At 65.5% G+C, this 57,671-nt stretch carries 44 protein-coding genes and 1 pseudogene (1 of these 45 running past the window's edge); 21 read left to right on the top strand and 24 right to left on the bottom strand.

What is annotated here, in order from left to right:
* Positions 1-511, bottom strand: the start of a protein-coding gene (gene dprA / locus GA615_RS11400) for a DNA-processing protein DprA (RefSeq protein WP_235905353.1). 623 nt of this gene lie to the left of the window's left edge; the window shows 511 of its 1,134 coding nt (coding positions 1-511); the start codon lies at positions 509-511; the stop codon falls past the left edge of the window.
* Positions 512-855: 344 nt separating this feature from the next.
* Here dprA and tatC point away from each other — a divergent pair, with 344 nt between their 5' ends.
* Positions 856-1,875: a twin-arginine translocase subunit TatC gene (tatC, locus tag GA615_RS11395; protein ID WP_152051424.1), complete on the top strand. Its 1,020-nt coding sequence runs from the start codon at positions 856-858 to the stop codon at positions 1,873-1,875.
* A 121-nt stretch (positions 1,876-1,996) separates the two neighbouring features.
* A complete protein-coding gene (locus GA615_RS11390) occupies positions 1,997-3,688 on the top strand; it encodes a potassium channel family protein (RefSeq protein WP_152051423.1) in 1,692 nt (563 codons plus the stop codon).
* 8 nt (positions 3,689-3,696) lie between these two features.
* Here the strand turns inward: GA615_RS11390 and GA615_RS11385 are convergent, their stop codons facing one another.
* A complete protein-coding gene (locus GA615_RS11385) occupies positions 3,697-5,196 on the bottom strand; it encodes a carotenoid oxygenase family protein (RefSeq protein WP_152051422.1) in 1,500 nt (499 codons plus the stop codon).
* Positions 5,197-5,397: 201 nt separating this feature from the next.
* Here GA615_RS11385 and GA615_RS11380 point away from each other — a divergent pair, with 201 nt between their 5' ends.
* From GA615_RS11380 to GA615_RS11355, 6 genes are all read left to right on the top strand, one after another.
* Positions 5,398-5,904 carry an FxsA family protein gene (locus tag GA615_RS11380; protein ID WP_152051421.1) on the top strand — a complete coding sequence of 169 codons (507 nt, stop codon included), beginning with the start codon at positions 5,398-5,400 and terminating at the stop codon, positions 5,902-5,904.
* A gap of 165 nt (positions 5,905-6,069) precedes the next feature.
* Complete coding sequence (locus tag GA615_RS11375; RefSeq protein WP_152051420.1) at positions 6,070-6,279, top strand: hypothetical protein; 210 nt, start codon at positions 6,070-6,072, stop codon at positions 6,277-6,279.
* 4 nt (positions 6,280-6,283) lie between these two features.
* Positions 6,284-6,712: a hypothetical protein gene (locus GA615_RS11370; protein ID WP_152051419.1), complete on the top strand. Its 429-nt coding sequence runs from the start codon at positions 6,284-6,286 to the stop codon at positions 6,710-6,712.
* Between the two features lie 46 nt (positions 6,713-6,758).
* A complete protein-coding gene (locus GA615_RS11365; protein ID WP_152051418.1) occupies positions 6,759-8,303 on the top strand; it encodes an SDR family oxidoreductase in 1,545 nt (514 codons plus the stop codon).
* A 120-nt stretch (positions 8,304-8,423) separates the two neighbouring features.
* Positions 8,424-9,335 (top strand): sugar phosphate isomerase/epimerase family protein, encoded by a 912-nt coding sequence (locus GA615_RS11360; protein WP_152051417.1) that lies wholly within the window; start codon positions 8,424-8,426, stop codon positions 9,333-9,335.
* Between the two features lie 235 nt (positions 9,336-9,570).
* Positions 9,571-10,914, top strand: a complete 1,344-nt coding sequence (locus tag GA615_RS11355) for a di-heme oxidoredictase family protein (RefSeq protein ID WP_152051416.1) — start codon at positions 9,571-9,573, stop codon at positions 10,912-10,914.
* A 103-nt stretch (positions 10,915-11,017) separates the two neighbouring features.
* On the opposite strand, the gene GA615_RS11350 is transcribed toward GA615_RS11355, so the two are convergent.
* Positions 11,018-11,800: a dienelactone hydrolase family protein gene (locus GA615_RS11350; RefSeq protein ID WP_152051415.1), complete on the bottom strand. Its 783-nt coding sequence runs from the start codon at positions 11,798-11,800 to the stop codon at positions 11,018-11,020.
* 249 nt (positions 11,801-12,049) lie between these two features.
* Between GA615_RS11350 and GA615_RS11345 the strand changes: the two genes are divergently transcribed.
* On the top strand, positions 12,050-12,574 hold the full coding sequence (locus GA615_RS11345; protein WP_152051414.1) for a hypothetical protein: 525 nt from the start codon (positions 12,050-12,052) through the stop codon (positions 12,572-12,574).
* A gap of 53 nt (positions 12,575-12,627) precedes the next feature.
* On the opposite strand, the gene GA615_RS11340 is transcribed toward GA615_RS11345, so the two are convergent.
* Positions 12,628-15,024: a hypothetical protein gene (locus GA615_RS11340; RefSeq protein ID WP_152051413.1), complete on the bottom strand. Its 2,397-nt coding sequence runs from the start codon at positions 15,022-15,024 to the stop codon at positions 12,628-12,630.
* 188 nt (positions 15,025-15,212) lie between these two features.
* Here GA615_RS11340 and ispF point away from each other — a divergent pair, with 188 nt between their 5' ends.
* The 5 genes from ispF to GA615_RS11315 all read left to right on the top strand — a co-directional run bounded on the left by ispF (position 15,213) and on the right by GA615_RS11315 (position 21,291).
* The gene (gene ispF, locus GA615_RS11335; RefSeq protein WP_152051412.1) at positions 15,213-15,701 is read left to right on the top strand and encodes a 2-C-methyl-D-erythritol 2,4-cyclodiphosphate synthase; all 489 of its coding nucleotides are present in this window, start codon (positions 15,213-15,215) and stop codon (positions 15,699-15,701) included.
* Positions 15,702-15,728: 27 nt separating this feature from the next.
* Complete coding sequence (locus tag GA615_RS11330) at positions 15,729-16,031, top strand: hypothetical protein (protein ID WP_152051411.1); 303 nt, start codon at positions 15,729-15,731, stop codon at positions 16,029-16,031.
* Between the two features lie 60 nt (positions 16,032-16,091).
* Positions 16,092-17,585, top strand: coding sequence for a cysteine--tRNA ligase (cysS, locus tag GA615_RS11325; protein ID WP_152051410.1), 1,494 nt, complete (start codon positions 16,092-16,094; stop codon positions 17,583-17,585).
* Positions 17,586-17,702: 117 nt separating this feature from the next.
* Positions 17,703-18,290, top strand: a complete 588-nt coding sequence (gene ruvC, locus GA615_RS11320) for a crossover junction endodeoxyribonuclease RuvC (protein WP_152051409.1) — start codon at positions 17,703-17,705, stop codon at positions 18,288-18,290.
* Positions 18,291-18,468: 178 nt separating this feature from the next.
* Entirely contained in the window at positions 18,469-21,291 is a 2,823-nt protein-coding gene (locus GA615_RS11315; RefSeq protein WP_152051408.1) for a tetratricopeptide repeat protein, read from the top strand.
* Here the strand turns inward: GA615_RS11315 and GA615_RS11310 are convergent.
* From GA615_RS11310 to GA615_RS11275, 8 genes are all read right to left on the bottom strand, one after another.
* Positions 21,272-22,693 carry a DUF1501 domain-containing protein gene (locus GA615_RS11310; protein WP_152051407.1) on the bottom strand — a complete coding sequence of 474 codons (1,422 nt, stop codon included), beginning with the start codon at positions 22,691-22,693 and terminating at the stop codon, positions 21,272-21,274. The two genes, GA615_RS11315 and GA615_RS11310, sit on opposite strands and share 20 nt — an antisense overlap.
* A gap of 97 nt (positions 22,694-22,790) precedes the next feature.
* The gene (locus GA615_RS11305) at positions 22,791-26,549 is read right to left on the bottom strand and encodes a DPP IV N-terminal domain-containing protein (RefSeq protein WP_152051406.1); all 3,759 of its coding nucleotides are present in this window, start codon (positions 26,547-26,549) and stop codon (positions 22,791-22,793) included.
* A 118-nt stretch (positions 26,550-26,667) separates the two neighbouring features.
* Positions 26,668-28,044 (bottom strand): PFL family protein, encoded by a 1,377-nt coding sequence (locus tag GA615_RS11300; RefSeq protein ID WP_152051405.1) that lies wholly within the window; start codon positions 28,042-28,044, stop codon positions 26,668-26,670.
* Entirely contained in the window at positions 28,031-28,630 is a 600-nt protein-coding gene (locus GA615_RS11295; RefSeq protein WP_152051404.1) for a glycine cleavage system protein R, read from the bottom strand. Before GA615_RS11295 ends, GA615_RS11300 begins: the two co-directional genes overlap by 14 nt.
* Positions 28,631-28,721: 91 nt before the next feature.
* Positions 28,722-29,177 (bottom strand): DUF423 domain-containing protein, encoded by a 456-nt coding sequence (locus GA615_RS11290; protein ID WP_152051403.1) that lies wholly within the window; start codon positions 29,175-29,177, stop codon positions 28,722-28,724.
* Between the two features lie 159 nt (positions 29,178-29,336).
* Entirely contained in the window at positions 29,337-30,503 is a 1,167-nt protein-coding gene (locus tag GA615_RS11285; RefSeq protein WP_161602288.1) for a 3-keto-disaccharide hydrolase, read from the bottom strand.
* Between the two features lie 111 nt (positions 30,504-30,614).
* Complete coding sequence (locus GA615_RS11280; RefSeq protein WP_152051401.1) at positions 30,615-32,012, bottom strand: bifunctional folylpolyglutamate synthase/dihydrofolate synthase; 1,398 nt, start codon at positions 32,010-32,012, stop codon at positions 30,615-30,617.
* Entirely contained in the window at positions 32,009-32,521 is a 513-nt protein-coding gene (locus GA615_RS11275) for a response regulator (protein WP_161602287.1), read from the bottom strand. Before GA615_RS11275 ends, GA615_RS11280 begins: the two co-directional genes overlap by 4 nt.
* 343 nt (positions 32,522-32,864) lie before the next feature.
* On the opposite strand from GA615_RS11275, the gene GA615_RS11270 reads away from it, so the two are divergent.
* The 3 genes from GA615_RS11270 (at position 32,865) to GA615_RS11260 (ending at position 38,580) form a co-directional block, all read left to right on the top strand.
* Entirely contained in the window at positions 32,865-35,108 is a 2,244-nt protein-coding gene (locus GA615_RS11270; RefSeq protein WP_152051399.1) for a hypothetical protein, read from the top strand.
* A gap of 161 nt (positions 35,109-35,269) precedes the next feature.
* Positions 35,270-37,468 (top strand): hypothetical protein, encoded by a 2,199-nt coding sequence (locus GA615_RS27815; protein WP_201750164.1) that lies wholly within the window; start codon positions 35,270-35,272, stop codon positions 37,466-37,468.
* Complete coding sequence (locus tag GA615_RS11260; RefSeq protein ID WP_152051398.1) at positions 37,468-38,580, top strand: hypothetical protein; 1,113 nt, start codon at positions 37,468-37,470, stop codon at positions 38,578-38,580. Before GA615_RS27815 ends, GA615_RS11260 begins: the two co-directional genes overlap by 1 nt.
* Positions 38,581-38,633: 53 nt before the next feature.
* On the opposite strand, the gene GA615_RS11255 is transcribed toward GA615_RS11260, so the two are convergent.
* Entirely contained in the window at positions 38,634-39,446 is an 813-nt protein-coding gene (locus GA615_RS11255) for a vWA domain-containing protein (RefSeq protein WP_161602286.1), read from the bottom strand.
* Positions 39,447-39,662: 216 nt separating this feature from the next.
* On the opposite strand from GA615_RS11255, the gene GA615_RS11250 reads away from it, so the two are divergent.
* Positions 39,663-40,544, top strand: coding sequence for a TerC family protein (locus GA615_RS11250; RefSeq protein WP_152051396.1), 882 nt, complete (start codon positions 39,663-39,665; stop codon positions 40,542-40,544).
* A 111-nt stretch (positions 40,545-40,655) separates the two neighbouring features.
* On the opposite strand, the gene GA615_RS11245 is transcribed toward GA615_RS11250, so the two are convergent.
* Together GA615_RS11245 and GA615_RS11240 are read right to left on the bottom strand one after the other, a co-directional pair.
* Complete coding sequence (locus GA615_RS11245) at positions 40,656-41,480, bottom strand: sugar phosphate isomerase/epimerase family protein (RefSeq protein ID WP_152051395.1); 825 nt, start codon at positions 41,478-41,480, stop codon at positions 40,656-40,658.
* A gap of 246 nt (positions 41,481-41,726) precedes the next feature.
* Positions 41,727-42,932, bottom strand: a complete 1,206-nt coding sequence (locus GA615_RS11240) for a hypothetical protein (protein WP_152051394.1) — start codon at positions 42,930-42,932, stop codon at positions 41,727-41,729.
* A gap of 158 nt (positions 42,933-43,090) precedes the next feature.
* On the opposite strand from GA615_RS11240, the gene GA615_RS11235 reads away from it, so the two are divergent.
* Together GA615_RS11235 and GA615_RS11230 are read left to right on the top strand one after the other, a co-directional pair.
* Positions 43,091-44,074: a metallophosphoesterase family protein gene (locus GA615_RS11235; protein ID WP_152051393.1), complete on the top strand. Its 984-nt coding sequence runs from the start codon at positions 43,091-43,093 to the stop codon at positions 44,072-44,074.
* A 157-nt stretch (positions 44,075-44,231) separates the two neighbouring features.
* A complete protein-coding gene (locus GA615_RS11230; RefSeq protein WP_161602285.1) occupies positions 44,232-44,729 on the top strand; it encodes a hypothetical protein in 498 nt (165 codons plus the stop codon).
* Between the two features lie 368 nt (positions 44,730-45,097).
* Here GA615_RS11230 and GA615_RS11225 read toward each other — a convergent pair whose 3' ends face one another.
* From GA615_RS11225 to GA615_RS11185, 9 genes are all read right to left on the bottom strand, one after another.
* Positions 45,098-45,874: a phosphorylase family protein gene (locus GA615_RS11225; RefSeq protein ID WP_161602284.1), complete on the bottom strand. Its 777-nt coding sequence runs from the start codon at positions 45,872-45,874 to the stop codon at positions 45,098-45,100.
* Positions 45,875-46,295: 421 nt separating this feature from the next.
* On the bottom strand, positions 46,296-48,332 hold the full coding sequence (gene shc, locus GA615_RS11220; protein ID WP_152051390.1) for a squalene--hopene cyclase: 2,037 nt from the start codon (positions 48,330-48,332) through the stop codon (positions 46,296-46,298).
* A 603-nt stretch (positions 48,333-48,935) separates the two neighbouring features.
* The gene (locus GA615_RS11215; RefSeq protein ID WP_235905350.1) at positions 48,936-50,483 is read right to left on the bottom strand and encodes a transglutaminase-like domain-containing protein; all 1,548 of its coding nucleotides are present in this window, start codon (positions 50,481-50,483) and stop codon (positions 48,936-48,938) included.
* Positions 50,484-50,864: 381 nt separating this feature from the next.
* Positions 50,865-51,092 carry a phospholipid-binding protein gene (locus tag GA615_RS11210; RefSeq protein WP_206352206.1) on the bottom strand — a complete coding sequence of 76 codons (228 nt, stop codon included), beginning with the start codon at positions 51,090-51,092 and terminating at the stop codon, positions 50,865-50,867.
* Between the two features lie 292 nt (positions 51,093-51,384).
* Entirely contained in the window at positions 51,385-51,708 is a 324-nt protein-coding gene (locus tag GA615_RS27810) for a hypothetical protein (protein ID WP_201750163.1), read from the bottom strand.
* 62 nt (positions 51,709-51,770) lie between these two features.
* A complete protein-coding gene (gene holA, locus GA615_RS11200) occupies positions 51,771-52,859 on the bottom strand; it encodes a DNA polymerase III subunit delta (protein WP_235905348.1) in 1,089 nt (362 codons plus the stop codon).
* A gap of 345 nt (positions 52,860-53,204) precedes the next feature.
* Positions 53,205-54,365 carry a non-hydrolyzing UDP-N-acetylglucosamine 2-epimerase gene (gene wecB / locus GA615_RS11195; RefSeq protein ID WP_152051388.1) on the bottom strand — a complete coding sequence of 387 codons (1,161 nt, stop codon included), beginning with the start codon at positions 54,363-54,365 and terminating at the stop codon, positions 53,205-53,207.
* A gap of 397 nt (positions 54,366-54,762) precedes the next feature.
* On the bottom strand, positions 54,763-55,317 hold the full coding sequence (locus tag GA615_RS11190; protein WP_152051387.1) for a hypothetical protein: 555 nt from the start codon (positions 55,315-55,317) through the stop codon (positions 54,763-54,765).
* A gap of 338 nt (positions 55,318-55,655) precedes the next feature.
* Positions 55,656-56,522 carry a hypothetical protein gene (locus GA615_RS11185; protein ID WP_152051386.1) on the bottom strand — a complete coding sequence of 289 codons (867 nt, stop codon included), beginning with the start codon at positions 56,520-56,522 and terminating at the stop codon, positions 55,656-55,658.
* 290 nt (positions 56,523-56,812) lie between these two features.
* On the opposite strand from GA615_RS11185, the pseudogene GA615_RS11180 reads away from it, so the two are divergent.
* Positions 56,813-57,671 (top strand): annotated as a pseudogene (locus tag GA615_RS11180) (hypothetical protein); the annotation flags it as partial.

Here is a 57,671-nt window from a genome sequence, read left to right as displayed (position 1 = left end):
GAAGGGCTCCCCGGTGGGCGGCGGCGTCGATCCCCCGGGCCAGGCCCGAGACGACCGTCAGGCCGACCCGGGCGAGCGATCCGGCCAGGCGCTCTGCGATCCTCATGCCGTAGGGGGTTGCCTTGCGAGCGCCGACCAGGGCGATGGCGAGCGAGTCGGTCGGCAGCAAGGTTCCCCGGACGTAGAGCAAGGCGGGCGGGTCGGAGATCGACTTCAAGGGCTCTGGGTACTCAGGATCATCGAACGGGATGGGCCGAACCCCCTGTTGGCGGCAGCGCTGGAGTTCGACCTCGGGGTCGAGGTCGCGGCGGGCCGAGACAATTTTCTCGGCCAGTTTCGGGCCGACGCCGGGCACCCGCTTCAGGTCGGCGAGGGAGGCCGAGAGGACCTTGCCGGCGCTGCCGAAGGAATCGAGCAGGGCGCGGCTGGTCAGGGGGCCGATGCCGGGGATCATCGCCAGGCAGAGCAGGTCGAGCAGGGAGCGATCGTCGCCGGAATCGGAGTCGGGCACGGGCGGTCTCGGGCAGAACGGCAGGGGAACTTGAGGCCGGGCGGGACAACGCCGGGCAGACGCACACCGGTCGGGATTGTAGCCGGGGCCGAGCCGATGAGGCAATCGTGCGTCTGAGGGGCTGCTGGGACTGGCCAAGGGGGGGCGATCCCTGGTATCTTCAATGACGCAGGAACGCCCCCGCCCGATTTAGCCGTCCCCGCGAGGCTCACGGCGGCGCCGAAGGAGTGGTCCCCGGTCGAGTGACCGATCGGAGCGACCCGCGTCTCCTCCCCGGACTCCGTCCATCGCCCGAGCGGCCCTTACGCCCGAGCGGCCCTGATGCCCGCGGGGGATTGATCGCCATGGCTGTAGAACGCGATCTTTTCGAAGAAGAACAAGAGATGGTCGCCATGAGTTTCGGCGACCACATTGAAGAACTCCGATTGCGCCTGGTTCTGGCCCTGCTCGGCCTGGTCGTGGGCGTGATCCTGTCGTTGATCCCGCCCCTGAACCTTGGCTACCACGTCATGCAGGGGATGCAGAATCCGGCTCAGGAAGCGCTGGAGGCCTACCACATACGGCAGACCACGGAGCGGATGGCCGACGCGGAACGCAGGGCGACCTACACCGAGATGCCCGCCCGGATTTCGGCCGCCGCCCTGGTGGCTGCCCTGCGTGAGGTGGCCCCGAGTGTCGCCTTGCCCGAGGACGATCCCGAGGCGCTGGAAGGCCGATATGTGGAACTGCCGATGCAGATCCGCGAGGCGGCCACGATCGATATGGTCAACACCAACGTCCAGCGTCAGAAGGCCCTGATCGCGCTCCGGCCCATGGAAACGGTGATCATCTGGTTCACGGTCTGCATCATCACCGGCCTGGTGATCGTCAGCCCCTGGGTCTTCTACCAGCTCTGGGCGTTTGTGGCGGCTGGGCTCTACCGGCACGAGCGGGCCACGGTTTACCGTTACCTGCCGTTCTCGGTGGGCCTGTTTCTGGGAGGGGTCTTCCTTTGCTACTTCGGGGTCCTGCCCCTGACCTTGCAGTTCTTGCTTCAGTTTAACATCTGGTTGAACGTGGAGCCGAGCCTCCAGCTCACCGCCTGGATGAGCTTCGCCACGCTGTTGCCGTTGGTCTTCGGGATCGGCTTTCAGTTGCCCCTGGTGATGCTCTTTGTCGGGAAGCTCGGGATCGTCTCGGCGCAGACCTTCCGAGAGAAGCGGAAATTCGCCCTGCTGGGAATCACCATCATTGCATCGATGCTGACCCCGGCCGACATCGTCAGCATGCTGATGCTCGCCTTTCCGATGGTGGGGCTCTACGAGCTGGGTGTGGTCCTGGTCGCCCGGGGTGAGCAGTCGGCAGCGAAGGCCGAGGCGTACTGATCGACGGCTCTGAGTGAGGCCCGACCGTGCTGGGCGGTCCGGCCTCGCTCAGGCGACAGGACCAAAGCCGCCCAAGGCAGGGCGAACGAACCTCGCAGTTGTTGGGAATTGGGTTCAAGCGATGAAATCGCTGATCGTCATTCTGCACAACCTGGTCGCCCGGAAGGAGCGTCGGAATCTTCAGATCCTGGTGCAACTGCTCCTGGCCGTGTCGCTCCTGGTAGTGGTGTTTACGGTCGGGTTTCATCTGATCAGCGAGTACGAAGGGAAGGAACATAGCTGGGTGACGGGGTTTTACTGGACCCTCGTCACCATGTCGACGCTCGGCTTTGGCGACATCACGTTCGAGTCGGACCTGGGGCGGGTGTTCTCGGTCGTGGTGTTGCTGAGCGGTACGGTGTTCATGCTGATCCTGATTCCGTTTACCTTCATCCAGTTTTTCTTTGTGCCGTGGATGGACGCCCAGGCCGCCGCCCGAGCGCCGAGGGCCCTGTCTCCCCAAACGCACGGCCATGTGGTGCTGACGACCCTGGGTCCGATTGAAGGGCCACTGATTCGTAAGCTGGACCAATCGCACCTGGAGTATGTCATCCTCGTTTCCGAGTTGAGCGAAGCCCTGAAGCTGCACGATCAGGGCTACCGAGTCATGCTCGGCGATCTGGATGATCCGGAAACGTATCGGCGGGTCCGGGTGGATCAGGCGGCCCTGGTCGCCACGACTCGCGGTGACATGAGCAATACGAACGTGGCCTTCACCGTTCGAGAAATTTCCGAGACGGTGCCGATTGTGGCCACGGCCTCGGCGGCGGCTTCGGTCGATATTCTGGAGCTGGCCGGATGCAACCGGGTGTTGAGACTGGCCGATTTGCTGGGTCGGCAACTGGCGCTCTGCGTGCTGGGGCGGGATGCAAGGAGCCACGTGGTCGGCCAGGTGGGGGATTTGCTGATCGCCCAGTCGCTGGTTCGGGATACGCCGCTTGTGGGGCGGAACCTGCGTGATATTCGGCTCCGCGACCATGCGAACGTCAGCGTGGTCGGAGTCTGGGACCGGGGGCGGTTTCAGATTGCCAGCCCCGAGACCGTGATTCAGCCCACCTCGGTCTTGTTGCTCGCCGGTTCCCGGGCACAGCTTGATGATTACGATGCCCTGTTCTGTATCTACCGATCGCACGATGATCCGGTCTTGATTATCGGCGGCGGTCGGGTGGGGCTGGCCGTGGCGCGGGCCTTGCGAGCCGAGGGGATCGACTACCGAATCGTCGAGCGTCAAAAACGAAAGGTCCACAACTCGCCCGAGTTTGTTTTCGGAAACGCCGCCGAGCTGAAGGTTTTGAAGAAGGCGGGGATCGACAAGGCCTCGTCGGTCGTGATCACCACGAGAAGTGATGACGTCAACGTCTTCCTGACCATCTATTGCCGCCGCTTACGGCCAACGATCCAGATCCTCGCCCGATCGAACCTGGAGCGGAACGTTTCCACGCTGCATCGGGCGGGGGCGGATTTCGTGCTCTCGTATGCGTCGATGGGGGCGAATTCCATCTTCAACCTGTTGCAGAAGATGGACACGCTGATGCTCTCGGAGGGGCTCAGCGTGTTTCAGTTGCCCATTCCGCCGTCGATGATTGGGCGATCGTTGCAGGAGTGTGCCGTCCGTCAGGAAACCGGCTGCAACGTCATCGGCGTGGCGTCGAACGGCTCGCTGGAGATTAATCCCGACGCGAGCGCTCCGTTGCCCAGGGACGCGGAGTTGATCGTGGTTGGTGATTCCGAGTCGGAGCGTCGGTTCCTCGATGAGTTCGAGCCCTCGACCTGAATCTCGGGTTAACCGAGGACCGATGCCGGCAGCCAGGTTCCGTGAAAACCGTACGGAATCCGGCTAGGGATCAGGATGCGGGCGACGGGGCCTTCGTCAAACGCGAGGGTGTCGATCACAACCAGTTCGCTGGTTTCGCTGGCTTGATCAAAAACATAGGTGATCAGCCAGCCGTCATCTTCGGTCGTCGCGTCGGGTCGGGGCACGAAGACCCCTTCTCCGCCGAGACGGCCGGGCCCATGCGGGTGGTGGAGGATCGGACCCCCGTGCAGATCGACCTTGTGGAAGCCGGTCATCGCGCTGTCCATGACGTAACCGAAGCGGGATGGGCGGCCCATCACGGTGTCGTTGATTCGGGGGAACTCGCACGGGAGGTCGTCGAGCGTCTCCTCGGTGGTTGCGCCGGTAGCGAGGTTGAACCGCCAACGGTGCAGGCGAGGATCCTCGTCGATCGGGCCGGGGGCGTCCGGTCGTCCTTCGAGCGGGGGGCCTCCCATGCCGAGCGATCCGGGGAATCGCTCGTATCGGCAGGCGATCAGGACGATTTCATCCCCTTCCTCGAAGGCGTTGAGCGTGTGAAAGACGTAGCACGAGGGGGACTCGAACCACCGGATCTGCGAACCGTCTCCCTTGCGGGGGAGGATGCCGAACCGGGCGCCGCGGTCGGGTTCGAAGCTCAGGAAGGGGCCTCCCGAGAGCATTCGAACGAAATTGAAGGTCGCGGGCAGATCCATGAAAATCGCATGATGTTCCGTGATGGCGAAATCGTGCATCATCACGGGTTTGGGCAGATCGATGGGGGTGGTGGATTGAAGAGTTCCCTCGGCATCGACCACGCTGTACTGCAGATACGGTCGCACGGGCTGGTAGCCGAAGCAGAACATCTCGCCCGTCTGGGGGTCGATTTTCGGATGGGCGGTGAAGGCGTGCTTGAGCCTTCCCGCGAAGTCATACGGCCCGACCGTGCCGAGATCGGGCACCGAGATGATGTGAGGCTCCCCACCTTCCCACAACGCGAGCAGCTTGCCGTCGTGCCAGACGACCGAGGTGTTCGCCGCGTTCTTGAACATCGGCTTGCCCTGGGCCAGAAGCGCGGGGTTGGGCGGATTGCTCAGGCCTCCCCAGATCGCCCGTCCGGCCTCGCGTTCCTCGACAAACCCGTGTGTGCGAACCCATCGGTTGCGATAGCTTGCCTTGCCGCCGCGGAGCAAGACGCCGTGAAGCATGCCGTCGCCGTCGAACCAGTGGTAATTGCCGATCGGAGGAAACTGCGGATTCGGCCCGTTGCGCACGAACATTCCCTCCAGGGCTTCGGGAATGCGGCCCACGACGCGCAGGTTCTCCGCCTCGATCTCCTCGAAGACGGGGGCATAATTGCCGCTCAGAAACGGTGAATCGGGCCAGTTGTTCGCGTCGTCGTCCTGGGCTCGGCTGACGCGAGCCGAGGGGAGGCCGAGCGCTCCGACGACCGAGAGCGACCTGAGGATTTCTCTGCGATTGATCGGCATCGTGGATCTCCTCCCCCTTTCCGGGGCGATCGCGCTTGAATTCCTGATCGCTCGGCGAGTTGAGCGACGAGAGTGGTTCGCCAGGCAGTCCATTGTATTGCATCGCTCGGTCCTTGTCGTTCGGCACTCTTGGGTTGACTTGGCGATCTGGACGGCGACGATGCCAGAGAGGGGAACCGTTCTCCGGGGAGTTGCGCCACGATGTTTGTTCGATTGCTGTTGCTGTTGACGATTGTTCCAATCGTCGAACTCTTTGTCTTGCTGGCGGTCCACGGGGCGATTACCGAACGGTACAACTTCCAGACGGGGTTGCTCGTCACCGTCGGAGGGATTCTCGCGACGGGAATCCTGGGGGCGTCGCTCGCGCGATCGCAAGGGGTCGGAGTGATCCGGGAACTTCAGCAGTCGATCGCTCGGGGGCAGTTCCCGGCCCGTTCGTTGATTGATGGGGCCATGATTCTCGCCGGGGGGGCCATGCTGTTAACACCCGGATTTCTGACCGACCTGGTCGGACTGAGCTTGCTCATCCCTGTGACGCGAAACCTTTATCGTCGTATGCTCAATTCCTGGTTTCTTCGGTCGATTCAGCGAGGAGAAACCCGCGTGCGCTTTCACTCCCAATTCGCGCCGGGGCCGGAGCGGTTCGAACGGGAACCGGGGGCGTTTCGAGGGCCGGTGATCGACGTGACACCGGAGGATCGGGACTGAGCCGTGGCAAGCGGTCTTTGTCGCATGGGCCGACACTCGGCGAGGAATTCCAGCCCCTTTCCGTGGTTGACATCCTGATCGTGCGCCTACAGTAGCGAAGGAGGGTTCGGGAGCCTTGTCATCCCGGCCGATTCCAGCGATGTCGAACCCTTGAAGGAGTTGCTCATGGCGACCGGACTTGACGACACCCGGACCTGGCCCGATCTGGCGATCGGCCTTTACGACCGGCTCACAGGACGTGGGTCTGAGATTATCTACGAGTTTGAGAACTTCGAGCTGTTCGTGCCCAGCAGCGCCTCGGAGCAGGCGGCTCATGCCCGTTGGCGGATGAACGGCACCTTGAAGATCCGCACCCGAGACCGCGAACAAGGCTGATCTCATGGATCGACCCCTGGACATTGAGGGGGACTTCCTGCTCGAATTTGAGGGTGGGCAGGCCCGGATCGAGATTCGGGACGAGGTCGCTGACCTTCAGTTCCCGGATGCTCGATCGGCGCTGGCCTGCATGCGGCAGGTTTCCCCCTCGACACGCCGCGACGCCCTGCGTCGTGCCGATGCCCAACTTCGAGCGGTCGGACTGATCGGCCGCGTTCGCGTGGGAAATCGGTCGGTCGCTCAGCTTGGCGGGACCGACAGGGCGGGATTGATCGCTCGGATGCTGAGAGTCGATCCCCTGGCCCTGAAACTGTTCTCATTCATGGGGGTGTGGCTCGGTCGTAGGCGGACTGCGAAGGCTCGCCCAGGTCCAGACACTCCCGACGATCGAACTTCTCTCTCGGCCGACCCAGGTTCCTCAGCGGATGGATGATCGCGTTCAGATGTGATGGTCGGTCTCACTTCTTCAAGGGGCGTTCATGAAACGGATTCTGGTGACGGGCGCCTCGGGTTACATCGGTGGCCGTTTGATTCCGATGCTCCTGGAACGGGGGTACTCGGTCCGTTGCCTGGCGCGCGACCCAAAGAAACTGGAAGGGCGGCCCTGGACGCATCAGGTTGAGATCGTGGCCGGAGACGTTCTCGATCCCGAATCATTGCGTCGAGCCCTGGAGGGATGTTCGGTCGCCTACTATCTCGTTCATGCGATGATGGCGGGCGAGCGTTCCTTTGTGGATCGCGACCGAACCGCCGCCAGCAATTTTGCCGAGGCCGCCGAGCAGGCGGGCCTGGAGCGGATCATTTACCTGGGCGGTCTGGGGAGACGAGCGGATCACCTGTCCGATCACCTGGCAAGTCGTCAGGAGGTGGGTGATATTCTCCGCGGTGGCTCGGTCCCCGTAACCGAACTGCGGGCGGCCATGATCATCGGATCGGGAAGCGCTTCGTTCGAGATGATGCGGGCGCTGGTCAAGCGGCTTCCGGTGATGATCTGCCCGCGATGGGTCCGAACGCGGAATCAACCGATTGCGGTGCGCGATGTCCTGGCCTATCTCGTCGGCTGTCTGGAGCAGCCGAAGACCGCGTACGGCATCTTTGACATCGGCGGCCCTGATGTTCTGACGTACAAGGACATGATGATTCGATACGCGGCCATGCAGGGGCTTCGTCGGCGAATTGTCGTGGTGCCGGTGTTGACGCCGAGGCTCTCGGCCTACTGGATCAATTTGGTTACGCCCATTCCTGCAGCGCTGGCCTTTCCGCTGGTCGAGGGCTTGCGGGCGGAGGTGATCTGTCATAACAACCGCATTCGAGACCTGGTCCCCATCCCCCTGACCCCGTTCGGCGAAGCGGTTCAGCGCGCGATGGACAAGGTTCACGAGAACAACGTCTCGACTCGATGGGCCAATGCTGCCTTGCCCAGCCGCGCGGCCTTGCTACGTCGTCCTCAGTTCGACCCGGAGCGGTTCCCCCTGCGTGATGTGCAGCGGGTTGAAGCCGAGGCATCGTCATCGGTCCTCTTCGATCGTGTGCAGCGCATTGGCGGATCGACTGGCTATTACTACGGGAATTTCCTCTGGTGGCTCCGGGGGGCGATGGATCGAATCGTCGGCGGTGTCGGCCTGCGACGCGGGCGGCGCGACCCGGTGGAGATTTACATTGGAGACGCGATCGACTTCTGGCGCGTCGAGGACTTCGTTCCCGGCCATCGTCTCCTGCTTCATGCCGAGATGCGGGTGCCGGGGGATGCCTGGCTCGAATTTCGGGTGGAACGCCTGGAAGCTCAGCGGTCGAGCTTGATCCAGACGGCCTATTTCAAGCCGTCGGGAATCCTTGGCAAGCTCTACTGGTATGCGTGCCTCCCGGCTCACCTGTTCATCTTTTCGGGAATGGCGCAGAGCATTGTGCGGTCGGCGGAGGCGTCGGCGGACCGTCAGGAATCGGATCAGGCCCAGCACCAGGCTGACGCCCCCCTCGCAACGTCGGGGGTGCCGATGGTCATGGAACAATCGGTCGATGGGTGATGCCTCGGTCGGAGGCGTGAACCGGTAGCGTTCGGCAGGCGAAGCCTCTACGCTGGAAGGCGTGGATCGCCTGCCGGACCGGCGATCGAAAACGGCTTCACGACCGGAGGCTCGCTCTCCATGACCTCGATCACCCGACGCTCCTTGCTCGGCGGTGCCGCGATGGCCGCGGCCGCCTCGGCCCTTGGCCCGGTTGCCCTGCCTTCTGCTCGGGCCATCGACCCGATCCCTCGCACGCGCCCCAGCCACCTGAAGTTGAGCATCGCCGCCTACTCGTACCGGCAGTTCCTCACCGGCGACTCGCCGACGATGGACCTGTTCGACTTCGCCGATCTGGCCGCCGACATGGCGCTCGATGCCATCGAGCCGACCTCATACTACTTCCCGAGCGATGTCTCGAACGAACTGCTGAGCAACCTGCGTCGCCATGCCTTCCTGCGCGGACTGGACATCTCCGGGACGGCGATCGGCAACGATTTTTGTGTCGCTCCCGGTCCGGATCGAGAGGCTCAGCTCGACCTGGCCCGCACCTGGATCGATCGCGCGGCGGTGCTCAATGCCCCGATGATTCGCGTCTTCGCCGGTCGGACCCCTCGGGGAGAGACGGAGGAGGTCGCCGTGGCTCGGGCGATTGAAGGCTTCAAGGAGGTTCTCCCTTACGCCGCCGAAAAGGGAGTGTTCCTGGCTCTCGAAAATCACGGCGGGATCACCGCAACGAGTGATCAGATGCTGACGCTGATCGAAGCCATCGATCATCCGTACTTCGCCGTGAACCTCGACACCGGCAATTTCCGCACCGAGGACCCGTACGGCGATCTGGCCCGGATCGCCCCCTACGCGGTCAACGTGCAGGTGAAGACGGAAATCTCCCGTTCCGGCGGACCAAAAGAGGAGGCGGACCTCGCCCGATTGATCCAGATCCTCCGCGATGTGAACTATTCCGGCTACGTCGTCCTCGAATACGAGGCGGCCGAAGACCCGATGACCGCCATCCCCCGGCACGTCAAACGGCTCCGAGAGCTGATCGCCTGATTGGCCACCTTACGTTGAGCAATCGACTGATCGCCGATCGCGAGGGTGAGCATGTGAGGGATCTCCCTTCCGTCTCATCCTCCTGATCGGGGGCGATGCGTCTTAGCCCTGCCGAGTCGCGCCGAAGGAAACCGGACTTGATTCCCACACGACCTCGTTCTACACTTGTCAGAGGTTGCCGTGGGAGCGTTCCCGCGGTGCGGATCCGGAAGTGAGCCGCGAGGGAGGAGCCGCGATGCATCGGAACGATCTGGCGAGGGGGAGGCGGCGGGTCGGCCTGGGATTGGCGGTGATGGCGGTTGGGGTGATCGGCTGGATCGCCGCGCCGGGCATGCCGGTGATGTGGGGGCCTCGGGCGAGTGCCGAGCAGAAGGAAGCCGGTCACGCTCTGTTCGTTCACGAGTGGCTGCCGCACGACCCGATCGCCCAGGCCGACGGGCTGGGGCCGGTCTTCAATGCGCGGTCGTGTGTCGAATGCCACTTCCAGGGGGGCGTTGGCGGTGGCGGTTCGAATGAGTTCAACGTGCTGGCCTTCGAGGCGAAACCGACCCATACCCGGCCTGAGATCGAAGGAGGGCTTGTTCACAAGTTCGCCGTCGAGAACCACTACCTTGAAGATGTGTCGCACCTTCGAGCGCTGTTCCCGATCGTCCCCGATGCGATCCGGATCACCAATGGATGCTATGTGCTCGTCCGGGATTTCGACCCGGTGAAGACCGAGCAGGTGAACTCCACGGCTCTTTTCGGCGCGGGTTGGATCGACCGAATCTCGGCTCGGAGCATCACCCGGCGCAACCTGGCGGCATCGCTGAAGACGATGGGCCGGGAGCTGAGTTCCGATTTCAACACCATGCCTCCCGGACGCTACCGAGTCTTGCCCGATGGCCGGGTCGGAAAGTTCGGCTGGAAGGCTCAGTTTGCCACGCTTGAGGAATTTGTGGCGGCCGCCTGCTCGAACGAGCTGGGCCTGGGAAATCCTCACATGGAGCAGGCCAAGCCGAGAGTCGACATCCCCTACCCCGACATGCCGCCCGATCTGGACCGTTCGCAATTCCGTTCGCTCGTATCGTTTGTCGAAACGTTGCCCCGTCCCGAGGAATTCGTCCCGAGCGATCCGAAGGGCAAGGCCGAGGTCGAACACGGCAGGTTGCTGTTCGAGCAGGTCGGATGCGCCATCTGTCATGTGCCCGAGCTGGGGGGCGTGACGGGGGTGTACAGTGATTTCCTCCTCCATCGTCTCGTCGATCGCGAGGCCGGCTATGCGTACAGCGACGTGCTGACCGGCGTTCCGATTCCCCGAGAACACCCGGACGCCGAGGAGTGGCGGACGCCTCCCCTTTGGGGGGTGGCCGATTCGGCCCCGTACTTCCACGACGGCAGCAGCCCAACGCTCCGCCACGCGATCGAGCGGCACAAGGGGGATGCCCTGCCGGTGTCAAAAGCGTTCAAAAGGCTTTCGGACGAGGATCAAGGGGCGTTGATTCGGTTCCTCGAATCGCTCCGAGCCCCCTCCGATGCGATTGCGGTTCCCGAGCCCTCGGTCCCCGAAGATGAACTGACGATCGCTCGGGCCGAGTGAGTGTCGCCAATCAACGCGAATCGCGCAGAGAAACCGGGAGTCGAGGAACGCAAGATTGCCCTCGGCTCCCGGTTTGTGGTGCGAGACGTGGCGGGGAATGCGATCAGCCTTCGACTGGGTGATGCTCGGCGAGGAACTCGGCGATCTGTTGCCAGGCGTCGTCGGCGGCGTCTTCCACGTACTGGTTGCCACCGGGGCGCATGAAGGCGTGCCCGGCGCTGTCGTAAATGTGCAGATCGACGGTGGAGCCGGCCTTCTTCAGGCCCTCGAAGACCTGGCGAACCCGGTCGGAAGGGATGCCGCGATCCTGAGCCCCGAAGATGCCGAGCACCGGGCGACCGGCGAGGGCTTCAATCTGCTCCGGCTCGATCGAGACGCTGCCGTAGCAGATGGTGGTCGGGCCGATGGCGTCGGACTGCTGGGCGATCAGTCGGGCGTACATGCCCCCCATGCACCAGCCGATCGCGGCAACCTTTCGGTCCTGATCGACCCGGTCGTGAGCCTGAAGGTATTCGATCGCCCCTTTGAGGTGGCCGACTCCTTCGCTCGGGTCGAGCGCTCGCATCAGCTCGTGAGCCTCGCCGGGGTCGTCGGTCGCCTTGCCGTCGTAGAGGTCAACCGCCAGGGCGACGTAGCCGAGACCGGCCATGCGGTCGGCGTTCTGCTTGATCCAGTCGGTCAGGCCCCACCACTCCTGAATGACCAGAATCGCCGGAGCCTTGCCATCCCCTTCGGGAAGGGCGAGATAGCCTTTCGTGGTCCCTCCCATCGGGTTCTTGAACTCGACCATCTCTCCGGCAACGGCTGGGGCCGAGGCTGCGCCGATCAGGAGGAAGGCCGCGGCCAGCATGCGGGAAGAGCCGCCAATTCGCGATCGCGTGGGCATGGATCAGGTCCCCTTTGCGTCGGTCGTGGGTTCGATTGAGGGGTTCGGGCCGGGATCGTGGCACGAGAGCCCGGACGGTTCCTCTGATTGATTGAACCGGCCAGCGACGGACGGGTCAACGGGCCGGTCGATCGGGAGATCTCCGCATCGATCGTGCCGATCATTCCGGGGTCGGGTCAAATTGCGTGGTAAAGTTCCTCAAGCAGAGGAACGTTCTCACCTTCGCGATCGCAACTCGGAGTTTGCACCATGATTCGAACACCCTTGAAGCTGGCGGTCGGGGCTGCGCTGCTCCTGATCGCCACGAGTCCCAGCGTCGAGGCGGGAGGACGCCGCGTGCGATCGGCCGTTCCGGTTGTGACGGGAGTGCCGGTCGCCGCGCCGACCTCGGCCGTGATCGTGCCGTCGGTGCCCGTGCCGACCGTGACCCGTTCGCCGTATCTGGGAACCTTCCGTCCCGACCCGACCTTGATCATTCGATCGGGGTACAACACCGGCGGAGGATATTCGCCCGCCGACCTGCCCACCTCGTACGGGAGCATGTCGCTGTATGGGCCGTTTTCGAGGCTTCGGTCGTTGCCGACCGAGGTCGTGACCTATTCCCGAGGCTACGATGGGGTCCTCCGGCCGACCTCGTCGGGGATTTCCTACGAGTACACGAACCCGGCGCAGTATCCCGATACGACCCTGGTTCCGACCCGCATGACGATCGATCCGTCCACGGGGTCGCGCGTCCGGTCGGGATTCGGCCGCTACCTGCTCGGGCAACAGTAAGTTCCCAGGGGCGCAAACTCAAATCCGCCGTTTGGTCTTCAATGACCTCAATCTCAGGGGGATTGGAGGCGACGGCGGAGGCGGAGGAAGCGTTCGCGGAGGTCGTTGTTGCCGCCGAGGTCGGGATGAAGGGCCATCGTGCCGTCGATCAGGCGACGAGCCTCGTTGGGTCGATCGGTTCGGTAATAGGCTACGGCCAGGCCGTAACGGGCTTCGAGCCATTGGGAGGCGCCGGGGGTGCTGGCGGCAATCACGGCGCGGTGGGCATCGGCCGCCTGATAATAGAGGCCGAGGCGGTCGAGCGCGTCGGCCAGCGGGGCGATCAACTCGGCTGGCAGTCGAGCGGGATCGAGGTCAGCCGACCACGATTCGGCTGCTCGACGGGCTCCGTCGAGGTCGCCCATGTCGATTTGCCCTCGAATGCGAATGATCCGGGCCCGGGCCCGGAGGTCGGGGTCAAGGGTATTCACCTGTGAGAGGAGCCGCTCCGTCAGCAACCGGGAGATCGCCGAAACACTGCGGCGGGCCGGATCGGACAAGGAGGCCGCGGCTCGGTCGAGTTGAATGGCCAGCTCGACGATCTCTTCCGGTTCGGATTGCTCCAGCTCGGCCCGGGCGTTGCGTTCTGCGTCGGTTGCGTGAGACGCGAGGGCCTGAGCAACAATCCGGAGCCGTCGGGCCCGGTCGCGACGGTCGGCCAGAACCTCGGTGGCGACCAGGCGATCCAGGAGCTTGAGCGCCTCCTCCGCCGATCCGAGGCCGGGCGTCAGTTCCAGCTCGGCCCGAGCCAGGTCGAGGGCGTTGCGGTCGGTCGGCTCGGTGGCCTCGTCCCGAGCGGTTTCGAGGGCGGTTCGGGCCTCGATCAGACGGTCACGGGCCTCTCGGGTCCGGTCGGCGAGCAGCAGGGAAGCGACGGCCTCGCGGTGAGTCTCCACCACGGCGAGCCGGGCCTCTCGCCATCGGGGGTGCCCGGCCGGAATCTCACTCCAGAAGGCGATCGCCTCCCGTTCCTTGCCGGCCGAGGCCCGAAGCTGTCCGAGAATCCAGCGGGCCTCCGAGGCGGTCGGATCGTCCGGAAAAGCCGCGATGTGGTCTTCCAGCGCGGCTTCGTAGGAGGCTCGCACCGTTCCACCCTGTCCGGGAGTCGAGGCGAGTCGTCCCAGCGCCAGTGCGTACAAAAGGCTCGCGTTGGAGCGCTGATCGGTCGGGGCCGGACTGTCGGAGTCCTGGGCCTGCCTGGCGATCGGCGCGAGGGCCTCGACCGCCTCGGCCGTGCGGCCGGCGCGGACGAGCAAGGCCGCGGCTCGGTAGCGCATGACCCAGGCGCGTTCGAGGTCTCCCAGGCGATCGGCATGCTCGGCTCCGGCCTGGCTGAGCCGAACGGCCTGACTCACATCGCCGAGGGCCAGGTGTCCTTCGGCCATCAATTCCCAGAGGCCGGGGTCGTCTCGGTCGTCGGGCTCGACAATCGTGGCGGCCAGGCTGGCCAGCGCGGCGTTGGCATCGGGGTGTTCGGCCAGGCGAAGCCGTCGGACTCGGGTGATCGCGTCGGCCTCGACCTCCGAGCGCTTTGGGCCGGGAAAGAGATTGATCCACTGGCGAGCCCGAACCCGGACTGCTCGGAAATCCTTCGAAGGTCGATCCAGTTCGGAGCCATCGATGAACGCGATGGCCTCGTCGAACTGTTTGTCGGCCAGCAGGATGGCGACCTTCGTATCGACCCGGTCGGCCTCGCTCGGGCCGTCTTGATTTTCGGCTTCGGCAAAGGCTTGCTCGGCCTCCCGAACCTGGCCCGTCTCGACCAGGAGCCGGGCTTTCAACAAGGCGACATGGCCTCCCAGAGGGGGGACGATGGGCAGGCCCCGCAGCCTGCCGAGGGCCTGCTGCCGAAAGTCGAGGGCGATGCCGGGGTCGTCTTCCAGGTCGGCCCGATTGACCAGCGCCTGGGCGTACCGGAACCGAATGTTCTGGGCCGTCAGTTCGCTGTCGGGGAGTCGATTGGTCTCGGTCCAGAGGCGGCGAAGCCGGGCGATGGCGTCGTCAAGGGCCTTGATCCCCTCGGCCTTCGCGCCGGTGTCGCCCGGCGATCGCTCGAACTGCAAGGCCCAGGTATGCCCCTCGGCCCATCGGTAGACCCCGGCTTGCAGGGCGATCGAAAGCGCCAGCGGGTGGGTCGGATCGCTCTGGAGGAACTCGTCGAGCAAGGCGACCGCCCGGCTCCACCGGGCGGCTCGAAGGCCGGCGGTCGGTTCGGCTCGGGCGGCCGAGTCGATCCGGTCGGCCACGTCGAGGGCGAACTGCCCGCGATCCTCGCGGTCGAGGGATAGTTGCCGGAAGCGGCGGCGGGCCGACTCGACCAGTTCTTCGATCTCCCGATCCCCCAGCGGTTCCGGATCGCCCGGGGTTTGCCCCAGCACCAGAACCGCCAGCACGAGTGCGCTGATCGTCATTCGCTCGCTCCTCGATGGACGATTCGAAGGCCGTGGAAGACCCGACTGCTCCATTGTACGACGTGTTGCAAGCCAGGTCGGCGCAGACCGAGGCGGCGAAAAGTGTCAGGTCAGGCTTCCGCTCGGGCGGGATAGCGAGGCAATGCGTCGTGCGGTACGATACTCCTTTTGCCGAAGGAGGTTCAGCCGTGCGCGTCGGGATTGGTCACGACACTCATCGCCTGGTTGAGGGGCGGCCCTTGATCCTCGGAGGCGTGCGGATCGACTTCGACCGCGGCCTGGCCGGGCATTCCGACGCCGACATCGTCTTGCATGCCGTGGCCGACGCCTTGCTCGGGGCCGCGGCGCTCGGCGACATCGGCGAGATCTTTCCCGACACCGACCCTCAGCACGAAGGGCTCGACAGCGGCAAACTGCTGGCCGAGGTCGTGTCCCGAGTCGCTTCGGCCGGCTGGCAAGCGGTCAACTGCGACCTCGTGATCCACGCCCAGCGCCCGAAGCTGCTCGACCACAAGCCCGCCATTCGTGCTAATGTCGCCCGGTTGATCGGCCTCCCCGAAGACGCCGTGAACGTGAAGGCCAAGACCGGCGAGCATGTCGGCCCGATCGGCCGCTCCGAGGCGATGAGCTGCGAAGCGATCGTTTTGGTCGAACGAGTCGAAGACCGGAGCACCTAACCCGAGGACCGAAGCGAGCAACTCCCCATGTCCTCCCGGATCGGTGAGACCAGGCGACGACGCTCCCAGCGCTCCATCGCTCGGCTGATGGTCTTCATCGCAGCCCTTGCCCTCGCCTTGGCGATCGTCCGGGAGACGGTCCTCTCCCTGGCCGGGGAACAGGAGATTTCCGTCCTCGGCGCGTTCGGTATCCTGGTGTTGGGCGGCTTGCTGATCGCCGGGATATACGGAGCGGCCTACCTGCTCCTGGTCATGATCCCCCGAGTGATGCTCATAATTATCCTCTGGCTGATACCTTCGCTCCGAGCCAACAAAGAAGATCCCCTCTGACGACCTCTCGCGGCGCCCGACTGGCCCGCCGAGCGAACCTCGATCGGAACGACCACGACCATGCCCATCCGCGTTTACAACACCTTGACCCAGACCAAGGAACCGCTTCAGACCGTCGTCCCCGGCAAGGTGGGCATGTACGTCTGCGGGCCGACGGTTTACTCGAACAGCCACATCGGCCACATGGTCGGGCCGGTGATCTTCGACACGATCAAGCGGTTCCTCGTCCATAGCGGCTACGACGTGACCTGGGTGGTGAACATCACCGACGTCGACGACAAGCTCATCGTTCAGGCCAACGCCGAAGGCACGACCGTCAAGGACCTGGCCGAGCGCGTGACGGCCGATTACCTCGCTTGCCTCGACGCCCTGGGCGTGACCGGTATCGACCACATGCCCCGAGCCACCGAGCATATCGACGGCATCCTCGGCATCACCCAGGGACTCATCGACAAGGGCTTCGCCTACCCGGCCGGCGGTGACGTCTACTTCGACGTGAGCAAGGCCGCCGAGTACGGCAAGCTCAGCCATCGAAACCCGGAGGAACTTCAGGCCGGCGCCCGGATCGAGCCGACCGAGAAGAAGAAGCACCCCGGAGACTTCGCCCTTTGGAAAGCCTCGAAGCCCGGCGAGCCCGCCTGGGAAAGCCCCTGGGGACCCGGTCGGCCCGGCTGGCACATCGAATGCTCGGCCATGAGCATGAAATTACTCGGCGAGCATTTCGACATCCACGGCGGCGGGCTCGACCTTGTTTTCCCCCACCACGAGAACGAGGTGGTGCAGTCCGAGTGCTTCTCGGGCAAGACCTTCGCCACCTACTGGATGCATAACGGATTGCTCACTAATAAAGGTCGGAAGATCAGCAAGTCCGACCCCGAAACCGTCGTCCTCATGGCCGACCTGCTCGACCAGTACGAGCCTGATACCCTCCGCGCCCTGCTCCTCTCCAGCCATTACCGCCGCCCGATCGACTTCAGCCCCGCCCGGCTCCAGGAGGTCGAGCGCGGCCTGCGGGCCTTCCGGTCCCTCTTTGATCGGGTCAAACGCCTGACGGGCCGATCGTTCTACGACCTCGACGCCCCCGCCTCCCGAGACGAAGGAGACCGCCACGCCTCCGGCGACCTGCCGCCCGACGTCCGCGACCATCGCGCTCGGTTTCTCGAAGCGATGGACGACGACTTCAACACCGGAGGAGCCGTCGGCGAGCTGTTCGAACTCGTCCGGGCACTGAACCGCTTCGCCGACGCCGAACACCTCGACGACCGCAAGGGGGAGCCCTCCCGTACCCTCGACTCGTGGACGAACGGGGTGATCGTCCTCCGCGAGCTGTCGCGCTTGCTCGGCCTGTTCCTCCGTCCTCCAACCCACGCCGAAGCCGATTCCGGGGGGCTGACCGGCCCCTTGATCGAGCTGTTCATCGAGCTTCGCGCCCAGGCCCGCAAGGACCGCAACTTCGCCCTCGCCGATCAGATCCGGGACCGCCTCGCCGCCCTCGGCGTCATTCTCGAAGATCGTCGCGACGGCACCGGCTGGAAGATCGAGAGTGATCGCTGATCGATCGCTCCACCGCCTGGCTCCTGCATCCGGGTCGGCAATGTTCCGGCCCGGTTGGGGTGGACGGATGCATCCGCCTCGGCCATGATCGAGGTCCAGGGACGGAGGGAAGGCGCGATGGCATCGACGGTAGCGGAATCAGGATCGGGATTCCCGGCGCGATCGGTTCCCGGTCGGGTGGTCGGCATCGACCCGGGGTTGGGGGTCACGGGATATGCCGTGATCGAGCCGTCCCCCCGGTCCGCCTCGGGCTTGATCGGGCCTCCTCCGCTGGTGGTCGAGGCCGGGGTCATCCGAGCGAAGCGCGATGGAACCCTCGCCAGCCGGCTCGACACGATCTATCAGGGGATTCTTGAAGTCCTCGACGCCTTCCCGCCCGATGCCCTGGCTCTGGAGCAGGTCCATAGCCGGCCGGCCCATCCGAGAACGGCGATCCTGATGGCCCACGCCCGCGGCGTGATCATGCTCGCCGCCGCGCAACGAGGGGTCCCCGTCATCGGCTACGCCGCCTCTCGGATCAAGAAGACCCTCACCGGCCACGGCCGGGCACCAAAGGAACAGATGCAGCACGCCATCCGGACCGAGCTGGGCCTCGACCGCCTTCCCGAACCCCACGACGTTGCCGATGCCTGCGCGGTCGCCCTTTGCCACTTCCAGAACGAACGCAACCACGGTGCCTTGCTCCGTGGCCCGGATGCAGGATGAGCGCGTGGCGAGTCGAACGTCTCACCGATCGGACGAGAGGGGAGCCGAGGTGGCTCGAACCCTCTGTTTCGGCCTGTTGACCCATCTCCCCGGCCGTCGATCGGCGCGTTAGGATGATTCCGTCGTCGCTCCCTCATTGCCCGCGTCCTTGCCCCTTCGTTCGAGTCGAGGTCCGTCCGTGCCCACGATTCCCGTCCCATCGCGGGCCAGCACTTCCGGTGAGCCCGACGCCCCCGCCCCTGCCGATCCCGCCCGGCTTCGCCTGACGGATGGGGCAATTCTACTCGCCTTTGCCGCCCTGACCTTCCTGCTGGGTGTCTTTCCGCTCAAGGATGTCGATTTCTGGTGGCACCTTCGCACGGGAGACCTGATCCGAACAACCGGCGAGATTCCCCGAACCGATCTCTACACCTACACCGTGCCCGATCGCTCCTGGATTGATCTGCACTGGGGGTTCCAACTTCTCCTGAGCTACGGCTTCGAGCGCGGCGGGGTCATCTTCCTCAACCTGGCCAAATGCGTTATCACCACGATTGCCGTCCTGCTCCTGGTGACCGCAAAGCGCAGGGAATGGCCGCTCTGGCCGATGGTCCTGGCCTGGCTCCCGGCCCTGATCTTGCTGGGCGGGCGGATGTACATTCGGCCCGAAACCTTGACGCTTCTCTACATTGCGATCTTCATGGCCGTCCTGTTTCGCTGGGATCGTCAACCCTGGCTCGGCCTGGTCTTGCCCGTGACACAGGTTTGCTGGGTGAACACGCAGGGACTCTTTGTCTTCGGGCCGGTCTTGCTCGTCTTCGCGTTGATCGACGCCGCTCTGCGCCCGAATGCGTTTGCTCCCGATCGTCGTCGGTGGTGGCAAATCGCCCTCGGGGTTTCGGTCCTGGTCGGCCTTGCCTGTCTGATGAACCCCTACGGCCTTCGAGGAGCCCTGTTCCCGTTGACCGATTTGTTGTTCGGCACCTTGAATGATCCGATCTTCAAGCAAGAAATCGCCGAGCTGAGTTCGATCTCTCGCCTGATCGAGGAATCGGCCGGATATCCGCATTTCATGCTGATCGTTCACCTGACGGTCGCGGCACTCGGCGGCCTGAGTTTCATCGTCCCGTCCCTCTGGCAAGGGGCGACTCGAATCAGCGACCTCCGACGCTCTCCTTCTTCTTCCGAACCGGTCGAGCGGCCCAGGAAAACCAAGGGGAAAAAGGCAAAGGCGAGCAACCGTCGCGAGACGAGGCGCAACCCATCCGCCACGCCCGAGCCCTCCTGGTCGCTCCGCCCCTTCCGCTTGCTCCTGTTCCTTGCCTTCACGGCGCTGAGCTGGCAGGCGACGCGCAACAGCCATCAGTTCGCCGCGATTGTCGGGACGATCACCGCCTGGAACTTCGGCGAGTGGGCCGCGGCCGTTCTCCGTCGCCGGGCCGAACGGGGACGATCGGCGACGCCTCGCCTCTGGCCGAGGCTCGTCACTCTCGGCATCACGCTTGCCCTCTTCGCCTCTGTGGCCTCGGGCCAGCTTTATGTCCTGGCCGAGGAAGGCCGAACCGTCGGGCTCGGTGAGGAGCCCGCCTGGTTCCCCCACCGGGCCGTCGAGTTTGCCGGAAGCGACGAGCTGCCCCCGCGCTTTCTGGGGTTTCATATCGGACATGATGCCTTGTTCATCTATCGTCATGGGCCGGAACGCAAGGTGTTTGTTGACCCCAGGCTCGAAGTGATGGGCTCTGACCAGTACCGCGCGTATTCGAAGCTCAGTCGGGCGATCGCCACCGACGACCCCCGCTCGCCTTGGCTGCCCTTGCTCGAACAGGCCGGAAACCCGGTCGTGCTCGCCGATCACGACTTGGCCACCCGGGTCGGCATCTCGCTCTTGCTGGAGCCCTCGTGGCGCTGCATCTGGTTCGATGACGTGGCCTCCGTTTTCGCCCATGAGCCCGATGCCCGAGCGGCCAACCTGCCCGCCGTCGACTTCCTCGGCCGACATTTCGGCACCCAGCCCGACCCCTCGCCACCGACCCTCGATGCCGAATGGAATGCGGCCACCAAAGGGTTGAGCAAGTTTGTACTCGTCTTGCTCGAACAGCGCGGCCGACCCGATCAGGCAGCCGTCCTGATCCCGCTCGGGCTCGACCGAGCCCGTGAAACGCGCCGACGACTTCCCGAAGCCTCGGAGCCGTGGGCCTATGCCGCGGCCCTGGAACTGGGCCGGGTCTCCGGACTCGGCATGGCGGGACCCGATCGCCGTTATCTCCGTCCCTTCGACCCCGTTGCGGACATTCACCGGGCGCGAGTCGCGGCCTTTGCCCGTCAGGCCCTTCGGCGCAATCCTGGTGAGCAAATCGCCCTGTCGGCCCTGCTGAGCCTTTCCCTTCAGGGGGGGATGATCGAGGCCGCCATTCCGTTGCTCGAACGATCGGCCGCGCGGCCTCCTCGATCGCCCCAGCAGGCGATTTCACGCGATGCCATGCGCGAGCAGCTTGATCGTCTGAAGACGCAGCTTGGCCGAGCGCCTCGCATCGACGTTTCGAATGGTGATCGCATTCGACGAAGTGTGGACCGTCTGCTCGTCTCGGGCCGGGTGTCGTCGGCGGTCGAATTGCTCGAACAACAGTATCCCACCGGCGAGCGCGACTGGGAGACGGCCGATCGCATTGCCTCGCTTCACATGCACCTGGGGGATCCGGATCGAGCCCGGACCTCCTGGCAATCGGTGGTCGAACCTCCAAACCCAGCCGTTCGCCTGGCTCGGGTGGCCGCGACCTACTACACCGAAGATCACCTGGACACGGCCCGAGACACCTACCGCCAGGCCCTCATCGAGGACCCTGAACTCTTTGATGCCCATTTCGGGCTGGCCCTGGTCGAGTTCGACGCCGGTCGGGCCGAGGTCGCGCTCGACTCGGCGCGCAATGCCCTCAGCCTTGCCCCGGACGACGCGGCCAGAGCTGCCGTCGAGACGATCATTCGACGGGTCGAGCCTTATGCCGTCACCCGTAAAGTGCCGTGATCGGCTTACCGATGGTCACGGGGAAGGGCCGGTTGAGCGGGTCGCGATACTCGGCCGATGGATTCACGCCCAGGCTTGCGAACATGGTTGCCGCCACGTCCCAGGGGCCGACTCGATCCGAGGTCGGATAGGCTCCCATCCGGTCGGTGGCTCCGACCACGGCTCCCGGAGTCGTTCCTCCGCCCGCGACCAAAATCGAGTACGCATTGGCCCAGTGTTTCCGACCCGGCGACGCCCCTGTGAATCTCGGCTCCAACGCCACCCGAGGGGCACGGCCGAACTCTCCCATGCAAACGACCAGCGTGTCGTCGAGCAATCCTCGATGGTCCAGGTCTTCCAGCAAGGCGGAAAGGCTATGATCAAATCGAGGGAGTAATTGCTTCATCACATCGAAGATGTCGTTATGGGTGTCCCACCCCAGCCAGTCAAGCTCGTCGGGCCGTCGATCCTGCCCTCGGGCCGAGTGGTTCCAGGAAACGGTAATCCAGGGCACCCCTGCTTCCACCAATCGCCTTGCGAGCAAGCATGACTGCCCCGATCGGAACCTTCCATAGCGTTCCTGGACCCGATCCGGCTCGGCCGCGAGATCGAACGCCTGGCGGACGCTCGGGTCCGAGAGCAATTCATAAGCATGGTGATACATCGCCTGATGCTCGTCGGTTCCGCTGATGCCGAATGCCTCGCGTCGGGCGCGCTCGATCGCCTCCAGCAAGGTTCGTCGTGCTTCCATCCGAACCGTCGGCACGCTGTCGGGCAGTTCGAGGTCGGGCAACGAACCTTCGGGGTCGGTCGGGTCACCGACGACGAGCGGTGCATCGGCCCGGCCGAGAAAGCCTCCGTCCTGCCCCGGCGCGGGGAGTTCGGGAACCACAACGGGCATGTTGATGTGGGCCGCCGTGTAGGGCGTCGACTCCGACGGTCGCGCCCGCTTCAGAACCGCGCCGAGCGTTGGAAAATCGTTCGGCGACGGCAGCGGATTGGACGACTTTCGTGGATGATACCGGCCTGTCAGCGTGAGATAGGCGGCGGAGCCGTGATCGAGATCATCGTGCGAAACGCTGCGAAGGATCGTGTACCGATCGGCCAGGCTCGCCAGCTTCGGCAGATGTTCGCAGACCATTGTGCCAGGAACACTTGAGGCAATGGCCTCGAAATCACCCCGAATCTCGCGAGGGGCCTCGGGCTTCGGGTCCCACGTCTCGAACTGGCTTTGCCCACCGTTTGCATAGACGAGGATCACCGATCGGGCCTTGCCGAATCCCGGCCCCAGGGGACCATCATTGCCGGAGACGCCACGAGCCAGGCCAAGGGCGCCGAGACCCGCGACGCTGCCAATTCTGAGGAATTCACGGCGTGTCGCAGACTCTCGGCGAGATCGAGCAGGGGCAAGAAATCGAATCACGGCACGCTCCGTCGGATCGATCACGGCGACAACGATCGGGTCTGCCTACCATCCAGTGTACCGCAATCGCCGACGGATGGCACCACGGCTCAAGCGATTACCTCCCCTCCCCTGCCTCGGCTCCAGGAGCGGGGGATGGCTGGGCCGAACGATCTTTGGGACCACCTCCCAGTGTTCGCCGAAGGAATTCGAGGCGAAGGTTCGCGTAGTGGTCGCCGTAGATCCCGTGTCTTGCCTCGGGATAGATCATCAACTCGAACGGCTGAGCCGCCTGCTGAAGGTTGTGGATGAGCTGATACGCATTGCGCACCGACACGTTGTCATCCTTCGCGCCGTGAGCGATCAAGAGCCGTCCCTTCAGGTTCTTCGCCGCCTCGACGACCGAAGTTTCGGCATAACCCTCGCGATTCTCTTGAGGAGTGAGCATATATCGCTCCGTATAGATCGTGTCATAATTGCGCCAGTCTGTGACCGGTGCGCCGGCGATTCCCGCGGTGAACCGATCGCTATGGGTCAGGGCAAACGCCGTCATGAACCCGCCGTAGCTGTGCCCGGTCATGCCGATCCGGTTGGGATCGACATAAGGGCGTTCCTTGATCCAGTCGATCGCCGTTTCGATATCCTTCAACTCGGGAATGCCAAGCCGTTTGTACGCCGTCCAGGCCGAGACGGCCCCCTTGCCGCTGGCACTCCTCGGGTCGGCCCGAAAGACGATGAACCCTTCTGACGCAAGCGCCTGATCCTGCGCTCGACCACCGGCCCATGAGTCCTGGATTGTCGGATAGTGCGGGCCGGCATAGGTCTGGAACCAAACGGGGTACATCTTCGATTCGTCCAGGTCGGGAGGCAGGATTACTTCTCCTTCGAGCAAGAACCCGTCGGGGGTCTCAATCTGCACCAATTCGCGGGGCGCGAAGCGGTAGCGCTCCAGATCCGGAACCGGGTTCTCGTCGATCATCCGCACGAGCGAGCCATCCGTCGTCGATCGGAGTGCGACCCTGGCCGGCGCCGTCGTGCTCGACCACGTATCGACAAAGTGTTTCCCATCAGGAGCGACCCGAACCGAATGATGCCCCGGTTCCGTCGTGAGCCGATCCACGCAGAGGTCGTCGAGTGATACCCGGTACAGGTTTTCCGCGATGTGGCTGTCCATCGTTCCGGTCACAAACACCACCCGAGCTTCGAGGTCGACATGCTCGACGGTGCGCACCTCCCACTCGCCCATCGTCACCTGCTTGATCAAGGTGCCATCAGGTTCGTAGTGATACAGATGTTGCCAGCCGTCTCGTTCGCTGAGCCAGAGAAAGGTGTCGTCGGGAAGGACGATCGGATCGCCGGGGCTGGTGATCCAGGCATCAGTCTGATCCCGGAACAGTCGCGACGGGGCCTCGCCCGAGGTCGGAACTCGAAGCACATCAAGCCAGGTTTGCGTACGGTTCTGAACATACGCCAGGGCAGCTTTTCCGTCGGGGAACCAACCGACGTGGCTGATGAGGAAGGAATCTTCGAGATATCGCGAAAGATCGGTGAATCGCGGCTCCCCTCCCCGGGCCGCGACAATGCCGAGTGCGACTCTCGGGTTCGGCTCCCCCGCAAAAGGGTACGGGGTCTCTTCCACCGTGCGCCTCGGCCCGGTGTCATCGAGGACGGTGTGCATTTGAAGCGGTCGATCATCGAGTCGAAGGAAGGCGATGTGCTCACCATCGGGGCTCCACCAGAACGCCTTCCAGCTTCGGTTGAACAACTCTTCGAAATAGACCCAGACCGCTTTTCCGTGCCGGACCCGATCGCTGCCGCCGATGGTCAGGGCACGCTCGGTGGCCGTTTCCAGATCAACGACATGAAGATCGTTGTCACGGACAAAGGCAACGAATCGACCATCTGGGCTGAACTCCGCCATCTCCTCCTCGCCCGGAGAACTGGTCAAGCGTTTGGCCTTTGACCCGTCAATCGTGGCAAAGTACAAGTCATCACCGAACGAAATCAGAACGCCTGGATCGTTCGCGGAATAGTCTGAGATGGCTTGCCGAGCGAGACGCTGTGCGTCTTCGTCGCCAATTGTCGGGAGAGTGGCCAGGGCTGTTGCGATCGGCTCGGCGTCAAGGTAGGGCTCGGCCTTCCCGGTGGCCGCCTCGACCTTCATCAGCCGTCCATCACGCGACTGGAGATAGTGCTCACCGTCGAGCCACCGTACCGAGGCCGGTGATCCGTTGAAGTTTGGCCGGTCGCTCCCGTTCAGGACGTCAAAGGTGATCGGTTTGCGTTCCTCCTTCTCCTGTGCAAGAGGTGTTGTCAGCAGACCAATCTCGTTGACCAGACGGAGGACCGGGAATTCGTCTCCGGCCGCGAGGGAATCACCAAAAAATCCCCAGGTCAGAAGATTATCATCCGATCCCGGCTCCAGCAGATAGCTCGCCAACGTGCCGAGGGGCTGCGCCGTGCGGACAAGGATCGAACCGGCCGAAATGCGGCGCGTTGTGGTTCGTGTTGAGACCTCAGCTTCGATCGACGCTGGACCATAATAGCTGTCTCCGTTGCGATCGACTGTGTCCAGGGTCGTGACCTCGGCCTCAACTTCGATGTCTTCCCGAACCTGTTCACGAGCGATGCCGTGCCGATCGAGCGTGGCGATCGCTTCGGCATATGCGGGTGGAATTACGTAGGCAAACGGTCGGCGAACGGTTTTCGTCGGCTCGAATCGAGCCACCAGCGCCACGTCGTAATCCTTGGGCACCCCACTGGCATAGCTCTCCGAAGGGTTGGCCCCGCCCGATTCCTCGAAGCCGAGAATCGTGACCCTTTCGTCGAATGCCTGGGCTTCGGAGCGAATGGGCAGGTCGAGAGGCGAGCCGTCATCCGTCTCAGAGCGGGCACGATCAAGGAGCGTTTGAATCTCCTCACGATGCTCGACCGCTTGATCCAGTGACGACCGGACGAACGCAAGCGTTCCCGCCACACGAGCTTCGAATGAGGCATAGGCGTACGCCTCTGAAAGAATCGAAAGCCGATTACGCAATCCTACGTACGTCGTCCCGAACCGTGGATTTGCTGAATAGGTCGTCCACTCGGTATGGTCGCGTTCGAAGTTTCCATAGAAAAACGCATGTTCGCCGGTCGTCTTATGAAACGATTCGGCAATCGCGGGCAGAAAGACGTCTCGGGAAAAGGAGAGAACGTCGGGGTGTGTCGCTGGATTCTTCGGGCCGTCGTAGGTGATCAGGTAGCGATGAGCCGATCCATTGGTCGTGTGCGTATCGATGAAGAGATGAGGATCCCATTCGTCAAGGAACCGGACCAGCCCTTGAGTTTCCGGCGCCGTGAGAGCAATGAAATCACGGTTCAGGTCGAGGCGATTCCCGTTCCCTCGGACTCCGGTTCCCTCGGCCGGTCCATTCTGGCCGCGTCGGTTCTCGGTCGAGAAGCGTTCGGCTCCATCGGCGTTCAACACGGGGGCCACGCAAAGGATCAGGTCGTTCAGCAGCGGGTGACCTGGCTCATCCGTCAACTCTCGGATGAGCATGAGAAGCGCTTCCTTGCCGCAAACCTCGCCGCCGTGGATCGCGCCGATGGCGAGCACGATGAGCTTGCCGGAGGTTCGGGCGTCCTCGGCCGATGCGACCGGAGGATCACTGACGATCAGAAGCGGAAGGGAACGCCCCTCGACCGTCGTTCCCAACGATTCGAGCCGAACGGAGTCGGACCGAGCGTCGAGCTTCCGGCACAGATCGACGACCTCGTCGTATCGGGCAGTGGCCTGAAATGCGCTGCGTTCGGCGACGGTGCGAAGGTCGTCTTCCGCGGCGGCAGGCACCACCGAAATCAGCATCACGGCGAGCGATCGAATGATCATGCGCATGGAAGTCCTCGACGGAATCGAGCGATCGCGTCGGGGTTGGAGCAAGAGAGAGGGAGAGGGCTTGCTCCAACCCCGACATTGAGGAAGCGAATTGACAAGCGAGTGGAATCGAATCGTTCTAGTTTCTCAAGCTCGACAGCGGGGCCGGAATCCGCCCGCCGTGGCGGACGAAGTCGCCACTGCCGCCGGCGGCGTGGATGGGCAGAATGTCCATCTCGCCGAACAACCCGCCGAAGACGGCGCGATCGCCTGCGGCCTTGCCGGGAACGGGGATGACCCGCACGGCGGTGGTTTTGTGGTTGATAACGCCAATGGCGATTTCGTCGGCAATCAGCGCGGCGAGCGTTTCGGCGTCGGTGTCGCCCGGAACGGCGATCATGTCGAGGCCGACCGAGCAAACCGCCGTCATGGCTTCGAGCTTCGCCAGGGTCAGGTCACCGCAGGCGACCGCATCGGCCAGGGCGGCGTCTTCGCTCACCGCGACGAAGGCACCAGACAGCCCCCCGACGCTGGAACTGGCGAAGCTCCCCCCCTTCTTCACCGCGTCGTTCAGCAGCGCGAGCGCGGCGGTGGAGCCAGGAGCTCCCAGCCGCTTCACCCCCATGACCTGAAGGATCTCGCCGACCGAGTCCCCCACCTCGGGGGTCGGCGCGAGCGAGAGGTCAACAATTCCAAATGCGACACCGAGCCGTGCGGCCACTTCCCGGCCGATCAGTTCGCCGACTCGGGTGACTCGGAATGCGGTGCTCTTGATCTCCTCGGCAATCTCGCCCAGCGTCGGGCGGGTCTGGGCGTTGGTGACGAGATCCTCGACCGCCGCCTTCACCACCCCTGGGCCACTGACGCCAATGTTGATCACGCAGTCTGGCTCTCCTGCGCCGTGAAAGGCCCCGGCCATGAAGGGGTTGTCGGTCGGGGCGTTGCCGAAGATCACGAGCTTGGCACAGCCGAAGCCGTCGTGCGACCTCGTCCGCTCGGCCGTATCCTTGAGCACATGGCCGAGCAAGGCAATCGCATCCATGTTGATGCCAGCGGCCGTTGTGCCGACGTTCACAGATGAACAGACGCGTTGAGTGGTCGAAAGGACCAGCGGCAAGGCTTCGATCAAGCGTTTCTCCGCCTCGGTCCACCCTTTCTGAACCTGAGCGGTGAAGCCGCCGACAAGATCAACTCCCACCTCGGCCGCCGTGGCGTCGAGGGTCCGGGCGACAGCGATGAGACCTTCGGTATCGTGACCGGCGGCGACCCCGGCGATCGGGCTGACGGCGATCCGACGGTTGACGATCGGGATGCCGTAGCGTCCCTGCACTTCCTGGCAGACCTCGCGGAGCCGCCCGGCATAGTGCAGCAGGCGAGCTCGAATGCGGTCGCACAGGGTTGCAACATCAGGAGACGCGCAGCTCTGCAAATCCACACCCATCGTCACGGTGCGAACATCGAGCTTGTGCTGCCGGACCATGCCCAGCGTGGTGAGAACGTCCTCAGTGCGGTACAACGACGTCGCTCCCCTCTGGATTGCGGCTCGAACCGACCCGGACGGGCCGCGGTTCGTTGGTGGCCAGGAAAATGTCCTCGTGCTGCACGTACACTTCCATGCCCAGTTCTGCGCCAAACTGCTCCAGGTCGGCACGCAGTTCGGCTGGTTTCACCTCAGGAGGCAAGAATGCTTCCATGATCAATCGAAAGTTCGGGCCGTCAGATCGTGCGTGCAGGTCGACGATATTGACGCCCCGCTCGGCCAGTTTGCCGGCAATCCGGTAGATGTTCCCCGGGCTGTCCTGTCCCAGCACGGTCAGGATGAACCGATCGCCACCTGGGACCGGATCCGCGTGGTGGCCTTCATCGAGCAAGACCGCGACCTTCAGGTCGAACCGTTCGCCCCGAGCGGCAATCACCTCTCGAAGGGTTCGGGGGTCAATCGCTTCCGGAAACGAGGCGGCCAGAATGATCGTGAAGTAGCCCCGAAGAACCGTCTGGCTCAATTCAAGAATGTTTCCGCCTTGCTCGGAAATCGACCCGGTGACCGCGTGGACGATCCCGACGCGGTCGGCGGCCGTGACCGTCACAATGTAGGTAGGCATGGTGCTCCTGCAAGAAGAACCTTCGGTCGAAGGAGGTTGGTCAATCCGGAGAGCGGGCCAGGTGCCGACTCGATCCGCCTGACCCGAATCGTCAGGGAACGCGTTGCGGGTCCTGCGACACGACACCGGCCGAGCCGTCGTCGAGGCACGCCTTCGGAGGTCCGAGCCGATCGGCCCGACACGCCACGGCCAGGCTGATCCACCCGGCGATCAGCGCTGTTCCGCCGATCGGGGCGATCATCCCAAGCCATTTGGCCGTGCCACCGGCCAGCACCAGAAGATAAAGGCTGCCGGGAAAGACAATCGACCCGAACAGGAACAGCCAGCCCGCGGCCGAGATCACGTGGCTTGGGCCGGTCCGCAGGGCCAGAATGCCGACGGCCAGCAGCGCCAGGGAGTGAAACATTTGATACCGCACGCCGATCTCGAACGTCTCCAGGGCATCCGGATCAACCTTCCCCTCCAGGCCATGAGCCCCGAAGGTCCCTGCGATCACCGCCACCGCGCCGAGGATCGCCCCGACCCGCGCCCAGCCTGCTCCGTTCATCGACGTATGCCTTTCCGAATGCTCGCTCTTGCGAACGCCCGTGGACCAATTCCGGGACGTTCGCCTCGATCGGCCTGTTCCATCTTTGTCGTCAAATCGGCAAGGTGTCTCGGTCTGGCCCCGTCCGACCGACGCCAACCGTTCCCGACCTTCGCCGGGTCATTCGTCGCGGGGAAGTTCGGCGATCCGAAGGTTGCGGAAGCTCAGATCTGTTGTCGGGTCATGCCCTTGAATACTAATCACGCCCGGCGCGGCCTTGAAACCGTTGCGGCCGTTGTCGGCCGGTTCGCGGTCGTCGAACCAGTCGGTGACCTGATACCCGTTCACCCAGACGGCGAAGTGGTTGCCGTGGGCGATCAGGGTCTTGGTGAACCACTCGAAATCATCGGCCACGACCTTCCGAGCGGCCACCCGGCGATAAATCGCTCCGGTGCCGTAATCGACCGGCTTGGTGCGGTCGTCCCCTTCGTATTCGTTCCGAATCTGCGATTCGTAGCCGCTCCAGAACTGGCCGGGGAGGGCGCGGAAGAAGATGCCGCTGTTCAGGTGCTCGCCGTTCGAGAAGATGTCGAGTTGCAGGATGAAGTCGTCGTACTGGCCTTCGGTCTGGATGTCCCCCCGACCGTTCTTGACGTTCAGCTCTCCGGCCTCCGTCACCGAGTAGACCGACTCGCCGCCGTCGAGGACCTTCCAGCCGCTCAGGTCCTTGCCGTTGAAGATCGGCGTCGTGGCCTCGGGCTTCAACTCGACATCGCGGAGCATCAGCACGGCCCCCTCACCGACGCGGAAGCCCACCGCCTGACGCACCGGACCCGCAACGAGATACTTCTCTTGAAACTCCCCCGCGGCGAGCAATTCGCCATCCCGGGTTTCCATCTTCCCGGCAATCCCCTCGTCGTCGGCAGTCAGTTCGTAACGATCCCAGGTCTCCGGTTCCGTCTCGCCCACGGCATCGAGCGTCACCAGCGCGGCGGGACGGGCCTCGGGACGGATCAAGGCCATCAGCGCATCCCCCTTCCCCGCGTATCGGCAGGCAAAGCGGATCGTGCTCGGGCCGAACTCAGTCGTCGTCCGCACCACGGCCGGCCCCCGGACGACCAGGGCCCCCTCGACCACCGAAACGGCCTCGGCCGGATTCTCGGCCCTCACCTGCCAGCCGAAGGTCGTCTCGCCATCGAAAAGCTGGATCCAGCCCGCGGCGATCTCCTCGTCAGAAAGGGCATTGGCGGTGTCGTCTGCGGCACGGACCCCCTGGCCGGTCGAGGCGAGCAGCACCGTCAAGCCAACGAAAACGACAATGTTGCAGGAGTTCCGGATCAGGGTCATGGCGCGGGCTCCGGGGGATGCGGCGTCAAGCAGTTCACCCGGCATCATACCGGCAACTGATCCCGTTCGGCCAGCGTTCGATCACGACTCCCTCGCAGGCTCTCGAACACTTCACGTCACGAGCCGAGGCACGGCCGGGACCCCTCGAAGCCCGAGGACCGAGGCCCTTGCCTCGGCGGCGAGGAACAACGAGCCGGTCACGCAAATCAAGCCCGACGCCGGGGTGATCCGCCGGGCTTCGCTCAGCGCGAGCGTTGGGTCGGCGGCGATCACGCAGGGCGGGCCGCCAAGCTGTACAACGGCCTCGGCCACGGTCTCGGGATCGACCGCGCGCGGGTTCTCGACGAACCGGGTGGCGACCACGGCCTCGAACAGCGGCAGCAAGGCCCGAAGCTGGCCCGGCAAGTCCTTCTCGCGGCTTGTTCCAAAGACCAGGGTGCGGGGGACCTTCGGGAAGCACGATTGAAGCGTCTCGGCCAGTGCCTCGGCCGAGGCCACATTGTGTGCCCCGTCGATCACCAGCCAGGGAGCCTCTCCCACCACCTCGACCCTCGCCGGCCATTGCAGGCCCGCCATCCCTCGGACGACGGCCTCGGCCGACACATCCAGCTCCGGGTTCGATTCGCCCAGCGCGTCGAGTGCCGCCAGGGCCACGGCGAGGTTCCTCGCCTGGTGCTCGCCCGGCAAGGGACAGGCGAGCGATCCCCAGTCGCGCCGCCAGGTCCGCACGGCCACCCGGCCGTGATCGGGGCGAGCCAGGGGAGGCGTCGGAGGTTCATACGAACATTCAAAATCGACGCCGATTTGACGAATCGGGCAGCGTCTTGCTCTGGCGATGGCGTGGATCACGTCTCGGGGTTCCGGCTCGGCCACGCCGATCACGGCCGGGGTTCCTCGCTTGAGAATCCCCCCCTTCTCGGCCGCGATGTGTCCGAGCGTCGGACCAAGCTGCCGAACATGGTCGAGCGAGATCGACGTGATGACCGAGACGGCCGGCCGTACGACATTGGTCGAATCGAGCCGTCCTCCCATGCCCACCTCCAGCGCCACGGCCCGGCAGCCGGATCGGGCGAAATGGAGCAGGCCCATTGCCGTCGTGACCTCGAAGAAGGTCAGGCCGACCGGAGCCGGCCACTGCCGCTCGACGGTCTCGACGCTTGGAAGCACCGATTCATACAGGTCGATCAGTTCGCTCGGGTCCATCATCGCGCCGTCGATGACGAACCGTTCTTCCAGGCGGTGCAGGTGCGGCGAGGTGAACAGACCGGTCTTGATGCCGCCGGCCGAAAGGGCCGAGGCGATCATCGTCGAGGTCGACCCTTTCCCCTTGGTCCCGGCCACGTGGACGATCCGCAGGTGGTGCTGCGGGTCGCCCAGTTGGCGAAGTAACCGCCGCATCCGAGCCAGGCGAAGCTCAATTGAGGAGGCGGAGGCCGGCATGCCGACCCGTTCGTAATCAAGCCGGGCGTAGAGGCGGTCGATGCAATCCCGGTAGGCGTCGGTGCTCAAGGCAGGTCGGGCCCGGAGGGGTAATGGTCGCGCTGAGGATCGTGAGGCACGGGCACGGCTCCCGGCCCTTCCTGGTCGTGGTCGTCGGTCTCGTCGTCGGACGGGTCGAGGTCGATCGGGGGGCTGAGGGTATGCTCGGCACACGAGCGAATGGCGTCGAGCAGCTCGTCGAACGGGCCCCCCTTCAGAAGAATGCGGGAGGCTCCTCCGGCCAGCGCGAGCAATCGACCATCAGCCAGGCCGTCGCCGGTCAGGATGACCACCTGAAGGCCGGTGGCCAACGGATCGAACCGCAAGGCCTCAAGCACCTGTAACCCGTCTCGCTGGGGCATCCAGAGGTCGAGCACGAGGACCCGCGGGCGATGCTTCCGCACCTGCGCGATGGCCTCGTTGCCGTCCGACGCTTCCCAGACGGTCATGCCGGCGTCTCGCAGGCAGTTGGCGGTCACGGTGCGCAGGGCATCGTCGTCGTCGGCCACCACGATCGAGTAGCGTTCGGATCGGGCCACGGTCGTCACCCCTCCTTCTGCTCGGCGACGCTCACGATCGGCGGGTTTGATCCCTCAATGAACGTGCCCCGGCCTTGCCTCTGGATCGTCCGGTCCGGTGTGGCTTGAACGATGGTGACGACTCGATCGCCCCAGCATACCCCGACTCCCGCCTGGGCCGCCATGCCGGTTCCGATCGATTGTGGATTGATGGGAGCGATGACTATTCCCGAAGGCCCCGGACTCGTATCGTAGCATCATTGCAGACACGATGCGGATTCCCGGTGACGCGGTCGGGCCTGAACCCGGTGGCAAGCGGGATTGGATCGCATCAGATCGCAGCGATTGATGAGCCCTTTGAGCCATGATCCGTCTTCCTCGCCGTTCCCGACTTCCCGCCGCTCGGGCGGGCCTGGCCGTGCTCGGGCCGATCGGGCCGGAAGGCTCGGGAGTCTCGTACCGGGCCTGGTCTCCCGGCGAGGGAGACGCGGTGACCCTCTGGATCGACGGCTTGCGCGCCGAGGACGACCCGCTCCGCGCCGAAGGCCTTGCCCGACAGGCGTTCGCGCTCGAGCGCGTTCGACATCCGAACCTCGCCCAGGTCCTTCGGTTCGAAGCCCTCGACGGTCGCCTGGCTCTGATCGAGCGCCCCGGAGGAACGGTCCGCGCCGAGGTTCCGGTCGCTCCGGAAGACGACTCGCTCGAAACACCGAGCCGACGCCTGGGGCCTTCGTCGGTTCGTCGGGTGGTGGGCGAGGCGCTCCAGGCGGCCCGGGCGGTCCAGGCGTTGCACGAGCACGGGTTGAGCCACGGCAATCTTCGGCCCGAGTCCCTGGTCGCGCTGGCCGATGGCCGGGTGGTCGTGACCGGCCTCGGCCGCATCCCGCCGCCGCCGGAGGCCCCTGACGCGACCGATCCCCCCGCGTTTCCCGATCCTTCGGCCGAACGATCGGATCTCGACGCCCTCGGCCGGTTGCTCTACGAACGGCTCACCGGCACTCCGCCCGGTCCCTCGCCCGATCCGCCCGACACCCCTCCCCCCGAGTCGATCAACCGCCGCGTCCCTGCCAGTGTCTCTTCCTTGATCCGAAGGCTCCGCCTTCCGGTCGCGGACGGGGGCTTCGCATCGATCGCCCCGGCCGTTGCCGAGCTGGAACGGATCGTCGGCGCTCCGAGCCCCGAGACCTTTCTACCTCGGGAAGATCTGGTCGAGGCGTACCGATCGTTTGCCTCGGCCTTCGCCGAAGCGCCGAGCGCTCGTCTGGGGAAGACCGCCAGTCTGGGCTTCTACGGGGGCACGGGGGTCCTGGCCTTGTTCGCCTTGCTGGTGAGTCTGCCGAGCCTGGCGCTGGGATTGCTCCATTTGATGTTCATGACGGCCCTGTTCGGCTTCGTCGTGGGAGGATGCCGACGTGGGGGAGCCCTGTTCGACCGCGTTCGTCGGTTCGTCCTGGGTGGCCGAGGGCGAGACCTGGCGACGGTCGCGGGGGCGGTCGTGCTGGGCCTGCTCGGCCTGAAGGCGGCGGGGTTGCTCGGCGTTATGATCGCGCTCGGGATCGTCGCGGCGATTCTCAGCGGGGTCCGCGAGGTCCTGATCGACGACCGACTCGCCCAGGAGCGCCGCGAGCCGATCGAGCGGGCCTCGACCTTGCTCCGGGATCTCCGCGTCCACGGCCTGACCGAACCGAGCGTCCGGTCCTTCGCCATCGACCACGGTGGTGAGCACTGGGGACCGTTGTTCCTGGCCCTCTTTGGCGACGACGCCTACCGGGCCGCCGCGCAACGTCGGGCGGTGCCCTGGACCGATCGCCTGGTCCACGTCGAACTGCTCGGCCGAATCACGCGGTTCCTCGACACCCGCCTGATGCTCCGCCGAGACGAGCGCGACCGGGCGGTCCTCACTGCCCTCGAAGAGACTCGCCTGAAGGCCGCCGGGGTTCCCGAGTTGACCGCCCGGCGGCGGTCTTGGCGGATCGGGCCGGCCTTGATCGCCCGCGCTCGGGCCTTCGAGCGTGGCGAGGAACTGCCCGGCGGCTCTCTCGCCGCCTCCCTGGCCGAGGCGGTCCGAAACCCCGAAACCGTCCTGATCGAGGTCGAGGCCGAGTCGTCTCTCGACCGCCTCCGCCGTCGGTCCCTCACCCTGCTGGACGCCCTGACCGGCCCTCGTGTTCGGCTGCTCGTGGGTCTGGCCTTGCTGGCCGGGTTTCTGGCCTGGTCGCATCAGAATCGCCTGATTCCTCAGGAGGCGCCTTCGGAGCTGATCGAGGCCGCCCGATCTCCCGAGGACCTCGACCTCGACCAGCTTCGCCAGTCGATCGACGCCCGCCGCCAGGCGATCCAGGCCCAGGCCGATCGGGCCGAACCGCTTCGAGTGACGGTCGCTCCCGGGCTGCTCGCCCTGCTCTTTCGGCACGTCGGATCCGGTCTGGCCGCCCTGATTCTCCTGGCCTCCTGCCTCTCTGCCCGGCGAGCCGTGGCGCTGGCCTCCCTCGGCGCGGCCCTCGTCGCCCTGTTCGGTCCCAACCTCGGGCTCCCACTGGGGATCAGCCTCGGCCTGGCGGTGGCCCTGGCCCTGCTCGTGCCGGTGGTGGTCCGTCGTCTTGCCTGAACACTGAGGGTTGCCCTGTCCTCCTGAAATCTCCCGAATTCTCCAGGTTTCCACAAATCCCCCGGTTCTCTGCTCAAGGTAGACCCCGCACCTTCCGATCGTTGAAAGCGGGCGGTCAGGATTGACCCACCAGGCGGATCGAACCAGGAGGGTGAGGCGCGATGGATCGCGACGGACCCGACAGGGAGCGGAACCCGGCACGAGGAGCGGGCGTCGGCCAGGGCGAAGGCCGCGCCCGGGGTGTGCCCGTGGTGGTGCTGGAAGTCTTGACTCTGCTGATGTTTGTGCTGGGCGTGGGGGGAACGTGTGCCCTCTTGATCGCCGCGCATCGGAGGGTCGGGCAGGAGGAACCGCCGGCGGCCGTCGTGGCGATGCCCGCCGAGGGCCTCGGCACGGCGTCCGGTCTGGTCGAGGAGGCCCCGCCTCCCGAAATCGCTCCGGTCCCGGAACCCGAGCCCGAGCCGGAACCCGAAGCCCTGCCCGAACCTGAGCCCGAACCCGAGCCCGCGCCGGCGGTGGATCTGACGGCCGAGGCACTGGCCGAGATCGCCGCGAGGCGGGACGAGCTGGCCGAGCAGGTCGATCGGGTGTCGCGGCGGGTGGCTGAGGTTGGCGGCAGCCTGAAGGAAGCGGGACGGCGGATCGAGGCGTTCCTGACCGAGGCGAGGGAGGCCGATCGGCGTCGGCGGCGGCTGGCGGCCGAGGCCGAGCAACTGGAGGCCGAGCTGCAACTGGTGGCGCTGGAACGGGATGTGCTTGAACGCCAGCGAAATCAGGTCGAGGAGCAGCACCGACGGAAGATCGAGCGACCCGGCTACGCGATCCTCCCCTACCGGGGGATCTCGGGCACCTGGCGTCGGCCGATCCCGGTCGAGTGCCGCAACGGCATGGCGGTGATGGAACCGGGGGGCCTGAGCTTCTCGATGATCGAGCTGGCCGCGATGCCCGGTCGCTCCGGTCCTTTTGGCGCAGCGGTCAAACGCCTGGCGTTCTTGCTGGAACAGGAAGGCGCGCCGGGGGGGGAGCGGGTCGAGCCGTACGTCCTGTTCGTGGTCCGGCCCGACGGCATCCGCCCCTTCTACGAAGCTCGATCGTCACTCGACGCCATCGGGATCCCTTATGGGTACGAGCTGGTCGACCAGGACTGGGAGATCGAGTACCCCTCCTGGGACGACCCGACCATCTGGGAATCGCTCGATGCCTCGCTTCAGAACGACCCGCCCGACTGGGATGCCGTCGTTGCCGACGAACCCGGTCTGGCCGGATTCGGGGGGGATGGCGGCTTCGGTGGGCTCGGAGATCAGGCCGGTCGGGGCCGTTCGGGAGCCCTGGGAGTTCCTTCCTATCCCGGCGGGGCCGCGATCGCGGAGGACATGCGAAGCCTGGCGGACCTGGTGCCGGAGGGTCCGATCGGCCTACCGGGCGAGCCAGGAATCGGCTCGGGCCTGGGGGATCGAGGGACCGGGGGCGGCGGGCGATCGTCCGTTAGTCCCGTCGGACCGGAGGACGCGATCGCCGGTGAGATCGACGGCCGACGAGGCTGGTCCAGCATCGTCGAGCCGGAAGTTCCAGGGCGGGACGGAGTGCCGGGAGGTGACCGAAGCGAACCCGGTTCTCGCCTTGCTGCCGGCTCGGGCGTGGCGGGTCGGCGTGGGATCGGCCCGGTGGGATCGGCCGCGCCGACCGGAGGGAGAGGAACACCGGGAGGAGGCGGCGGAACCGGCGTCGGCTGGCGAGACGGCGAGCCGGGCTCGGGTCGGCCGGGCCTTCCGATGCCAGGCCTGGAGCAACTGATCGGCTTCGGTGGCCAGGCCGAAGGGGGGGCAAGTGGTGCTCCGTCGGCTGGTCCGGGAGCACCGAACGGATCGGGAAGTGGTGCCGGGCTGCCTTCGGGGGAGCCGAGCCCGGAGGAGGCGTTGGCTCAGGGGGATCGTCGGCTGGCCTCGGGAGATCGAGGTCAGGAGGCATCGGGCGACTCGGCCTCGCCGTTCTCGGGATCGGGCTCAGGTTCCGGATCGGGGTTCGGTTCCGGTACCGGCCGGCAACAGATTGAGCTGGTGGTGGCCAGTGGTCGGAAGGGGGTGACGATCCATCCCGGCGGCTATCGCCTGAGCGAGGAGACGGTGAAGCAGGACGACGGGCGGTTGATGAAGGCGATTGAGGCGGTCGCGGCCTCGGAGCGGCGAAAGAATCCGGCCAGCGACCCGGTGCCGACGGTCCGGTTCCTGATCGAGCCGGGGGGCTACGGCCTGTACTGGTCGGCCCGCAGTCAGGTCGAGCTGGCGAGGCCGGAGTGGCCGATCACCTGGCAGGCGAGTCAGCCAAGGACCTTCTCCCTCTTTGGATCGGAGCGCTGGTGATGAGCATGGTCACATCGTCGAGCCGATCGGAAGCGTTGGCCTGGAAATCGCCGGCTCGGGTGCTGGCGGAAGCGATTGCCCTGGTGCTGGTGATCGTCGGCCTGGGGGCCTGGATCGTCCGGAATCCCGCGTCGGAAGCGGTCGCGGTGGTCGATCCGGTGGTGGTCGAGGCCGAGCCGCCGGCCGAATCCGCACCCCCCGAGTTGCCGGAGGAGGCGGTGCCCGATCCCGAGCCGCCCCCCCTGCCCGACCCGGAACCCGAGCCGATCGGCCCCGACCCGGTCGCGCTGGCTCGGGCCGAGGAGGACCTGAAGGCGGTCGAAGCGGCGTTACAAGCGGCCGAGGAGGAGAAGGCCCGGCTCGTCTCGGAACACGGAGAGACCGAGCTTCGGACCCTTGCGGCTACGCGCACCGCGGCCGAGTCGGCCGAGCAGTTACGTCGAGAGGCGGAGCGGGTGGCCGCGGCCCGTGCCAATATTGCCGCCCTGCAAGGCGAGCGCGACCGCTTGAACCGGGTCATCGCCGCCATTGAAGCCGCTCCGCCGCCGAGGGAGGCCCTCAATACGAGCCGAAGCCCCGTGGCCCGGACGATCACGGGGGAGGAGTATCACTTCGAGATCCGAGGGGATCGGGTGGCCTTTATTGATCTCGACCGATTGCTGGAGAAGGCCCAGGTCGATGCGAAGCTTCGCCTGAGGATGACCGGGCTGAATACCCGAGGAGTTTCCGGAACGGTTGGGCCGATCGGGGCGTTCTCGATGTCGTACCAGATTGGCCCAACGGCCGTCGGGCTGTCGGCCGATCCGAGGCGACCGACCGCCGTCTCGGCCTCGTTCGGCTTGCAAGGGTTCGAGGTCGTGCCGACCCGAGCCCAGCGGGGAGAGCCGTTCGAGATCGCCCTGTCACCGGTGTCGGAAGTCGGCCGGGTGATCCAGCGGCTCGACCCTTCCCGAACGACCATCACGCTTTGGGTCTATCCGGACGGGTTCGCGCTGTACCGGAGGCTCTGGAACGCGCTGCACGAGTACGGCTTTACCATCGCCGCCCGTCCCTTGCCGGAGGGGATGCCGATTCGAGGGGGGCCGAACGGCTCTCGATCGGCCGGGCAGTGATTGGCCTGGAGGTGCCGGGTTGTCAAAGAGCGGAGGGGGCGGGACGGCGCGACTCAGGGGGAGGCGACCCGCGAGAGGTAGCGGCCGCCGGAGTCGTCGGCGATGGCTTGAAGCTGTGCGGCACCTCGGCCACCGCTGAGGTCGATGCAGTGGATCGGGATGCGGTCGGGATTGCGGGAGAGGATCGTCGTGTCGGTGTCGGCTGGGAATTCGCCGTCGGTGAGGAGGAAGACGGCATCGGGTCGGAGACCGAGGGCGAGCTTCATGGAGGATCGGGGGTCGGTTCCTCCGTCGGGAGCGATCGTGTTGATCCAGGAGGTCGCCGCCCGCTTCGCCTTCGTGTCGGCCGATTGAGGGATGCCGCCGGCCATGGGGATGGATCGGTTGTTGAAGAAGATGACCAGGAAGCGCTGCGGGTAGCGCAGGCTGTTGATGCAGCGGCGGAGTTCCTGCCGGGCCCGGTCGATCCGCAAGCCGTCGTCCATGCTACCGGAGCAATCGACGACGAAGACGAAGAAGGAGCCCCGGGCCCGGATGCCGTAGAACGCGGTCTGTTGCCAGGCGGGAATGCTCCGCCAGTCGATCGAGCCGTCGTACGGGTCGCCCGTAGAAGGGCGGCGCTGATCGGCCAGCGCGTTGACCGATCGAACCGTTGGCCCGACGCGACGAGGAGCCGGAGCGGGGGTGTCGTCGGCCGTGTCCGATTCGGTCCTGTCCTCGTCGTTGGAGGGGGCGGGAACGGGAGGACGAGGAATGGGTTTCGGCTCGTCGGCAAGCGCCGACCGGGCGAGGACCGAGGCACCCAGCACGGCGAGGACCAGCGACCATCGACGCTTGGGAGGCGGAAGCGGGCAGGATCGTCGCATGCGAGGCTCCGAGGGGTCGGGCTCCAACCGGGGGGACGCGGTCGGGCGATTTCGACGGATTCGATCGGAGATCCGGAACGCATTGACCTTTGACGCCATCGAGTCCCATGATAGTCGAAGTCGATCGGCAATCGACCTGCCGGAATCTCCTTCCCTCCATGCACCAACCGCCTGTGTCACGTCTTCGGGCCGTGATCCTTCCTGGAGTGTCTTCCCTTGTTTGAGGTCTTGACCACCGCCGATTGGATGACGCTTGGCGGGACGATTCTGACGTTGATTGCCCTGGAAGGGCTGCTCAGTGCCGACAATGCGCTGGTGCTGGCGGTGATGGTCCGCCACCTGCCCCGAGAGCAGCAGAAGAAGGCCCTGCGGTACGGGATCATCGGCGCGTTCATCTTCCGGTTCATCGCCGTCTTGCTGGCGGCGAAGATTCTCGATTACTGGCAACTGGAGGTGATCGGCGGGATCTATCTGTTGCAACTGGCTGTCCGCCATCTGTTGACAGGTGAGGAGGAACCGCACTACGACGACGAGCTGAGCTCGGCCGATGGGCAGCAGGCCGCGCCGGTCTTGCACGATCCGGCGGTGCCCGCCGGCGAGGCCCCGCCGAAGCGTCGGCGCCATCGCGGAGGCTTCTGGGCGACGGTCGCGGGGGTCGAGATGGCGGACATTGCCTTCTCGATCGACTCGATCCTTGCCGCCGTGGCCATTGCCGACGGCATGCCGGAGCATCTGCATGACGTCGAGTTCGGGTTCTTCACGCTCAAGACCTGGGTGATCTACATCGGGGGAGTCCTGGGGATCATCACGATGCGGTTCGTGGCCGGGTACTTCCTGCTCTTGCTCAACCGGTTCAAGGGGTTGGCGGTCGGGGCGTATCTGCTGGTCGGCTGGATCGGTTTGAAGCTGATCGGCTCGGGCTTCCACCACGCGCTTTATCGAGGAGAGGAACGGCTGACCGGCGGCTGGAAGGATCAGGTGCCCGAGTGGCTGGCCCACAACCTGGAGATGCCGAGCTGGTTCTTCTGGAGCGGGATGGTGTTGATCCTGGTGCTGAGTATGGTCTTGAGCCCCCGGAACGCGGCTCGGGAGGATTGATTCGAGCCGTTGCCGGGTGCATGGTTCGGTACGAGCTGGCCTCAGCCCCCCTCACCGGGCCTTCGGCCACCCTCTCCCCCGCGATCGGGAGAGAGGGTTGGGAGAAGCGGGTCAGGCGTAGGTGACTCCTTCGCGGGACAGTGCGGTTTGCAGGGCGACGGCGGCATCGCCGAAGCGGTCGGGGCCGGTGAAGCCGTAGCTGGCCTCGGCGACGACGAGGTGGGGTTCGAGGACGCAATAGCCGTCGAAGCCTTTGGCCACGGCGTCGGTGATGAGCTGGGGGATCATCCCCTCGCCTTCGCCCGCGGGAACGTTCTTCTTGAGCTTCGTGTCGTAGTCCTTGACATGGAAGTGGACGACGCGATCGCGGAGCAAGGCCCAGGCCTTGTCGACCGCTTGGCCGACTTCGAGGTAATTGGCCGGGTCGAAGGCGTGGCCGAGCGCGGGGGAGTTGACCGCGTCGAGCAGGTCCTTGACGCGCTCGGCCGTGTCGCCGTAGATCCCCTTCTCGTTCTCGAGCAGGAGGGTCACGCCGCGCTCCTCGGCAATCTTCGCCTTGGTGGTCATGCGGCGGACGACCTCGTCGCGGTGGGCCTCCGGTTCGGTCCCCTCGGGGATGTAGTAGGAGAAGATCCGGATGCGGGGGCACTCGTAGAAGTCGCACAGATCGAGGGCGATCTTGTAGCGTTCGAGGTGGGGCTCGAACGGCTCGTCGGCCTTGATCTTGCCGATGGGAGAGCCGATGGCGCTGAGGCCCATGCCGCGCTCGCGAAGCATGGTGCGGAACTGCTCGTGCTGCTCGGAGCTGAGGTCGAGGACGTTGGTGCCGAAGATGGAGCGGAACTCGACGAAACGGATGCTGTGGATCAAGAGGGTGTCGAGCTGTTCGGCGGGGTCGGCGGAAATCTCGTCGGCGAAGGCACTCAGGTAGATCATGGGGCGGTCTCGATGGGCCGGAGGGTGGGGTCGGTGCCGGGCTCGGGTTGGGCCCGATGGCGGACAGACACCCGGGGCGGTGGGACGGCGATCAATGCCCGAGATTCTACCACTCCGAGGGCGATCTGCGAACGACCCGGAACCTCCGGCGAGGGGAGGAGGCGGGCGCACGCCGGCTGATCGGAAGGCGTGAGGCCCCCGTGCCGAGGTGGTTCGAACGCTCAGAAGGTCAGTCGGAGAGGCCAATCAGGCCCCTTTGCGCGGCTCGATCCGGCCCGAAGGAGCCCCCGTTGAGGGAGCCGGAGGGCAGTTCGGTGCGCCCGGGTGCGCCTCGAATTGCGGTTCGGTGCGCGGGAGATCGTGCGAGGGGCCGGCGGGAGGCTCGGGACGCTCGGCGTTGTCGCGGTTGGGGTTATGGCGATCGGCCGGGGCCGATTCGGGGGGCGTTGGGGGTTCGTTTCGTGACATGGGGGGGGAGTCGGGCAGATCGACAGAGCGTCGGCGGTCGATCGCGGGGGGCTCGTCGGCCGTCGGGCCCCGGAACCAACCGGACGAGGGGCGGGACGAGGCGGCGAGGCGGTCTTGCTGGAGAATGCGGGTGTCCATCTTCGAGCGTTCGACCTTGAGATTCACGACCATCGAAAGGCTGCGCTGCATGTCTCGAAGGGCGTCGCGGCGGTAGCGGTGGCGCTGTTGTCCCTCCTTGCTCGTGTCGACCATGGCGGCGGTTTCGGCGGCGAGACGCTGGGGGCCTTCCTCCTCGTCCCAGACGATCGGGCGGAGGCTCTGAAGGCGATCGATCTGATCGACGAGCAGCGCGCGGAGCCGGGCGAAGGCGTCGCGGTCGTCGGAGAGTCCCGGCGCGGTGTCGGGCTGGAGCGCGGCGGGGGAGACTCGGGCGACAAGGTCCCAGAGGCGTCGGGCATCGACATCGAGCGCGGCGGGGGGCTCGGAAGGTCGGCCCAGAAGGTGAAGCGCCATGGTCAGGTCGGCGGCGATCCAGCCCCGGCCGGCGTCGAGGTGGCCGAGCAAGGTTTGCCAGTGCCGGACGAGCCAGTCGATGCCGAAGGCGCTCGCTTGCAACTGGGTAACGACGGTTTCGGGATTGTCGCGCAAGCCCTGGGCCTTGCGACGGATGGCGTGGCGTCGGGATTCTTCCCACTGGCGGATCGCCTCGCGGGCAGCGGGCTGGAGGCGGGCCTCCTCGACCTCGACGCAGCGCAAATAGCGGACATATTCCATGGCGGCCGATCGGATGAGGGCTTCCTCGGAATCGGTCTGCGGCAGGTGCTTGGCCACCCAGCGATCGGCGATGACGATGAGGCGCTCGGCCTCCTCCTGACAGAGCGGACGCCGAGCGGTCAGGCCGTGCGTGACCGCGTTGCGCGAGCTGGTCGCCTTGCCGGATTCGGTGCGGGGGCCGGTGGATCGAGGGTCGAAGGTGTCAGTCATGGGATGTTTCCTGACATGCAGCGTGTTCAAAAGACGTCCATCGCGTGGGAGGGGCTGTCTCAAAGAGCTGCGCTGATCTGGAGCGCGTGAGATCGGGCCCACACTTGATATCATCGGGAAATTGACGAGGCTTAGTCACAAAAGGGAGGATCAACGCGATGAGCATGGCGAGCGGGAACAGGCGGTGGTTTATCGGATCGGCGGCGGGGATGGTGCTGGCGGCGTCGGGATTGAGCCGTGCGAAGGCCGAGGCGCCGGGGGATGGCGTGATCCGGTTCGGGCTGATCGCCGACGTGCATCAGGACATCATGCACGACGCCGAGGAGCGGCTCGGGGCGTTCGTTCAGGACATGAAGGCCCGCAAGGCGCAGGTGATCGTTAACCTGGGAGACTTCTGCGTGCCCGATCCGAAGAATGATCGGTTCCTGAGCATCTGGAAGAGCTTTGGGGGATCGAATTACCACGTGATCGGCAACCATGACACCGATGGCGGCTACCGGCGCGAGGAAACGGTGGAGTATTACGGCAGCCCGGGGCGGTACTTCAGCAAGGATGAACATGGGGTGCATTGGGTGGTGCTCGACGGGAATGACCCGGATGGCAAGCCGGGCTATCCGTGCAACGTGAACGACGAGCAGTTGAAATGGCTCGCGTCGGATCTGAGCCGAACGGGATTGCCGACGTTGGTGTTCATTCACCAGCCGATTGATGCGTACGACCAGCACGTTCGGAGCGCCCGGAAGGTGCGCGCGGTGTTGGCGGAGGCGAACCGAGAGGCGGGGTTCCGCAAGGTGATGGCGGTGTTCTCGGGGCATGCGCATCTGGATTACGTGAAGGAATCGGACGGCATTCCGCATGTGCAGATCAACAGCGCTTCGTATCAGTGGGTGGGGATGAAGCACGCGAATTATTCGGCGGAGATTTTGGAGAAGCACCCGTGGATCGCCTCGACCTGTCCGTACGATGCGCCGCTCTGGGCCAGCGTGGAACTCGATTGCGAGGCGGGGGAAATCCGGATCGAGGGGCGAGAGGCGGGCTGGGTGGGGCCGGACCCGTGGGAGCTGGGAATTCCCGAAGATGCGTATCAGCGCAGCCGGGATCTGTGCCGACCGGCGATCCGCAATCGCGTGATTCCGGGCTGATGGGGGTGGAACCGAGGGAGCAGACGGTGGCGATTGGAGATGCGTGAGGTAGGATGAAGCAGACTTGGTGACGACGGCAAACGAAGGGAGCGCGAGTCCTCGGAGGCTCGCCACGTCGCGCAGCAGGAAAACGAAACGATCGGTGAGGGCCCTTGTCATGTTCTGGCTCTGGATGTTCTTGATTTACTGGCTCTTGCTGTTCGTGGCCTCGTACATTGTGACGGAGTACGGTCAGAAGTACTTTTATGATGAAGTGACGCCGTTCGCGGGGTTGAAGGTGGGCGGGGTGTCGCTGGCGCTGGCGGGCTTTCTGACGTGGTGGGACCCGTCGAGCGTGAACATGGTGACGACCGACATTGCGTACACGGCGATGCTGGCGATTGCCGGGTTCGTGCTGTTTTGTCTGGTGATCCAGTTTCATGCGTCGCATGCGCTGCTGCTCGGCCCGGTGACGGTGGTGCTGGTGGCGTTTACCGCGGCCATGGCGATGGACAGCCTGAAGGCCGGGCCGCGGGCGAACCTGCGCGATCGGCCGATTCCGCCGCAGGAACGAACGATCCGCAAGTCGGCCTCGTCGACGGTGGGCATTCCCGTACCGAAGGAGGGGGACGAGGACGCCGCGACGGAGAAGGCAGGCTCACCAGAGGGGCGCTGAGTCCTGGTGTTTGACCCTGGAGATTCGGATGAGTTGGGGTGGCCGGGGTCGTGTCGGCCCCAGCGGATCGGCAGGAGGCCGTTGCTTCACCCGGCTGGGGTCACGATGGCTCCAGCCACCCCGCGGAAATCCGAGACGCCTGCTTCCACCCTCAACTGATGCGTTGTGACTGGCCCCGATGGCTCGCCAACCGGGGTCGCGGAGCGACGAGAGAACTCGGGGCAACCTCCCGCAGCCTCTTGCGGCTGCGCCGCCCCGGTTGGCGAGCAACCGGGGCCACCCGGCGAAGGGAGCGACGCATCTTTTGAGGATGGATGGCGTACTCCGGTCGCCTGACTTACAAGGTGGTTGCGAGGGCTTGATCGCGGTCAGGAAAGCTGGGCGATGATGCCGGGGAGGACCTCGGCGAGGCGGTCGGAGGCCTCGACGGCGTGTTCGCGGAGGGCCCAGAGGTCCTTGACGCTGCTCGGGCGTTTCATCAAGGCGCCCAGGGTCGCGCCGAGGCGGAAGCCACCGGTGGGGCCCATGACGGTGAGGACCTCGGGGGGGAGGTCGGTGTTGGCCTCGTCGCTGACGGCGCGGACGGCGAGGAAACGCTGGCCACGATCGGCACAAAGGGAGGCGACGGCGGCGGTTTCCATGTCGACGATGTCGGCGGCAAAGCGCTCGCGGAGCGAGGCTTTCTCGGCGGCGGTGCGGACGATCTTCGAGGCGGTGAGGAGGCGTCCGGATCGGAAGCGGATCCTGGAAGACGGAGAAGATTCGGGAGGGGTGAAGGGGATGGTCAGCGGGGGATCGTCGGGGCGGTTGGCGTCGAGGATTTCGGTGGGGAAGATGATGTCGTTGCGTTTGAGGCTCGGATCGAGGGCGCCGCAGAATCCGACCGAGAGGAGCCACCTCGGCCGATGACCGCTGATGAGGCGTTTGGCCCCCTTGGTGGCGAGCGCTCGGCCGACCCCGGAAACGATGAGGGTGACGACGGTGTGCTCGCCGAGGACCCCTTCGGTGACGGCGCGGCCCGAGCCTTCGGGATCGGAGTAGGTGCGGACGTCGTGCAAGAGTTCGACGATCGGGTCGGCCTCGATGGGCAGGGCGATCACGATTCCGACGTCGGCGGGTCCGGGGGCGGGGAGAACCTGATTCATGCGTCTCGATCGCGGAAAGCGAGGCGGAAGGGGAGCGTCGAGCTTGAAGGATGGCCGAGGGAGGCGTTGGAAATCAAGAGGCGGGGTGCGGAATCTCTTGTCTGGAGGCGGTAGGCAGTAGGCAGTAGGCAGTAGGCAGTAGGCAGTAGGCAGTAGGCAGGAAGCAAGACGTAGGAGGTATCTCGCTCGCGCGAGCGGGGGTTGAGTGACGGTTGCTCTTGCTCCGAGGGTGGGGAGAGGGGGCTGGGGTCGAATTGCAAGCCGTTGAGTTCGAGTCCGAGCCCCCCTCACCCGGCCTGCGGCCACCCTCTCCCCCGAGGGCGGGGGAGAGGGTTGAATTGCTGTCGATTTCGCCCCGCGAGCGGGGGAGAAGTCGCACTCGCCCCGAGGGCGGGGAGAGGAGGCTGGGGAGCCGATCGCGTCACATGTCGAGCGGGCGGGGATCGGCGGGGATGCCGCAGGCGAGGGCGCCGGCATGGAGGCGGGAGGGGGCGGGGACGGCGAGGGCCGAGCGGTAGCGGGCCAGGGCCATCAGGGGGAAATAGATGCGGTAAAGGTGGTAGCGAAGGTAGAAGACCTTCGGGAAGCCGGTGCCGGTGAATTGCGGCTCGTCCCAGGTGCCGTCGGGGTTCTGGGTTCGGAGCAGGAAGGAGACGCCGCGGCGGACGCTGGCGCTGTGGGCGCGACCGGCGGCGATCAGGCCGTTGACGGCCCAGGCGGTTTGAGAGGCGGTGGTGACCCCCTTGCCCATCCAGGCGGGGTCGTCGTAGCTCTGGCACGACTCGCCCCAGCCGCCGTCGTCTTGCTGGACCGATTCGAGCCAGTCGGCCGCGCGCTGGACGCTTGGGTGATCCATCGGGAAGTCGATCGCCTGAAGGCCGAGCAAGACCTGCCAGGTGCCGTAGATGTAATTCACCCCCCAGCGGCCGTACCAGCAGCCTTCGGGCTCCTGGGTGGACCAGAGGTACTCAAGCCCCCGGGCGACGGCCGGGTGATCGGCACGGTAGCCGAGGGTGCCGAGGATCTCAAGAATCCGGGCGGTGATGTCGGCGCAGCTCGGGTCGAGAATGGCGTTGTGGTCGGCGAAGGGGACCTTGGTGAGTAATTGATTGTCGATATCGACATCGAAGGCCGCCCATCCGCCGTCTCGGTTCTGCATGGCCAGCAGCCAGGCGACGGCGCGATCGGTGACGGCCTGGCCTTCGGGGAACCGGGTGAGGGAGGTCCGGCCGAGGGCGAGCAGGACCATGGCGGTGTCGTCGATGTCGGGGTAGAAGTCGTTGCGGTACTCGAAGGCCCAGCCGGTCGGTTCGAGACCGGGGCGGCGGCGCTGCCAGTCGCCGGGGGTCCGAATTTCACGGTCGAGCAGCCAGCGAGCGGCCTGGACCATGCGGGGATCGTCGGCCGGCAGGCCGGAATCGGCCAGGGCGATCATGGCGATGGCCGAGTCCCATGTGGGAGAAACGCAGGGCTGGACCCGAACCGAATCATGCTCCTCGATCATCAGGTCTTCGAGCTGCTGCAAGGCCTGGCGGACGAGCGGGTGGTCGTCGGCGTAGCCGAGGGCTCGGAGGGCGAAGACGGAGTAGACCATCGCCGGGAAGATGGCGCCGAGCCCCTCGGAGCGGTCGAAATGCTCGACCATCCAGCGGTGGGCGGCGGCGAGGCCGGGGCGCCGAACGACCTTCGGCACGATGCGGTGGGCCCACTTCATCAGGCGGTCGCAGGCGACGAAGACGTTGGCCCAGCTCCAGGTTTCCTCGGTGCGACGCGAGGGGGGAGGCAGGTCGGGCCGGAACAGCTCGGCGATCCCCTTCTCGGCGGGGAGGTGGCGAACGGGGCGGAGGACGGAGAGGATCGCCAGGGGAACGACCATCGTCCGGGTCCAGGACGACATGTCGTAGATGCTGAGTCCGAGGTGGGTGGGCAGGAAGATGAGCTCGGGGGGGACGTACGGGCAGTCGTCGTACGACATCTGGCCGAGCAGGGCGAGATAGAAGCGGGTGTAGCTGTTGCTGGACTGGGCCCCGCCGGCGTCGAGAATGCGCTGGCGGACGCGAACCATCTCGGGATGATCGGGGTCAACCCCGACGAGCTTCAGGGCGAAGTAGGCTTTGACCGACGCGCTGAGGTCGAACGGGCCGCCGGGGTAGATGGCCCAGCCGCCGTCGGGCAGGCGCTGCTCAAGCAGGTAATTGCAAAGCTTGGCGACGACCGGATCGTCTTCGCGGCCAAGGGAGGTCAGGAGGAGGACGAACTCGGATTCGAGGATGGTGTCCCCTTCGAGTTCGCCGACCCAGTGGCCGTCGTCGCGTTGCTGGTCGAGCAGCCACTGGCGGGTGGCGGCCAGTCCGTGATCGAGGTCTTCGGCATCGAAGGCCGGAGTCGTGAACCCTCGCGAGGAGGTTTTGGAGGTTGGACCTCGTCCTCGCTTGCTACCGTCGAGCTTGACGATCATTGCAGTCTCGGTCCCCCCTCCTTGAGGTGGTTCGTCCCGATGTCCCATCCGTGCTGCCGCATCGAACCTCGGGCGCGGTCGGCTCATCCGTGATCCGATGGATCGCGCGGGGCACATCCTACGCCTCGATTTGTGTGACAATCAAGGCCAATCCGACCTGGGATGCCTCTTCTACGGTTGTTTTTTCGCTCGCCCCGATGACGGGGGGCAGTAAAGTTTCCGCATCTTTCCAGAATTCACAATCGTGGGGGTTTCGATCGGGAGCAAAGCGGGACCAGGTCGCAGCGTGCGGGACGGGGGTTCTGCTGGGGACGGTCCCGAATCGCCTGGCAATGAGGGGAATGTGGGGAGAGGCGGTCGTGTGTGAAGGTGTGGTGCGAGTGGCAAGGAGGGGACGCTGGGTTGACATGCCAGCGGAGGAGGATGAGGGGGTGGTGGGATCGATCGGAACGGGGGGACGGCCGGAGGAATCGCCGGAGCCCGACGTCTTGTGCGAGGCCACCTCACCTGGCCTTGCGGCCACCCTCTCCCCCCCCCGAACGACGGGGGAGAGGGTCGGAGCAGAACCGGACTCGTGGGAGGTATCTGGATGGGATGGGCCAATTACTGGACCTGGATCGGGTCGAGCGTCAGTTTGTCGAAGACGCGGACGACGTCGAGGAACTGGGCGTAGGGAGAGACGCCGTCGAGGCTGGTGGCGTTGAGCTTCAGGTGGGTGGCGTCGACCTCGGTCTGGCGCAGGGCGGCATCGACGGCGACCCAGCGACCATTGATATGAACTTCATTCCACATGTGGAAGCCAAAGCCGCCTAGCTCATCGACATAAAGCAGGCCGACGGCGATTCGGGCGGGGATGCCCGAGGCGCGGCACATAGCGGCGGTCAGGACGCTGTGTTCGCTGCAATCGCCGCTGAGGTCGCGGGCGACGTCGCGAGCGGTGGCGAAGGCGGTTTCGAAATTTTTCTCGCGGACGTTGTCGGCGACCCATCGGGTGATGGCCTGGGCGCGTTCCCAGGGGTCGGGGCCGACGTTGGCGAGGGCGCGCTGAGCGAGGGCGACGACCTGGGAATCCTCGCTGTTGATCATGGGGTTGGCGGCGAGGTCTTCCGGGGCGGCCGAGGTGGCATTGGCCGAAGCGGCCTGAGGCCCCACGGTGCGTACGTCGAGCAAGACCGAGCCGTCGCCGGCGCGGCGGATCGCCTGGCGATCGTCGGTGGGGAAGACCTCCTCGGGTGGGGTGTCGCCAGTCAAGTCGACGCGGTAGGTGGCGGCGCGGACGTTGCCGGGATTGGTGATGCGACGGCCGACCTTGACGATGGTGGCCTTGACGATGTCGAAGCCTCCGCTGCCGGGAGCCAGGGCCCCTTCCCGGGTCGTCCGGTAGGTGACGATGCCGCCGAAGGCGTCGGTTCGGCTGGTGAGGATCTGGCCGCCGGAATCGACCCAGTAGCTGGAATCCATGCCGGGCAAGACCTTGCCGTCCGGCCCCTTGACCTGGGCATCGACGCGGAGCAACTCGACGGTGGTGCCCCCGCCCAGCTCGACCGGCTCGACCTGCCGGGCGTTGAGGGTGGTCAGGCCGATCTGGTTGAGGTCGGGGATGAAGGTCTTGATCTCTCGGCGATCGCCGGGCTTCATGGGGGAGCGGGCGAGGCTCAGCTCGGGACCGTAGGGGCCGCGCACGTCGTCGGGCCAGGGCAGCTCGACCCGGGTTTGCCGGCCGCCGGCGGTGAGGGTCAGGGGCATGATGCCGTTCTGAACGTCACCGGAGACTCGGGTTTCGTTCGGCCCGGCGAGGCTACGGGCGTCGAGCCGGAGGACCTGGCCCTCGTAGGTTTCGATCGTGCCGTAGCGGGTAGCGATGACCACCTGATTGTCAAGCCGCTTGAGCGTGAGCTTGGAATCGACCTGGATGCGCAGCAGCTCGCGACCATCTCCGGCCGTGACGGGCTCGACCTGAAGGTGGATGTGACCGACCTTGCGCCCGGCGATAAAGACGGCGTCCCAGGCTTCTCGGGTCGCGCGAGGCTGGGGAGGCTCTTGCGGAGGCTCGGCGGCGCCGGGGCTTCCGGAGAGGATCAGCACGAGTCCGAGCACACACGAGACGCCGAAGGTGAGTCGGCGAGTCGGATCGATCCCACTGCGAATCATCGGGCCAAGTCCTCCCGGTCCGGTCGAGGGGCCGGGCAGAAGGCCCACGAGGCGAGGATCGGCCGCCACCCTCGGGACTCGCGGTAAGCGAGCCGAGCGAGGGACAGACCGACCGGCCAAGGCCCGGGAGACCGCCCATGCCCCGATCGCTCATGTCAGAACAAGTCTGGGGAGCTGCACGGAGGCTGCCCCCGTCTCACTATGGCCGGAAGCGGCGTGAGCGACAACCCGAGCCGCGTTGCGATCGCGCGCCAGGAGAGCGAAGCCCCATCGAGGGACGTTGTGGATGAAAGTCCGGAATGGTGTTCGACAGCCGGGAAGAACTCGCCGGACTGTCGAAGAATCAAATGAGCGAACATGAACGAGCGAACGTCCCTGACGTTACGAAACGAGGATGTTCATATCGAACCGATCGCTCGGCAGCAATTCCAGCGCGGCGTACAGCGCCAGTTGCTTGGTGTGATACGAGGGAACCCGCCCTCGGACGACATAACGGCCCTGCACCTCTTCGACGGCCAGGTCACGAATCCGTCCATGCGTCGTTTGTCGAATAGAATGCTCGACCTGCTGTAGAAATGAGGTCGAACCATTCCCAAGGTTGCTCCTCATCGTCCATCACTCCTGAGATCTGATGCGGAGAGTCGAGATCGCGATGGGTCAGCGATCCAGGAGGGAGTCACGTTTGCCCTTGGGTCTGAGCGGCTCCATTGTGGAGTGGTCAGCGGGCAGATTGCAAGAAAAATCGCGAATTCTTCCATGGGTCGCTTTGCCGTGCCGGGGTCAACGGTCGGCTTGCATGAGCGGGGTCCCGCACCATTGCAGGTGGCTCATGCATGGAAGGTTGCACAACCACAGGCAGTCCAACGAGCTTGTTATAGTAAACAGGATGGTTGCCGGATTCTCAAGGGTCCAGGCAGGAATCTTGGAAGGGATGTCGGGATTCTTCTGATGGGGAGGGGATGTCTGGATGGCCCGATGACAGGGGACCTGGGTTGATTTGTAACTGGTGAGCGAGTGTTTGAAGCATGGCCTGGTCCCAGACGGAGACAGGGGTTTTCCAGGCGTCCCAGAAGGGGCCTCGGCCGGCGCCGGTCAGCTCGCTGAGGCGGCCGAGATTGTAGCCGAGTTGCAGCAAATCCCGGCGGTCGGGAGTCTCTCGCGAGACAAGCTCGACGATCTTGGCGATGCAGTGGGAAATTGAGTCCTCATGTGACGGCGCATTCATTTCAGGAAGTTCCGGATCGGAGCGGATCGATCGGGGGATCGAACCGGATGGGGTGGGGCGGATCAATCGCGTCGAGGGCGGGCCAGGCCGAGGAGGAGCCGTTCGAGCACGGCACGCTCGTTGAGCGTGGACGATCCTTTCAAGGCCAGATCGGTTTCGAGGAGCAGGACCGGCAGGCGATCGACGCGGGAGGGGCCGAGGTGAGCGTGCTGTCGGCCGGTCTTCTCGATCGCCATGGGGGGGATGCCGGCGGTTCGGCAGGCGTCGCCCAGCTCTCGACGGGCCTGGCGGAGCTTGCCGGCGTGGTGGACCTTGCGGAGCGAGGTGGCCAGGGCGGCCAGCAGGCGCTGCGGGGCCTCGCCGGCGGTCAGCAGGCGATCGAGGACCGAGAGGGCACCGGCGGCATCGCCGAGGGTGGCCCGATCGATCATGTCCCAAACTTCGAGGGTCCGGCCGGCGCCGACCATTCGGCCGACGTCGTCCCTGGTAATGGATCGGCGATCGCCGACGTACGCGACCAGTTTATCCACCTCGACGGCGAGTAATCCCGGTTCGGGGCCGACGAGTTCGATCATCAACCGCGCGGCGTCGTCGGGCAGGGAAACGCCCCAGCGGTCGGAGGCGAGGCGGCCGAGCCAGCCGAGGAGCTCGCGTTCGCGGGGGGCCTTGCAATCGACCGAGGTGCCGTGTTGCTCGACGAGCTTGGCGAGCTTGGTGTTCGACGGCCATGATTTGACCGAGAGGACAAGCACGCCGGTCGAGCTGGGCTGGGCGGCGAAGGCTTCCAGCTCCTTGCGGTTGGCGGAGACGAAGGTGTCGGCATCCTCGACGATCACGACCCGCCGGGGGGCCAGAAACGGCAGGGTGCGGACCTCGTCGAGCACCCGAGCCAGTTCGGCCTGGGGGCCGGCGACGCGGGAGACGCCGAGTTCGTCCTCGTCGGCCTGGTCGGCGTTGTCGTTCGCCTCGCCGGTGTCCATCGCAGCGCGAACAATGGCGTGCGTGGCCTCGCGGCGCAGAAACGGATCGTCGCCAAAAAGGGCATAAATGGGCTTGAGGGCTCCCGGTCCTCGGGAGCCGATCATCTCGAAGGCATGCATCGGGAGAGACCAGGGGACTTGATTGATCGACGACACCGGCTCGAACGTCATCCGAGCATTTCAGAATAGCGGGCCCCCACCCGAGCCGCCACAGCAACGAACGTGATGAGCGAGGCGAGCCGAGGCAGGATGATTGCGAAGTCGCTTGCGGAGTATCGCTTCCACTTCAAAAGAGTGGGTTTTCTCCGGGTGGCCCCGGTTGCTTGTCAACCGGGGTCGCGGAGCGACGAGCGGTCTCAGTGAGGCCTCCCGGAGCCTCTTGCGGCTGTGCCGCCCCGGTTGGCGAGCAACCGGGGCCACCCAGGGCAATGGGGGAACGCATCCTTTGAGGGTGGAAGCGATCCTGGCAAAAACGGCCACCAACACGGCGTTGCAATCGTCCTGCGAGCGGAGGGTTCAGGCGGCTCGGGGAGCGAGGGCGTTGGGATCGAGCGCGGGGGCGTGGGGGTCGAGGTCGAGGACGTGAAAGCGTTCGGCGAGGGTGCGGACGATGCGATCGGCGGCGAAGCCGTCGCCATAGGGGGAGCGGGCGGGCAACGGAGACGCGGTCGGCGCGAGTAAGGCGAGGGCCTCGGAAAGAATGCGGTCGGGGTCGGTGCCGACAAGCCGGCAGAAGCCTTGCTCGACGGCCTCGGGGCGCTCGGTGCGGTCGCGGAGGACGAGGACGGGGCGACCGAGCGCGGGGGCTTCCTCCTGCACGCCTCCGGAATCGCTGAGGATCAGCCGGGCAGCTTTCATCAGAGCGACGAACTGCGGAGAGCCGACCGGCTCGATCAGGTGGACGCGATCAAGGCCGCCGAGTTCTCGGGAGACGACGGAGCGGACCTCGGGGTTGGGGTGGACGGGGAAGACGAGGCAAAGCGTGGGGTCGATGCGCAGCAGCTCGGCGACGGCCCGGCAGGCTCGGACGAGGGGCAGGCCGAGGTTCTCGCGGCGGTGGGCGGTCATGAGGATCAGGCGATCGGTACTCGGCACCACGGGTAAGGGGACGGGGCGAGCCTCGATCCATCGAAGGGCGTCGATGACCGTATTGCCGACGACCCGGATGCGGTCGGCCGGAATTCCTTCGCGGAGCAGGTTGGCGCAGGCGGCGGCGGTGGGGGCGAAGTGCAGGTCGGCCAGGCGGGCGGTGAGGACGCGGTTGCTTTCCTCGGGGAACGGCTCGGCGAGGGAGCCGGAGCGGAGCCCGGCCTCGACGTGGACGAAGGGGACGTGGCGGTAGTGGCAGGCCAGGGCCGAGGCGAAGACGGTGGTGGTGTCTCCCTGGGCGATCAGGAGGTCGGGGCGGTGCTCGTCGAGCCACTGGCCGAGGGCCAGCAGGCATCGGCTGGTTAGTTCGACGAGATCCTGACCGGGGCGCATGAGGGCGAGGTCGTCGTCGGTGTGCAGGGCAAAGTCGGCCAGGGCGCGGTCGAGCAGGTCGCGGTGCTGGCCGGTCGAGACGACCCGAACCCGGAGGCCGGTTTCGGCCCCGGCCTGACGAAGCTTCAGGATGATGGGGGCCATCTTGACGGCTTCGGGACGGGTTCCCACCACACAGGCAACGGTTCGAGACATCAAGGGCGGCCCTCGTCGTTGGCCGGAATCCGGCCGAGCGACGGCCGGGGGTCAGTCGATCGATGATTGGCGGTGAGTCGAGCGGGTCGGCCTTCCTCACCCGGCCTGCGGCCACCCGCTCCCCCGAGGGCGGGGGAGAGGGTTGAATCTGCTTGCCTCGCCCGGCCTTGGGAGACGCTCGTTTCCCGAGAGCGGAGGAGGGGGTGCGGAGAAGGTCGGAGTTCATCGCCCGGCTTGCGGCCTCGGGCTCCTCTCCAGGCGGAGGAGAGGGAGCAGACGGCGCGGGGACCGGGTTTGAGGGGCGCTCGACGAAGGTGGACGCCGATCGAGGCCGGATCATAGGCAATTGCCGAGAATCGGGACAGAGGAACTGACCAAGGAGGGGAGGAGCGGGGCGTCAGCGATCGACGGGCAGAGACGAGACGACCTGGAAGGAGAGGGTGTGGGTGGTTTCGGAGGGGCCGTCGCCGAGGCGATCGCGGAGCACCAGATCAAGCTCGTAGGAGCCCGGGGGCAAGTCCTTGAGCGAGATGGTGGTGTGGAGATAGAGCGCGGTGGGAGGCTCCTCGGATCGGGGGGAGTAGTCGATGGCGGCGGGGAGGGATTGGATGCGTCGAGGGCTTCCTGCGCGGCGGATGTGAACATCCTCGACGAGATGGGCCCGATAGCGGCCGCGGTCGGCATCGCGAAGGATCAGAAAGTTGAAGGGCTCGTAGTAGACTTCGAGCTTCTGATCGGGGGTGAGGATCGGTTCGTCGCGGGGGATGAAGTCGCGGAAGCCTCGGACGTTGAGACAGATGACCGGGTCGGTCAGGTCGGGGCGTCGGGGTTTGGTGGGGGCCTCCTCCTCGTCGGGGGTCGAACCGAAGCTCAGGGGGCTCGGGCCGAGCAGCATCAGCGAAAGCACGAGGGCGAGGGGAGCGAACCGGGGTCGGAGCGTCGAGCAAGCCATGAGTCCGTTTCCCTTTCCAGGCGAAGGGGCCGCGGTGGCCGTTGGGGAGAGTCTCGGGGATGCGGCGCGGTTGCCTCCTGAGGGAAGCGTAGCGATCAGGTCGAGCCCATGCAACGCAAGGGATCGGGGGTGGGCTGCGGACTGGGAAGCTTTGGCGGGCAGCGTAAAGTTCGACGGTGCTGACGGAGGGCGCAGACGGGGGTGTCTCGGATCGGGTTGAGCGCGGGAGTTTCGGGTGCGGAAGCGCCGAAAGAAAAAGGCGGAACCTCACGGATGAGGTCCCGCCTGCTTTGGGGAACGGAGTTCGAGCGATGGTTGCCCGTGTCGAGATGAACGGATTAGCGAGTTTGCCGCGATCGGGTGCGAACCCGGTAGGCGATCGCTCCTCCGGCCATCAAGGCCCAGGCGAGCACGGTCGAAGGTTCGGGAACGACAGGATCCCCGGAACCGCCCTGTTCGCTGCCAGGGAAGGCGATGCGGGTGCTGGAGATGTAATCCTCTCCGGCGATGACATCGTCGGGAGCGCCTGCGAAGGCGCTGACGATGAAGCCGTCTTCCGGCACCAGGCCCTCGAACTGCATGAAGTTGTCGATGGTGAACTGAAAGTCGGGGTTTTCGGCCGAAGGGTCGAAGGCGAGCTGGCCGAGGTGCTCGGTGAGGGTATCACCGAAGCTGAAGGCCATCCCGGCAGGGGACTGCTTGTACTGGGCGACGGTGAAATGGTCGGAGCCCTTGCCGACGTCGGACTTGTTGGCCGGCACGCCGGCAATGACGTCGGGGGTGCCGTCCAGGTTCAGGTCGAGGGCCACAACGATCGACTCCAGGCCGCCGAGGCTGGGGCGATCGTGGCCAAGCGGAGCGGAAAGCTGGCCGGGCCTGCCGTCGCCATCGGCATCGCCGGCGATGCCCCAGAAATTCAGACCGAAATACATCCGATCGGAGGAATCATCGTAGGCCAGTCGAAGGTCTTTGATGTTCCAACCGGTGGTCCCAAGCAACGACTCGTGCTGTGCCACGTCGCCGGGGCTGGGGTTCCCGAACGAATCGGGGTTATCAACGATGACCACGATGCCATTGCCGGGCTCGATCGGGAAGTCGTTTTCGACATTCCCGGTCAGCTGAATGGCACCGGCCGAGGCCGTCCTGGCGACCAGGATCAGGCCGAAACCGACCGCAATCAAGATGGGGCAGTTGTGCTGCCGCATGCCGTGTCTCCTTCCACGTCTCGGCGGCTGATCGGGACCGGGCATTCTGCTCGGAGCGAACACCCCGGGGCACCGAACGATCGATCGAGGAGTGGTCTTGGCTCGGGTCGTGCCGCGGGCCGACCAGCTTGTGCTCCACTCCCCGGCGGCGTTGGCCATCGATTCCCCCTCCTGGGGTTATCGTCGGACTGCGTCGCGCGCCGGCCCGGCCGCCACGTCGGCGGCCCGATACGCGTCATGCCCGGGGCCGCCTCCGGCGCGGGCCTCCCGTGAGAAAGGACGAGGACGCCATGACCGCGATCAGGAAGATCCTCCAGGCCATGCTTTCCTGGCGACCCCGCCGGGAGCCGACCGCGCGGAAGTCGCGGAGGCACTCAGGGGCCGCAGTCGAGCATCTGGATCATCGACAACTCATGAGCGTCGACTTCACGGGAAACGTTTTAATCGATTTCCCAGAAACAACAAGTCCAGGTGTTGTGGTCCTTACACCCGATCCAGGCGACCCAGATTACCTGGTCCCCATCATTCCGGCCGAACCGCCCGAGCTGGGAGACTTTATCCGAGTCTCCGGATTCCAGCTCGACGCGATTCGCGTGTCGTATGATCCGGACCGAGACGCCCTGGCCTTCGGGATGCAGCAGCCGGTCAATCAGAAGACCGGCCAGCCGGTGATTGCCGGTGACGCCGACAACAATCTGAACGGTGGAACGGTTGCTCCGGAAATCGAGGCGCTGCCCCTGTTCTTCGAAGACCCGATGTTGCTCGGGGGTTCGGAGTACATGTATGTCAGCATTGACTTTCTGAACAACGACGACCTGAACGACCCGACCACCCTGACCGACAACGTGGTGGCAGGGATGAACGGCGGGATCGACCCCGACACGCTCCAGCCGCTTCGGCAAACCTACATGGTGGCCGAGTACTCCTCGAACCCGCTGCGAGGCGGTTTCGGCGAGATGCTGCCGGAGTTCATTGGGACCTCGTTCCTGACGAACACGCCCGAGTCGCCGAACTTCGAGTTCGAGATTCGCAACTTCTCGCAGCTCTACACGCAGCAGACCGGCGAAACGCTGACCCCCGAGACCGACCTGCAAGTTTCGGCCTTTGCCGGATCGGCGCAGGATGACGGGATCAGCGAGGCCCAGATTC

This window comes from Tautonia marina (assembly GCF_009177065.1).
Classification (GTDB): domain Bacteria; phylum Planctomycetota; class Planctomycetia; order Isosphaerales; family Isosphaeraceae; genus Tautonia; species Tautonia marina.
This window is presented reverse-complemented; position numbering and strand designations above follow the sequence as displayed.

What these genes read in the sequence shown, in the direction of transcription:
- GA615_RS27810 (WP_201750163.1), bottom strand. Translation starts at nt 51,708, where the DNA reads ATGAATGCGCCGTCACATGAGGACTCAATTTCCCACTGCATCGCCAAG.
- GA615_RS11185 (WP_152051386.1), bottom strand. Translation starts at nt 56,522, where the DNA reads ATGCGGCAGCACAACTGCCCCATCTTGATTGCGGTCGGTTTCGGCCTG.
- GA615_RS11375 (WP_152051420.1), top strand. Translation starts at nt 6,070, where the DNA reads ATGGCGACCGGACTTGACGACACCCGGACCTGGCCCGATCTGGCGATC.
- GA615_RS11225 (WP_161602284.1), bottom strand. Translation starts at nt 45,874, where the DNA reads ATGAATCAGGTTCTCCCCGCCCCCGGACCCGCCGACGTCGGAATCGTG.
- GA615_RS11350 (WP_152051415.1), bottom strand. Translation starts at nt 11,800, where the DNA reads ATGCCCACGCGATCGCGAATTGGCGGCTCTTCCCGCATGCTGGCCGCG.
- GA615_RS11365 (WP_152051418.1), top strand. Translation starts at nt 6,759, where the DNA reads ATGAAACGGATTCTGGTGACGGGCGCCTCGGGTTACATCGGTGGCCGT.
- GA615_RS11360 (WP_152051417.1), top strand. Translation starts at nt 8,424, where the DNA reads ATGACCTCGATCACCCGACGCTCCTTGCTCGGCGGTGCCGCGATGGCC.
- GA615_RS11245 (WP_152051395.1), bottom strand. Translation starts at nt 41,480, where the DNA reads ATGATCTACCTGAGTGCCTTCGCCGACGAGATTTCCGCCGACCCCGCC.
- GA615_RS11345 (WP_152051414.1), top strand. Translation starts at nt 12,050, where the DNA reads ATGATTCGAACACCCTTGAAGCTGGCGGTCGGGGCTGCGCTGCTCCTG.
- GA615_RS11380 (WP_152051421.1), top strand. Translation starts at nt 5,398, where the DNA reads ATGTTTGTTCGATTGCTGTTGCTGTTGACGATTGTTCCAATCGTCGAA.
- shc (WP_152051390.1), bottom strand. Translation starts at nt 48,332, where the DNA reads ATGATCGTCAAGCTCGACGGTAGCAAGCGAGGACGAGGTCCAACCTCC.
- GA615_RS11355 (WP_152051416.1), top strand. Translation starts at nt 9,571, where the DNA reads ATGCATCGGAACGATCTGGCGAGGGGGAGGCGGCGGGTCGGCCTGGGA.
- GA615_RS11190 (WP_152051387.1), bottom strand. Translation starts at nt 55,317, where the DNA reads ATGGCTTGCTCGACGCTCCGACCCCGGTTCGCTCCCCTCGCCCTCGTG.
- GA615_RS11255 (WP_161602286.1), bottom strand. Translation starts at nt 39,446, where the DNA reads ATGCGACGATCCTGCCCGCTTCCGCCTCCCAAGCGTCGATGGTCGCTG.
- GA615_RS11385 (WP_152051422.1), bottom strand. Translation starts at nt 5,196, where the DNA reads ATGCCGATCAATCGCAGAGAAATCCTCAGGTCGCTCTCGGTCGTCGGA.
- GA615_RS11370 (WP_152051419.1), top strand. Translation starts at nt 6,284, where the DNA reads ATGGATCGACCCCTGGACATTGAGGGGGACTTCCTGCTCGAATTTGAG.
- tatC (WP_152051424.1), top strand. Translation starts at nt 856, where the DNA reads ATGGCTGTAGAACGCGATCTTTTCGAAGAAGAACAAGAGATGGTCGCC.
- GA615_RS11235 (WP_152051393.1), top strand. Translation starts at nt 43,091, where the DNA reads ATGAGCATGGCGAGCGGGAACAGGCGGTGGTTTATCGGATCGGCGGCG.
- GA615_RS11285 (WP_161602288.1), bottom strand. Translation starts at nt 30,503, where the DNA reads ATGACCCTGATCCGGAACTCCTGCAACATTGTCGTTTTCGTTGGCTTG.
- ruvC (WP_152051409.1), top strand. Translation starts at nt 17,703, where the DNA reads ATGGCATCGACGGTAGCGGAATCAGGATCGGGATTCCCGGCGCGATCG.
- GA615_RS11260 (WP_152051398.1), top strand. Translation starts at nt 37,468, where the DNA reads ATGAGCATGGTCACATCGTCGAGCCGATCGGAAGCGTTGGCCTGGAAA.
- GA615_RS11330 (WP_152051411.1), top strand. Translation starts at nt 15,729, where the DNA reads ATGTCCTCCCGGATCGGTGAGACCAGGCGACGACGCTCCCAGCGCTCC.
- holA (WP_235905348.1), bottom strand. Translation starts at nt 52,859, where the DNA reads ATGACGTTCGAGCCGGTGTCGTCGATCAATCAAGTCCCCTGGTCTCTC.
- GA615_RS11270 (WP_152051399.1), top strand. Translation starts at nt 32,865, where the DNA reads ATGATCCGTCTTCCTCGCCGTTCCCGACTTCCCGCCGCTCGGGCGGGC.
- cysS (WP_152051410.1), top strand. Translation starts at nt 16,092, where the DNA reads ATGCCCATCCGCGTTTACAACACCTTGACCCAGACCAAGGAACCGCTT.
- wecB (WP_152051388.1), bottom strand. Translation starts at nt 54,365, where the DNA reads ATGTCTCGAACCGTTGCCTGTGTGGTGGGAACCCGTCCCGAAGCCGTC.
- GA615_RS11215 (WP_235905350.1), bottom strand. Translation starts at nt 50,483, where the DNA reads ATGATTCGCAGTGGGATCGATCCGACTCGCCGACTCACCTTCGGCGTC.
- GA615_RS27815 (WP_201750164.1), top strand. Translation starts at nt 35,270, where the DNA reads ATGGATCGCGACGGACCCGACAGGGAGCGGAACCCGGCACGAGGAGCG.
- GA615_RS11305 (WP_152051406.1), bottom strand. Translation starts at nt 26,549, where the DNA reads ATGCGCATGATCATTCGATCGCTCGCCGTGATGCTGATTTCGGTGGTG.
- GA615_RS11340 (WP_152051413.1), bottom strand. Translation starts at nt 15,024, where the DNA reads ATGACGATCAGCGCACTCGTGCTGGCGGTTCTGGTGCTGGGGCAAACC.
- GA615_RS11290 (WP_152051403.1), bottom strand. Translation starts at nt 29,177, where the DNA reads ATGAACGGAGCAGGCTGGGCGCGGGTCGGGGCGATCCTCGGCGCGGTG.
- GA615_RS11240 (WP_152051394.1), bottom strand. Translation starts at nt 42,932, where the DNA reads ATGACTGACACCTTCGACCCTCGATCCACCGGCCCCCGCACCGAATCC.
- GA615_RS11295 (WP_152051404.1), bottom strand. Translation starts at nt 28,630, where the DNA reads ATGCCTACCTACATTGTGACGGTCACGGCCGCCGACCGCGTCGGGATC.
- GA615_RS11390 (WP_152051423.1), top strand. Translation starts at nt 1,997, where the DNA reads ATGAAATCGCTGATCGTCATTCTGCACAACCTGGTCGCCCGGAAGGAG.
- GA615_RS11210 (WP_206352206.1), bottom strand. Translation starts at nt 51,092, where the DNA reads ATGAGGAGCAACCTTGGGAATGGTTCGACCTCATTTCTACAGCAGGTC.
- GA615_RS11230 (WP_161602285.1), top strand. Translation starts at nt 44,232, where the DNA reads ATGTTCTGGCTCTGGATGTTCTTGATTTACTGGCTCTTGCTGTTCGTG.